The sequence below is a fragment of the Acinetobacter wuhouensis genome (genome assembly GCF_001696605.3).
Taxonomy (GTDB): Bacteria; Pseudomonadota; Gammaproteobacteria; order Pseudomonadales; family Moraxellaceae; genus Acinetobacter; species Acinetobacter wuhouensis.
On record NZ_CP031716.1, the window covers coordinates 115,343 to 173,013 of the forward strand.

Genomic DNA, 57,671 nt, shown 5'->3' on the forward strand with positions numbered 1-57,671 from the left:
GAACCATTGGCTAAATAAGTAAGCACATGGGACTTCGATTAAGACGATTGCCAAGATATTGAAAATCATCGGGACAGTGACCGTACCACTCGCACGCATGATTGAGGCAAAAATGGCACTCGCACCAAAGAATAAAATTGACCACAACACAATAAATAAAAGCTGTTGCCCTAGTTCAATTACAGAAGGATCGGTAATAAACAGGGCCATCAAGTATTTTGAACAGATATAAGCCAAAATAACCAATGAGCCAGTGATCACAATATTGCTGACTAATGCTGTTTTGGTGACTTTAGATAACAATTCGGATTTGCCTGCACCAATGGCTTGCGCTGCAAAAATAGAACCCGCGATAGCAATAGATAGCGCAGGGAATTGAATATAATTCAATACCTGATTGACTGCGCCATAAGCTGCGGTTGCATGTGCGCCGTGTTTATTGACCAAACCAATGACAACCAATCCTGCGACAGAATTAGTGATCATCTGAATACCTGTCGGAATCCCTAGTTTTAAAATGGTTTTGCTTAACTCAGGGTGAAAACGTAGATGTTGGATCATCGCAAAATCAGGTTTAAGTACATGATCTTTTTTATTTAAATAAATATAAAGAAAAACCAATGTTCCAAGAAATCCTAAACCACTAGCGATCGCAGGGGCGATGATGCCGAGTTTTGGAAAACCGAAATAGCCACCGATCAGCAATGGCGTAATAATCACACCGATTAAAATGGTTAAACCCGAAGCGAGTAAAGGTGTTGTACTGTCACCCACGCCACGGAGAATCGAGGTATAGGTAATATAAATAAACAGAAATGGGCTACTCATTAGCATCCATTGCACATAGGGCAAGGCAAGATGCATGATGCTTTGATCAATGCCTAACAGCATAAGAATTTGTTTGGCAAAAACCACACCCAAAATTGCAATGATCGTTCCACCAATGATGGTCATAAAGAGCAGAGTACCGACAATGGTACGGACTTTTTCAGTGTTTTTGGCGCCCCACGCCTGACCCACTAAAACAGTTGCGCCTGTGGATAAACCGATCACGAAAGCAAGTAGTAAAAATAAAATAGGAAAAAAGACAGCGATGGCGGCAATCGCATCAACACCAAGCATTTGCCCAACAAAAATGGTATTAATCGTGCCCGACAGATTTTGCAAAATATTGGTTAAAATGAGTGGACCTAGAAAGATTAAAAAAACCTTCCAAAACTTGGGCTGGTGAAGCATGTCGGGGCGAGCTGGCATCTTTTATTCTACTGTCAATTTCGTCTGTCTTTATCTCCTTGATCATATAACAACATGCGTAAAAAAGCCTAAGTATTTGAGTAACTCAGGCTCCATAAATTATTCATAAATATCTTATTTTGATAATTTATTCTGGTTTTTAGTACGTTTCTAAAGTTAAACTTGATTTAAAATTTTACAGGCTTGAACTAAAGTCTCCTCTTTTTTTGCAAAACAAAAACGAATCAAACGTAAATTTTCAGGTGCTTGTTTATAGAAAACCGATACAGGAATTGCCACGATTTTATGTTCTTCGGCAAGGAATTTGCACATCTCAACATCGTTTAAATCTGGGCGAATATTGCTGTAATCGACATTTTGGAAAAATGTCCCTTTTGATGGAATGAGGCTGAATTTTGAGTCCGCAATGCCTGAATTAAATAGATCACGTTTTTGCTGATAAAAGCTAGAAAGCCCTGAAATATGTTCAGGATGTTGTTGCATATAGTTGGCAAGTGCCATTTGTACAGGTGTAACCCCGCAGAAATTGGCAAATTGATAAATTTGGCGGAAGACTTTCATCAGCTCAGGTGCAGCCACACAATAACCTGTTTTCCAGCCTGTCACATGAAAAGTTTTACCAAACGAGCCAACGACAAAACTACGTTCTCGTAGTTCTGGAAATGACAGTGCTGAATAATGTTTTTCGCCATCATAAATGAGGTGTTCATAGACTTCATCAGACAGCACAACGATATTTTTATCTTGAATGAGTTCAATTAAATTGAGCCAATCCTGTTTTGACCAAATTGCCCCTGTTGGATTGTGTGGTGTATTCACAATCACCATGCGGGTTTTGTCTGTGATAGCAGATTTAACTTGATTCCAATCCACAGAAAAGTCAGGTGCATTTAGGGCTATATGAATTGGTTTAGCTCCAACCAACTGTATGCTAGGCGCATAGCTTTCATAACTTGGGTCGAAAATGATGACTTCATCACCTGCATGGACGATCGCCTGAATGGCACTGAACAGTCCAATGGTTGCCCCAGGTGTGATGGTAATTTCTGTGACAGGATCAAGTTGTAATTGATCGCGATTTAAAAAAAGTTGTGTGACTTGTTCTCTGAGTGAGAGTAAGCCATCTCCAGCTGCATATTGGTTATAGCCATCGAGGGTTGCTTGGCTGAGTGCTTGAAGTAAATCGGGGGGTGCAGGGAAGTCGGGAAAGCCTTGTGATAGATTCAGTGCGTTGAGGCGTTGTGCCATCGCGGTCATGATGCTGAAAATAGTCACGCCTTGTGCAGGGAGTTTAGAGTGGATTTCGATCATGACTCGTCTGATATTGTTTATGTGTTGGAGGAAAGTGTAGCAGGTCAGTGAAACTGGGTGAATTGGTTTTGGTTTTATGTTTTTGGAATAGTAAAATTTTGTTACATTTAATTTTTGGAGATACTTTTCCTATTTCCAAGTCTAATTTTTCTTATCTATTATGAGTTGTATAGTATGGATAATGTGTTATTCACCAATTAAAATGTCTATGCGATAAACCATTTAAAATGTCCTGTTTTTAACCACAAGAGTCAAGCACAGGATTTAAGTTTCTTTGTTCAACAACAGCTTTCTGAGCTTTACGACTTGGCATACTTTTCTTGGCCCGGGAACGTTTATTCTGTTTTTCTAGTTCTTCATGCTGCTGTTGAATATGCGCCAGGACTGAACCTAACCGTTTATTCTCAACAATCTCATTTTGCTGTAGCCCAGCCAATTTATTGAAGATGCTGTAGTTGAGCTTTCGTCCTTCATGCATGAGGGCCACAGTGCCATCCGGATACTCCAGAAATGCAATGTATTGCCCAGCAAGCTTATGATTCAGCTCTGTCGGTTCAAGCAGATAAATACATTTGTCATAGGTAATCGTCAGGTTCTTGGTGACCTTACGCGGTTCCTGCCAGGTAAAAATATCATCCAGTTCAAGATCAGATTCGGTTAATGGACGATGCAGGTTCTTTGAGTTTCGCGCACATTTGGCGAACTTCTGATTGAACTGCTCAATAAAGCAGGGCAACCAGGCATTTGCTTCTGCAATCGAACAGATGCCTTCCAGGCGCATCTCCTTGATCAAACGGTCCTGAAGGGTTCTATTCGCTCGCTCTACGCGACCCTTCGCCTGTGGGGAGTTGGCGAAGATAATATCAATGTTTAACTCATTCAGAATCCGCCCAAATTGCGTGATCTTGCTGTCTTGGCTGGATTTCTGATTCACTCTGAATACCGAGTGTTTATCGCTGTAAAAGGCCAAGGGCTTGCCGTATTGCTCAATGTAGGCTCGGGTTGAAAGCATATAGTCAAAGGTCGTTTCAGCCTCACAAAAGCGCAGATGCAACAGCTTGCCGGTAGCATCATCGATATAAACCAGCAAACAGCATTTGGTGGCTCTTCCTTCAAACCAGTCATGATATGAGCCATCAATCTGGATCAGCTCACCGAAGCAATCACGGTTATAGCGTGGCTGGTATGGGCGTTTTAGACGTTTGGATCGCGGAATCCAAAGGTCATTTGCAGTCATCCAGCGCCGAACCGTTTCTACCGGGATATTCAGGTCAAACATGCTGCTGAGCTTCTCATGCGCCAAGGTAGGTCCAAAGCCCAGCAGATGTTCAGAAATAATGGAAAGACATTGCGATTTTAATAAATCGTCATGGCGATGATGGCCCGGTTGACCACGACTGGCATGCGTCATGCCTGAAACACCATCTTGATTGAGCTTCTGCAATAACCGGGTAATTTGACGGGTGGAAAGATTCAGGATTTCAGCAGCACGGACTTGGGTAATACGATGATCTCGAACGTCTTGCAGAACTGCAAGACGTTGAATTTCTTTGTCAGACATAGTGATCAGCATCTATATTTTATATCCAGTCCATGGTGATAAAAATCATCATAAACCAGACATTTTTATTGGTGAGAATATAGACACTTTAAATGGGTTCTAACATAATGACTTCGCATAAGAGATTTTATGTTAAATAATTATTGTAGTTGTTTAAACTTTTTTCAAATTAGTTGTTTGTTAATATGCATTTTTTATTAGGGTTTCAGTAGTATTACAGAACTTTTAACAATGAGTTCCAAGCGCAATGCATACTGACTTAAAAAAATTTATCTCAGATATTCTAATTGATACAGTTCAAAGAACAGTTCAACGAATGGATAGTGAAGATACACATAGACCTTTTCATGCAGCTCTTTTATCTGAAAATTTACTTACTAGTAGTCGCTTTGAAAGGTCATTCAGTACGTCTTTTGGACAAGGTGCTATTGAAAAAATTTCTGCAGAAGTGCTTAAATACAATGGTGCAAGTAATGTTAGAAATCAATTTGTTAGTAATGTAAGTATTCCTTCAATAAAATCACAATCAATATCAAAGCTTATTGATAATCTAAGAGATCCTAAAACCTCTTTAGCTACTCCAAATTGGAATAATGAAGTATCTGCTTTATCAAGTCTTCATGTGACACAATCCCATCCTTTTGAAAATTTACGCATCATTAGTGATCTTTATTGGTTTAGGGATGGAGCTCATAACTATGCAAGTATCAAAACAGTAAAGCCAAATATTGATCAAACAGCCCAAGCAAAAAAAGATTTATTATCTTTAAAAGTTGCTGATCCAACATGTAATACTTTCTTTTGTCTTTATTATAATCCTTATGGAGAAGATAGATCTGACTATGCTCACAAAGCACCTGCTAATATTTTCGACTTTAAAAAAGATGCATGTGTCTTAATTGGAAAAGATTATTGGGATCATTTAGGCGGAATAGGTTTTTATGAAGAATTATTAGACGTATTTGAAGAAGCTGGGAAACAAACACGTCTAATGTTTTGATATATAGTTATTTCTTAAAGCTTAGATACCAGTTACTTTCATTGGTGAATTTGTAACGAGAAAATGGGAATCCATTAGGCGGAATATGCTCTTGTCCTTTTGCATGATCTAAAATAGTCTTTGCTATAGCTTGCCCTAATCCACATGGAACAGCATTACCAATTTGCTTATATTTATCTATTGTTTTTCCTGCAAATTTCCATTCATCAGGGAATTGTTGAATACGAGCATATTCTGCTACACTTAAAGGCCTATCCTCTTTAGGATGGGCTAAGTCGGTAGCAGGCATTGTTGGGCTTGTGACTAAAGTCGGGCTTGGTCTATCCCAGTTTAAACGACGTAGAAACCCAGTTTTTCCACCACCTAAGTAGTAAGATTTTCCCATAGCTTCTTTTTGAAGTTCCTCGGGTAAGTTTCGCCAGTTTTGTCCAGATTTTAATAATCTATAATATTTCAAACGTTTTTCAGGAAAAGTGGCACATAATAGATTTACTTCTGATGGTAAGTCAAAAATCGCTTCTTTTAGTGTTTTCCAAGGTAATAATCCAAATTCACCATTCTCTGAATGAGTTGGGTTCAAATAACGAAGTTTACTACCATCCCTTGAAGCAATAATAACAACACGTTCACGAATTTGTGGTGCCCCATAATTTGCAGAATTATAGAGATTAAAAGAAACTCCATAACCCTTTGCTTCCAAATAATCAACAACAAATCGTAAAGCAGAACCTTTTGCTTCTTTTAGAGAATCTTCATCATGCTCTGATGGTTTATAAACAGCTGATAAAAGTCCTCTTACATTTTCAATAACGATGTATTTTGCATTTAAATCCGTTGCTATGTCTAAATACTTAATGAAGGTATTGCCTCGTTCATCTTCAAAGGACTTTCTAGCACCTGCTGTAGAAAAAGCTTGGCAAGGTGGACCTCCAACGACTACATCAATTATGCTGTCAGGAGTTAAACCAGCTATTTCTCGAATCTGATCAATAGAATAATCATTAATATCACCTATTAATGGAATATCAGGTTTATTTAAGGTGATTGTTTCTTGACATTTTTTGTCAAACTCACAGTACAGCAATGGCTTAAATCCAGCTTTTTCTAATCCAAGATCTAAGCCTAAAGCACCACTAAAAAAACTGAGATAATTCACATCAACATCCCATAAAAACAATAGTGGGATCATACTAAAAATATAATCCCAGGTCCACTGTTAAATGTTTATCTTTCTTTATTTGACTGTGAAAGAACCGATGCAGCTAAAGTTTTAGTTGTATCGTTGTATTTTTCACTTTGTAGAACGTGAGATGCTTTAGATTCCATATTTGCTCCCGTTTGCTTACTAGAGTGTGATTGAGATAAAGCAGATCCAGCTAATTCTTTTTGAATAGCGGAAGATGACGGATTACGTAAAACTTCTGATGCTAGAGAACCAATAGCTTTAGAGGTTTGTTTTGAATTTTTTGACATTTTAAAACTCACGAAATTAAATTAATCCAATGAGCATAGCTTAAATAAAATATAGATCAATATTTGAGCGACACAGGTTGTCGCTTTGAGTTTTTTATTATAGTGATAATAAAAAGAGCCGATTTATTTCAAAGCAACTTTTTTGACAATGAATGACATTTTTTAAATCACAAAATCAATCACCGCACGAATCACACCTAAAGTCAGACCAATAAAAGCACCGACAACAACACCATTGACGCGGATCATGTGTAAGTCGCCACCAACTTCATTTTCAATCTTGGCGATCATTTCAGTTGAATCCCATTCATGAATACGTTGACTAATAAACTTAATTACTTTCTCGCTATATTGATCACTCAAATTTACCGCAATACCACTGATACGATCATTTAACAGATCACGAACAGACTGATTTTGAATTAAATTTTCACCGACTTGCTGAATCGCAACACGTAAATTCATCGCAATACCCGAGTCAGGCTTCATCAAATCAGACTTCACTGCATCACATAAAATCACCACCGCACCACTGATAAAATTCAGTACAGGTTCGCTGTCAAGTAAGGCATTCTTGGTTTCATTTAAACGGAGACTTGCATTGCTATTATTATCCGCCAATTGAAGCATCAGCTGATTTGCACCTTCTTCAATTTTTTGACGAATCGGATGATCTTCATCGGCCAACATCGATTCAACTTTTTCAATAATTGAATCAATCGTGCGCTTTTCAACATCAATCCCAATCCAACTTGCACCTTTGGCAAGTCGAGAAACACCAAGCTCTTTAAATAAACGTTGGGTTAATTCACGAGTTTTTTCAGGATGATTCATCATCCATTCATGTGCCAAATCCAAACCACGTTGTAATACATCTTGATGGAAATCATTTTCCAACACAGCGCGAAGCATTTCACTGGCAAGCTGGTTCATACGGGTATTACGAACCCATTGCACACTGTTATTTTGAATAAAGCGTCCAATCTGTTCCTGCCCCACAAATTCAAAAATCTTCGGCACTGTTTGCTGAATCACTTCAACCACTTGACCATTATTCTTTGGATTTGCAAGCCATTGTCCGATTGCTAAACTGAGGTCAGTTTTCTGTAAACTATTTTCAACCACTTGCGGAGAAAGAAAATTCTCTTGAACAAATTTTCCCATCGACTCGGCAATACGGGCTTTATTACGTGGAATAATTTCAGTGTGATCACGTAAAAACTTGGGAATTGGAATTTTCCCGAAAGGGTTGCGAAACAATACTGTAATGGCATACCAGTCTGCCAAACCACCGACTACACCAGCCTCCGCACCGAGCATGAGTATATGAATAAACCATGCATATTCAGGCAATAGTTTTGCGGAAATAATCAATGCAAACCAAGCCACCACAGCGACAACTAAGGCAATCGTTGCAAAGCGTTTACTGCGATCTAGGCTTGGAACCTCATGGGTTGATTCACGTTGTTCAATTCCACTCATGCATTGTCCTAAAAATAATTATTTAGCTGATGGTACAGTAACAGGTTGTGGTTGCAGTACCTGTCCTGTCGGACTAACGCCATATTTCTGCCCTAAAGATTGCAAAATCAGACGAGCGTCAAAGGCATCATTTGGCGATGATTTTTTATCCTTATAACATTCAATCGTATAGGAAACTTGAACAGGGTCAAGTGTCACGACTTGTGGCATATCATAGAATGGATCATTCCAGAACCCTGGATGACGTCTGTAGCCCCAACCATAAGGATAGTAACTCTGTGACGGATAAACGACAGCTTTACGAGGTGGCTGTTGGGTGCGATTACTTGGATCATCTAAGACTTTAAAATAAGTAAAACCATTCAATAAGGTTGTTTGTGCTGCTTTGACCAGTGTAATTTCTTCGGCAGTACCAAAACTCATGTTGCTATTGCCTTGAAAACTAATGCGATAGCTGTGTTCATTCAGCGGAACTGTGGTGTATTGCCCAAGTTGGTCAAAAGTGCGTGGTTTGCTCGGTGTGGTCGCACAACCCGAGATTGCGAGCGCGACAACCATAGACAGACCGATGAGTTGTTTTTTCATTTAACGCTCCTTTTTTCAGCAGATTCTGAAATTCATTTATATGCCCATTATATTGTTATAAATTGATGGATTAAGCATGAATTTCAAGCAGAATTTTGTTACTTGATCGGTAGAGATGATGAGTTTGCATAGCCATCTTTTATTCAAAATATGACTTCACTATTGATGAGCTAAATAGAAATAGCCAAGCGATTGTAGTGAATATCAATACTAAAAGGATTTGATATACTTGAGGCAAATGGGATGGTTTATAGGGAATTGAATGAGTATTGAAATAAAAGGTTATATTGCGACAAGTGCAGATGGCTATATTGCAACAAAAGATGGCTCAGTTGAATTTTTAACACCTTATCAAGCAATTGACTGTGGCTATAACGACTTTATTCAAGAGATTGATATTGTCGTTATGGGACGTAAAACCTATGAAGTGATCTGTTCTTTTGGTGGAGAATGGCCATATCCTGATCAAAAAGGATTTATCGTCACTTCTGATCTTTCATTGGATTTAATACATTCATCACTTTCTCTATGGAATCAAGGTGTTCATGAATTGGTTGAACATCTTAGACAAAACTTTGAGGGGAATGTCTGGGTTGTCGGGGGAACACAGTTACAGAACTATTTTCTTGAGCACAATTTGCTGAATAGTCTGGAAATTTTTGTGATGCCTGTGCTGCTTGGTGAGGGCATTCCGCTGTTTCCAAGTTTTAAATCCAATGTTCAACCGTTGAAATCTATACAGGCTGAAATGATTGAAAATACGATCATTAAAACAACTTATATTTTCTAATGATCACTTAAAAATAATGTTTTTCAATTGATGATGAATGCTGTTGCAAATCGCAAGGTATTTGCAACAGCTTATATTTTATTGGTTGTAAAGAATTGGGAATAAATTTTCAATCCATTAATATTATTGAAGATGAAAAATTTAAAAAGTAGGAATAAAAATGAAAGACCTTATAAAAAGTATTATGATCGTAGTCAGTATTTTTCAAATGCAAAACTGTTTTGCAGAGGGCGTAGAAGCATCTGTTCGTCAAGATATTGTATCTATGCTTGGAGGGGGCTCTGAAAATAGTCCTGTTCAAGTTGAAACAGATGGAGTTTATGTTGATTCTAAGGTCTGTAAAAATTCGCCAAGTCCTCTAACCGTACAACTTAAAGATCGACTGAAGATTCAACAAGATCAAGCTTTGATCGGATTATTTCAGCAAATCTTATGCGCCCCAAGAAACGATCAATTAGACATCGATTTAACCCCTTTCTCTGCCAACTTATATGAATCTATACCTGTTGAGATGGTGTTGTATTCTCGTCAACAAGAATTAGGTCGATGGTTGCTAGATAATAATGAATTTTCAGTTGCTTTTGCCCCTATTCATAAAAATCAAATGAAGATCAACCTAACAGGTTTGAATCCTAACAGTAGTATTCCTGCTGTTACATTTTGGCAAACCCTCTCGCCAGAACATATTCGTGTATGGTATGGACAATTTAAAATGGCACCTTCAGACGCAATAATTTTTGATTTTAAATTTGAAAATAAAAAATGGCTTTTAACCTATATTTGGATTGGTTCACGAATCTAAAGTCTGAGTGATTCAGTGCTCATGTAGGGGGGATACATGAGTATTATGCTCAAAAACTACTATTCGGCTGTGTTAAAAACTCAATTTCTTCCACAGTCGATTCACGTCCTAAGATTTCATTACGATGTGGATAGCGTCCAAAACGATCAATAATAACTTTATGCTTTTTCTCAAAATCTAAATTGATTGGATTGCCTAAACCTTCAAATAATTTTAATGCTTGTTCATGAATGATCTTGGATTCACTGTGCATAAAAGGCATATATAAAAATGAACGTTGCTCAGGTCTTAAATTTTGATCCAATCCCAGTTGGATCGTTTCCTGTGCTAAAGCCAAAGCCATTGGGTCTTGCGCAAAAGAGGCAGGGCGATCACGATATAAATTTCGTGAAAATTGATCCAAAACAATAATTTCAGCCAAACGACCTTCGGCATTTTCTCGCCATGACCAAAGTTCAGCTTGGCGTGCTTGCTCTAGAGTGTCTAAAAATTGATTGCGAAGTTGTTGATCGAATGCATCACTCTTTGCAAACCAGTAGGGTTGAGTTTCAGCGCTAAACCAAAAATCGAGAACAGTTTGATAATTCATAACTTTTATAAAACCTTAATTTTTACAGATTGTTAGTGGGTATTTAGTAATAAAAACATATATTTTAGATATCTTGTAGTCTTCATTTGTGATAAAAAATTGCCGAAAATAAAATGAATATTGAATGCAAAAATCGATGAATATACGTGTATATCGATAAATCACGTTATACTGCGAGCATCCAAAACATTTTATTTGAATAAATTCTTAAGAGAAGCCTTTAAGATAAGCGAGTCAGTATGAGTCAACCCGAAGCGATTTCCCAATCTATTTTACCAAGTTGGGTGGATTCTGCCTTATTCAAAGGGATGTTACGTGGGATTGAGCGTGAAAGTTTGCGTATGCAAAGCAACGGCTTTTTATCACAAGCAGATCATCCAAAATCACTCGGTTCTGCGCTGACGCATCCGCATATCACCACAGATTATTCTGAAGCCTTGATGGAGTTTATTACCCCACCGAAAGAAAGCATTCCTGAAGCATTGTCATTTTTGGCAGATGTGCATGCAGTGGTGAATCGTCATTTAGAAAATGATGAAAAATTGTGGACATTGTCTATGCCATGTATGTTGGACGATCAAGAAGAAAATATTCGTTTGGCACAATATGGCACTTCAAATATTGGTAAATTCAAAACTTTATATCGTCATGGTTTAGGCATTCGCTATGGTCGCCGTATGCAGACCATTTCAGGTGTGCATTACAACGTTTCTTTCCCTGATGCGTTATTTGAACAATTACAACAGCATGAAACTGATGAAGCACTGAAAGCACTCAGTCTGCAAGATTACCGTAGTCATCGTTATTTGGGCTTAATTCGTAATTTTATTCGCCTTACACCATTAGTCATGTACCTTGTTGGCGCAAGTCCGTCAGTATGTAAATGTTTTATGACAGGACGTGAGCATCATTTATTACCGTTGATCAAAGGAACGCTATTCTTACCTTATGCAACAGCATTGCGAATGGGGCGTTTTGGTTATCAAAATTCTGCGCAGAAACAATTGGGCATTCATTACAACAATTTAGAATGCTATGTCGCTGAGTTACAAAAAGCGGTAAATACGCCGTATGCGCAATTCAGTCGTTTAGGATTGAGTGATGCCAATGGTGAGCCGAATCAAATCAATGATCACGTGCTACAAATTGAAAATGAATATTACAGTTTAGTTCGTCCGAAACAAGTGCCGAAAGCAGGTGAAACACCATCTCAAGCTTTGGCAAATCGTGGCATTGGCTATGTGGAATTACGTGCAGTTGACGTGAACCCGTATAGTGCAATCGGGATCGATGAAGATACCGCAGGTTTCTTAGAGGTTGTGGCGCTATATTGCTTACTCAAAGACAGTCCAGATTTGTTAGATGCTGAACAAGACATTATCGAGCAGAACCAAGCTGAAGTGGTCAATCGTGGTCGTGCGCCAAATGCCAAAATTATCGAAGCGGGTCAAGAAACTCCATTATTAGTATGGATTCAACAACATATCACTGCAATGCAACCACTTGCCGATGTCCTAAATCAAAGCTATGCAACGGATTTGTATCGTCAAGCCCTAGCTGTAATGCAAACCCGTGTTGATGATGTGGATCAGACTCTATCTGCGCATGTGATTGAAGATACCATGAAACAAGGCGGGACTTGGGGTTTTGGTAGCTATATGGCAAACCAACATATTGAAAGTTACGAACAACATGTATTAAGTCCAGAAACTTTAGCGTATTTTGAGGAACTTACTCAAAGTTCTCTCGCAGAACAACAGCAACTTGAACAAGATACAAGTATAAGTTTTGAAGATTACTTGAGTAAATTTAGATAAATTTTGAATAAAGTATTGATTCATATACTCATGCAATAATGGGGAAATTCCATGCAATGGCGTAGTTATCGCTTCGTAAGTGGTTTTTTGTTTTTGGCAAGTGTCATTGGAATGTCATTTGCGTTGTTTTTAGAGCATGTGCAAGGACTTGATCCTTGCCCGCTTTGCGTATTTCAACGGATTGGTCTGATTGGTTTAGGATTCATTTCCCTCATTGCGTTTTTGCATAACCCTAAAACCAATGTGTTTAAGCGTCTTTATAGTTTCTTAGGTTTAGTCGCGATTTCATGGTCAGCCGGTGTTGCTGCACGTCATGTGTGGCTACAACATTTGCCAAAAGACCAAGTGCCGAGTTGTGGTCCGGGTTTGGATTATTGGGTAGATACATTACCGCTCAAATCTGTGTTTGAAAATGTCCTCAAAGGCTCTGGTGAGTGTGCCATGGTGGATTGGACATTCTTGGGGCAGTCTTTACCGACATGGTCATTGTTGTTCTTTAGTGTATTAGCTTTGATCAGTCTATGGCAACTATTCCGTAAATATTAAAATGCATAATGGAGCTGGTGAAAACTGGCTCTTTTTATATTTAAATTTAAAAATAATCAGTATCTTAAAATGAAAAGAATCCTTTTAGTTGCTAGTCTTTTTATACCATCCTTTAGCTTTGCGCAGTCGAATAATTTCGGTTTGATTCAGGATAAAGATGGTTATGTCAATGTTCGAGATCAAGCATCTCTAAAAGCTAAAGTAATTGGGCGTTTAAATAATCAAACAGTTGTATCGCTTGATTCAGGAGGTAATTCAACGGTTTTTTATTTGATTAAAGCAGATGGTCTAAATGAAGAAGGTTTTATTCATAAAAGCCGTATCAATCCATTCGGTGGCTATCAACGTTGGAAGCTTAAAGATCATTACTCAGATAAAGCAATTTATCAATTTGCAGATAATTTTGTTGAACTACAGGTAAAAATAGCACAATTCACTGAAAAAGATTTTAAAAAAACAATTCCTAAAGGCTTAAAAATGGCATTTTATACATATTATAAAAATAAAGAATTTTTTGGAACTGATGGAGATATTCCTGAAAAAGGAATGGGGCAGTTTAAGCAAATTCTTATTAATTTTAATGGTGAAAATATTGTTATTCCTGCACAAAAATTGGAGCAGTATTTCTTTCCATTAGATCGCTACGGAAATCTGTACGATTTTGAACAAGCTGAGGTTTATAGCAAAGGTAATGATTTATATGTAATTAATACTTTAACTATAGGTGGTGCAGCTCAATATAATATGGTAATCCATATTCAAAATGGTCTAGTAAAACCCATTCAAGCATGGTCTGAATAATAAAAAGCCAACTCGAAGTTGGCATTTGTGATCAGTAGATTCTCGATTAGGTTTCTACAATACCTTGCATACTTTCTAATTTAATTAAATACTTACGGATTTGTTCTTCTGCAAGCTCATCATGATGCGGATAAAACCATTTGGCAATCTGTTCTGCGACCAATGGATGATACTGAATATCAAAATGGTTTAAGCCATAGAAAACAGCCTTATGTGATTCAGGTAATTTCAATTGAAAACGTGGATTTGGGTGTTCACCCAAAGCACTTTTTACACTGACGAGATAGTCACCAATGACTTTTAAAGTACGGTTCTTACGATTTTCAAACTCTAAAGTTCCTGCGATTAAAAAGGTATTGATGTGTGATGGGAGTGGTGCTGGTTTACGGTTATCGTCCATTAAGCCGATACGTGCATTATTATGTTCCCAGTCATCATCACGGACACTACCAAAACGCAGGTCTAAAATACCGTTACTGCGAATGTTGACCACATGGCTGATGATTTTAACAATTGGGAAGTTGCCAATTTTATCTTGGATTGCGAAACCGAAACGTTCCAATACTGCACCGTGATGTGGTGAGCCAATACATACAAGATTTTCAACCATATGCAACCATTGATGCATATTCTGTTTACCATAAAACAAAGCACTGCGAGAAACTAAACCGCCCATACTATGACCAATCAGGTCAATACTGGTGATACGTGGATTACGTTTGACTAAATCTTCTAAGATATTGGCAAGTGAACGTCCATTGGCTGAAATACGACGTCCTGTGTTGTAGTGCAAATACAACATGGTATTGTTATCACGCTGAGCCAGTAATTTTTCACCGATTCCACCATTACCACGATTACTCCAATCTTGATAATTCATGCATAAACCGTGTGAAAAAATCACCACACGCCCCGCTAAATCACCTTGTTGTAATGCGCCATAGCGATCATAGAGTACTGGAGAAAGTGCAAGTGGATTATGGGTTGCCAATAAGTAATCGCCAAGTACACCATTCAAAGCACTGACCAAAAAGGTCATATATGATGTGAGTGACTTTTCATGCAAATTTGGAAAGCGTTCAATGGTTTTTCGTAAAACAGGAGCAAGTAAGTGGCTACCGTAATTTTGTAGTGCGTTATAGCCGAATTGATAGAATTTATCGACAATTGGACGTGACTGAAAGCGTTTGGCTTTGGTTTTACTTAAACCAAAAATACTCAGTAACATTTCACGTTGAATCGACTGGATAAAGTCCTGAACAACACCGCTCAATGGTGTACTCACCAATTGTGCTAAACCTTCAAGTACGTCCGCCTGACTTGGAGGCGAACGATCCCACTTACAATATGTTTCGTGTAAAGGGGTTAAACTTGGCATTGTTATTTCCTCATCCTAATTGATCCATAACAAAGACTTTATTTTTGTCGAAGATCAATGTATAAATTCCTAAGCAATCATCTTATCTTGTTCATCCTGAACATTTAATTAAAATACAGATGTTTGCAATTTTGTTTTAATTTTTTGTCGGACAAAACACGACCATATACAAATTAAAACATATTGTGACGAATATCACATTAAAAACTAAAACATGAGCGATGAAAAAGCAATTTATTTCCAATGAATATTATCTATTTACATGGTTTTAAAAGTAGCCCTTTATCGATCAAAGGGCAACAATTAGATGAATATTGTCGAAACCATTCATCGAATAATGTTTATTTACCCGATTTAAATCAACATCCTCAAATGGTTTTAGATCAAATCTCTCAATTGATTGAAGAACTACCAGATGTTGGTCTAGTGGGGAGTAGTCTTGGTGGTTTTTATGCGACACAATTGGTCGCCAAATACGGTGTGCCTGCTGTTTTAATTAATCCCGCTATGCGACCATGGGCTTTGTTTCGCGAACTATTTGGAATGGAGCATATTCCGCTCAAAGTGACTGAACAATGGACATTAGACCATGCACAACTTGATCACTTAGAAGCGATTGCTGTGCCATTTGTGCAAGATGCAGACAAAATCATGGTTTTACTGCAACAAGGCGATGAAATTTTGGATTATCGTGAAGCTGAACGCTATTATAGTGCAGCGCCACATTCATCATTGATCATGACTGAAATGCATGGTAATCATGCGATGGAAAATTTTGCAGATAAAATCCCGATGATTTTGGAATTTTTATCCAACTCCGTAAAATAAAAGGAAAAACATTAACGTGTCATATACAGCCCAATCTCTTGAGGTTTTATCTGGTTTAGATCCTGTACGTCGTCGTCCAGGCATGTACACCGATACCACTCGTCCAAACCATTTGGCGCAAGAAGTTATTGATAATGCTGTCGATGAGGCACTTGCAGGGCATGCCAATAAAATTACGGTCACGGTGTATAAAGACGGCTCATTATCCGTTGAAGACAATGGTCGTGGTATGCCTGTTGATATTCACCCTGAATATGGACAAAGTGGGATTGAAATTATCCTCACCAAACTACATGCAGGTGGTAAATTTAGCACAGACAATTACCAATTTTCAGGTGGTTTGCATGGTGTGGGTATTTCTGTCGTCAATGCTTTATCTGACCGTGTAGAGGTTGAAGTTCAACGTCAGGGTAATCTGTATAAAATGGCGTTCGAACGTGGTGAGCCTGTTGCACCATTAGAAGTATTAGAAGGCAAAGCACCAAAAAGAGCTTCAGGAACAAGCGTCCATTTTTGGCCAGAAGCCAAGTATTTTGATTCGCCTAAATTTGCTTTAAAAGCGTTAAAGCATAATTTAAAAGCCAAAGCTGTGCTTGCTGCGGGTTTACAAATTATTTATATCGACCAAATTAATGATGAAAAAATAGAGTGGCAATTTGAAAATGGTCTGGTCGACTATTTGATGGATGAATTGCAAGACCGTGAAATTGTTCCCGAACCAGCTTTTGTTGCGACAGGTGAGGCGGAACGTGCCAGTGCTGAATTTGCGATTTGCTGGAATGTTGAAGGTGGCGAGCAAATTCAAGAAAGCTATGTCAACCTGATCCCGACTGCACAAGGCGGTACGCATGTAAACGGCTTGCGCTCAGGTGTGACGGATGCGATGCGTGAGTTTTGTGAGTTACGTAACTTATTGCCACGTAACATGAAATTGTCAGCGGAAGATGTCTGGGATGGGGTGAATTACATTCTGTCTTTAAAATTCCAAGAACCTCAGTTTTCAGGACAGACCAAAGAGCGTCTTTCGAGTCGTGAAGCATCGAATATTGTGTTGAATATTGCCAAAGATGCATTTGCTTTATGGCTCAATCAAAATTCTGAAGTGGCGATGCAACTTGCAGAAATGGTGATTGCTAAAGCGGGTCGTCGTTTAAAAGCTGCGAAAAAAGTTGAACGTAAGAAAATCGTTGCTGGTCCAACTTTACCCGGTAAATTGTCAGACTGTGTAGGACATACATTAGAAGAATCTGAATTATTTATCGTGGAAGGTGACTCCGCAGGTGGTTCTGCGAAACAAGCTCGTGATAAAAACTTCCAAGCAATCATGCCGATTCGTGGGAAAATTTTAAATACTTGGGAAGTGTCTTCGGATGAAGTTTTGGCTTCTCAGGAAGTTCATAATATTGCGATTGCGATCGGTGTTGATCCAGGCAGTGATGATTTGTCTGAGTTGCGTTATGGCAAAATTTGTATCCTTGCCGATGCGGACTCAGATGGTTTACATATTGCGACTTTATTGTGTGCTTTATTCGTCAAGCATTTCCCTGCGATGGTGGATGCAGGACATCTTTATGTCGCTATGCCACCGTTGTTCCGTATTGATGATGCCAAAGATGTTCATTATGCGTTGGATGAGCAAGAGTTAGAAGCTATCTTAAAGAAAGTAAAAACCAAAAATCCTCAAATTACTCGATTTAAAGGTTTAGGCGAGATGAATGCAAGTCAGTTGCGTGAAACGACTTTAGACCCTAACACACGTCGTTTGGTACAGTTGGATTTGGACGATACGCAATTGACTGCGAATTTGTTGGATAAATTATTGGCTAAGAAACGTTCTGGTGACCGTAAAGAGTGGTTAGAGCAGAAGGGTAATTTAGCAGATTTGGGTGTTTGATAAATTTTCAAATGATCAAAACAATCTAAGCATTGTTTTGATCTATCTGAGTAAATTTTAAAAATTGATTAACTACCGATAAATCAAGCTGATATTTATTTGCAACTATTAAAATATATTCTCGGATTTTTGGAAGTTCTTGTTTTAACTGTAATACTGCTTTTTGGAACTCAGAAAAAGAAACATAAATATCCTCAAGTTCTTCTTCCTCTTCTTCAATAAATTGAATTTGATCATTTTCAATTTTGCAACACAGCATAGGATGACCAATCCAAAATCCCTTTAATTTTTGTTCAGCAAGATTAATCCAGCTATCTACATCATTAAAATCAGAACAACAACGCTGGGTCAGGATCGGATTTATTCCATTTGACATGTCGCATAAGGCAAATCCACCCTCTAAGCTATTTTTATTCTTTTGAATTGCATCCTTTAAAATCTTAAGTAAATTTCTTTCAGTCGTTTGTAAGACAGAATAAAGGTTAAAACCTTGTGCAATAGGCTGAAATTTATCTACAAAACCATTTAATTTATAGACCTGGTCAAAATAATTTTCATATTCTTCATCTGTAAAAGGGAATTCAGGAAATTTAATTTTTGGATGTGAATATTCTAATTCGAATACTGGAATCAGTTGTAGCTTCATAGTTACCCTATTGTTTTTATATATTTTAGGATTTACCCAAAATTTAACTGCATCAATACCAAATCTCGCCACATACCAAACTTTTGACCCACTTGAGGCTATAACCTGTTTGTTTAAAACCTAGTTGCTCATGCAAACGAATCGAGCCAGTATTCTCATGATCAATCGCAGCGACCATAACATGAATATCATGCTGTTTCGCATGCTCAATCAGTTTCACCATTAATGCCTTGCCTAAACCTTGACGTGCAAACTGTGGGTCAATATAAACTGCATGCTCAACAGTATGGTTATAACCATTAAAATTACGAAAACTTGAATATTCTGAATAACCTGCAATGCTTTTACTTTCAATATCTTCAGCGACAAAAAGTGGAAAATTATTCTCTTCTAAATCGGTAAACCATTGTTGATATTCTTCTAAACTTTTTGGGATGTTATTCCATGTCGCCAAACCATTTTCAATTTCACGATTATAAATCCGCATGATATGAGGAATGTCAGAACTTTGAGCAGGGCGAATTTGAAAATTCATGGACGAGGTCGATTTAAAGTAATTGAGTTTTTATTGTAGAAATTATCATTTGGCGATGCAATCTATCACACCAATAAAAAAAGCAAGACCGAAGTCTTGCCTTTCAAATTATGTCTTAGCGATCACTTAGAAATGATATTTCACTAAAGCACTGACATTGTTTTCATCTTTACCTTTGATCCCGTATTTGTTATTCCATACAGAATGTTCAATACCAAGATATAAACGTGTATTTGGAGAAATATGTTTACCCGCATTCCATTTATATTGAGTGGTCCAGTTTAATTCGCTTGCATGCGCAGCGCCTGAATCTTTTTCAGCAGTTGACCAATCTAAGAAACCATCAACCAAAAAGTCTTCTGAACCTAATTTTACAGGAACGCCGTAAGTAAGCGTCATTTGATAGTCATCACTTTGCTTTTCGTTGTTCGCACGATAAAAATTGATGCTAGCAAAACTTGTATAAGGAATGGCTAAATCAAAACCAACACCATACAAGAAATTGTCAAAACTATTGTTGAAGTCATCACTACTACTTTCCCACGTTGTCGAAATCAAAACGTCTTTGATTGGGCCAACAGCAAGCTTTTTCCCAGTAACTTCACCAAGGCTTAGGCGAGGAGCTAATTCGAAATATGTGCTTTTGTGATCATCACTACCACGCATACGATCCATAAAGAAGAATACATCTGCGTATTTTACTTTGGCAGCATACTCAACTGTCAGTGTAGTTTGCTTTTCATCAACAACTTCATAATTTTCACCATAAAGTCCTGTTAAACTGAAATCCTGCCAAACAGGAGCAGCTTGAGCCAAAGTTGCAGTTGAAGCGATTGCGCAAAGAGCAGCAATTTGTGTAAATTTCATGAAAAAATCTCTCCCCCAAGAAAGCGCTACAAGGATACAGATTCTTTAGCAAAAATAAAGCCAAAACCAGATAAAATGTAAATAAATATGTAAACATCAAGTCGTAAAATGTTTTAAAACGTGAAAATGGATGACGGACGAGAAAAGAAATTTTGAATCGCAAAAAAATATTTGGAATTGAATAATGTCGAGTCATTCACATGGAATTGTCGAATAAAAATTTAAATAAATCATTAAATTATAAAAATACGTAACAAGTTGTCATTTTTCATATTGTTTTCATAAAAAAGTTAAAAATCTACTTGCATATTTTTCAATATAGCCTGATATTGAATGTATAAGAACACCAATCTGCAGATCATCAAAAGTGTTCATCTTGGTAATAGAGGAGTTACGGTTCCAGTTTATTGAAGGTGAAAAAGCGACTTATACAATGAGCTTTAAGTGTGCCAAAAATATTATTTTGCACTCAGTTTTAGATTAGAAAGAGGAAGTTTTTTTATGAATATTGAAATCCGTACAGACAAAAATATTAAAAATAGTGATCGCTTAATTACCTACGTGCGAGATGAGCTAAATCAAGAATTTCAACGCCATAGTGAGCGAATTACTCAATTTTCAGTGCATATCAGCGATGAAAATGGAGATAAAGGTGGGGATGATGATATTCAATGCATGATCGAATTAAAAGCAGCAGGCTTAAAGCCAGTCGTTGTTAAGCATAGAGCAAAAAATATTGATCTATCACTACATGGCGCGATTGAGCGAGTGAAACGTAGTCTAGAACATACCCTAGAGAAAACAGAAAACCCACGTGGTGGGAAATTAGAACTCGCAGATGCTGATGAAGCATAAATGCTAAAAAGCCCTTCGGGGCTTTTTTTGTGGCTGTAAAATAAATGTTATGTACTTTGTCAGAAACTAACAATAAATGCTGTACGGATTTAAAAATGAGAAGTATTTAAAATTTTATGAGCTATTTAAAAAAAAATAGTCATAATGAATATAAGAATATAATTGTGAGATCAATATGTTATCAGCACAACAACAAGTCTTTGTACAGGCTTTAGAAGATTTAGACCTTGCCCAAATTCAGCGTTTGCTTGCAGATGGATTTGATCCCAACTTTATGGAACCTGAAAAAGGTCCTGCTGTTTCGATCTGGTCAGATGGATTATTTAAATGGTGGGAAAAAATCTGTGATGCTTATGAAGCTGGGAAGCCTCTGAGTGCTGAGCAAAAAGCTCAGGATTTACAACCACATTTAGATATTTTAGATGCATTGATTCAAGCCAAAGCAAACTTTTATCTATGGGATGCAGAAGAGTGCTATGGTCCTCTTTGGGATGCAGCAAGTGCAGCATGTGTACCTGCGGTACAAAAATTGTTAGATCATAAAGTTGACTCAAATACCCGTGATGAAGAAGGAAAAACCATCTTGTCTTCAATTAGTGATCTATTTTTTGATTGTGAATTTGATCAAATAGATTGGTCACAGGCTTTACCTGAAGAGAAAGAAACTTTAGAGTTACTACGTAGTCGCGGTGCGAAAATGTCCAACGAATAAACGTAAGTTTGAGTCCTGATATGGCAATATTAAATAAAATCACTTTGGTTCTGGCTTCTAGTCTAAGTATAAACGCAATGGCAGCAGAATTTTCCTTCGATCGTCCTGGAGCAGGTTTTGGGACGGGCATCACTCCTGTAGGTCAATTGGCTTGGGAACAAGGCTTACCAAGTGCAAGCTATACTGAAACCACCGTCGATGGTGCGAAAGAAAAAACAGTTACGCTCAATGGTGACATGCTTTTCCGTACAGGTTTAACTTCTAGTATGGAATTGCAATTGGGTTGGGCGGGTCCTGCTTGGACACAGACCAAATACAAGGGTGAGAAACATGACGACTCAGGTCTTGGTGATGTATCTATCGGGATCAAAAAAGCCATTGATTTAAAGGATGATAAATTATCTATGGCAGTCCTTGCACAAGCTGTTATTGCAACAGGCAATGAAGGCTTCACTGAGGAAGATGATATTTATAGTATTGGGACTTCACTTGATTATAAATATAATGATTTAGTGAATACTGGCATTACCATGAACTATGCGGTACAAGATGGTCACTGGTCAGTCACGGCCATACCGACTGTAGGTTATAAAATCGCAGGTAATCTTTCTGGTTTTTCTGAATTTATTTACTCCAAAACAGAAAGCCAAGATTATGAATACGGTTTAGGTTCAGGTTTGATTTATGCACTGAATGATCGCACACAGATCGATGGAAGCATTGGTGTGGATTTAAGCGGTCAGGATCGTAGTTATACTGCTGGTTTAGGCATTTCATTCCTATTCTAAGTTGCATGGAAGAACTAAAAAAGAGTAGTTGATCTACTCTTTTTTTGTCTATAAATTGAAGAAAATACACGTCAAAGATCAATGATAAGAAAAAATTAGGAGGATGGTCGCATGTTAGAATTATTTATTGGTGATAAAAATTATTCCACATGGTCAATGCGTCCATGGTTGGTATTGCAGCACTTTGCTATACCATTCAAAGAACATCTGATTCCTTTTGATCACTTTGAATTAGACAGTCAATTCAAACACAGTATCCTCAAAATTAACCCGACAGGAAAAGTCCCTGCGTTAGTCGATGATGGATTTTTAATCTGGGATACTTTGGCGATTTGTGAATATTTGGCTGAAAGGTTTCCTGAAAAATATCTATGGCCAAATGACTTCCGACAAAGAGCACGCGCTCGTTCAATGTGTGCAGAGATGCATAGTAGCTTTATGGCTTTACGTAGTTTATGTGGAATGAATATCGATGCAGATTTAACAAACATTGGCGCAAAACTTTGGCAAGATAATCTAAAACTACAGCAAGATGTGCAACGTATTGAGCAATTATGGTCAGAACGACCAAGTGCAGACAGTTTTTTGTGTAGCGATCAATTTAGTATTGTCGATGCATTCTATGCGCCAGTTGTGATGCGATTCGTATGCTATGGCATTCCAATATCATCATTCAGTCAGCAATATGTACAGAAAATCTTGGCAGTTCCAGCAGTGCAGCAATGGATTCAGGAAGCAAAAGCTGAATTTAGATTTGTAGAATGTGAAGAGCCTTATCGAACTGAATAAATGCAGTGTGATAGTGATTATTTTCCAGTTAAATTGATTTAACTGTGGTTTGTTTCACCATGAAAATGAACTTGGTTTCGTCCATAGGCTTTGGCACGATATAGAGCTTGATCAGCATGATGAATGATTTTATTGATTTGCGTTTCATCCTCTGAGGTTGCGACTCCAAAACTTGCTGTTAGATTGATTTTTTTCTGAGTGAGTGTCTCTAATGTCTGATTTTGGATGGCAAGGCGACAACGCTCTGCAACTTCACGTGCGATTGTAAGTGATGTTTCAGGCATGGCAATGATAAATTCTTCGCCGCCATAGCGGGCTACAATGTCTGAACTTCGTACGAGGGTTGACAGAAGTTGGGCAATAGCTTTAAGTGCTTCATCACCAATATGATGACCAAAATCATCGTTGATCATTTTAAAATGATCAATATCAATGAGAATAATTGCATATTGTGTGTGAGTATTCTGAATTAGGCTTAATTTTTCATTGAAAGATCGACGATTATATAGATTGGTTAAGGGGTCAGTTTGGCTCAAAATTTGAATTAATGATTCACGATGGCGCCATTGAGAGAGCAATACTTCACACAAAACTAGGCATGCAATCAGGATAGGGATAATAAAGTACGCCATACTTAAAACCCAGAATAGATTTTTCTGGGGATCATGTTCTAATAATGTTTGACTAAATATGGGAGCGTAGGGCACTAAATTTTTGTAAGTGCAATACATGAGTATGATTGCAATGCTAAAAGCATTAAATAAATGGATATAAATAAATTTTCGGTTAAATAAAATAATTCCGATACCTGAAATAGATACAAAGGCAAAGATGGTTGCAGGGCTATATATGCCGACCAAAAAACCATCACTAATAAACATGAGCGTAAAAATGCTAATCACTAAGTGGGGGAAAAAAAGATGTGCCCAATGTTTTTTTTGGAATTTATAACAAATACAAACTAAACCAATGAAAAAAAAGGCTGAAATGCTATTGATGTAAATTTGAGTATGAATAAGAGGTAGATTAACCCATGGCCAAATACTTGGTGTGTTGATGATCCATAATTTCCAAAAAATCCACAATAATTGGATTCCAAAAGCCAAGACTAATACTAGAATACTTTTATGAATATTATTCCAATTCATAATAATATCTGAATTAAATTGGTTTTTTAATGACTTTATATAGTGACTAATCATCTATGAAAGATGCCTTCATTTTTACCCCACGTTTAACTATTGAAAATTAAATCTATGAAAATATTAAAAATATTTAACTTTCAGGGCTAATGATTGCACTTTTTATAAAGTTAAATATTTATGAATTTAGCCCAGTACTGGTATAAAACTGTTCGTGGTTAATTTTTGTGTTATGCAATGCAAGATCTGCTTGTGCCAATACAGTATTGCTTAAACTGTTATATTGAGAAATTGAAACTCCATGACTTGCCTGAATCGGAATTATTTTTCCGATGATTTTTAACGGGCTTTGATTGATTAAGTTAGTCAGACGTTCAGCAATATGATTGGCTTGTTCTAGATTGACATCACTGAGAATTAAAATGAATTCTGATTCGCTGTAGCGGCCAACAAGATCTGTATCGCGAAGATTTTTTAATAGAGCTTGGGCAATGGATGCTAAAACTTTACGGGCTATCTGGGAGCTGAAATTTTCTTTTATTTTGTTTAAATTATCGATGCTTAATAAAATAATTCCAAAGTTTGATTCAACTTGAGGGTGTAATTCTTTCAAATATGAGTTAATTGCAAATTGGTTATAAATACCCGTATCTGGGTCGATTTTAATGTTATTGCTGATCTGGTTTTTCTGCATGATTTTGGCAATAAAAGTACGCTTCAATATTTGATTGAAGAGTGAATGTATTTTACGTCGTCTTTCAGAATAAATTTTATTACGCATTTCTTTGCCCATCCGCATTTGATTTTTTTATTGTTTCATTCGACAAATGTAGCAGTTTATTTGATTGAATTCAAATAAAAAAATAAAATTAAAGATGATGGGAGTCTATTTATATTTATAATAATGTGATTTATTTTGCAGTTAAACTTAATAATGAAACTAAATTTAATAGTATTATTTGAGTAGTTTTAATGATTGAAACGTATTTATAGATTCAAAATGAATTTATGAGTATTAAAAGAGAATTCATTGACTTTTTATTTATAGAATGAACAACAATGCTTGTCTTTTAAATTGTTGCTCATTGTTTTGGGCTATTTTCCACTCAATTATTATATTTTGCGACGATTAATCTTTAGCTGCGATCAATACGATGTGCAAACTCAGCAATATCTGCTAATGACCTTTTCGCTTCATCAAACCAAGGGCTAAACATTTGGAAGTTATGCCACATACCTGTATAAAGCTTATAAGTGACTTTAACCCCTGCCTCTGTTGCTTTTTGTTCAAAGCGTTGTGCATCTGACAGTAAAATTTCCTTTGATCCAATTTGTACCAGTGTTGGTGGAAGCCCTTCCAAATCTCCAAAAATAGGTGATAGCGGTGGAAGTGATGGATCTAAATGTTTAGGTACATAAAAGTCAATTCCTGCTTCGAGTGCTTCAATAGAGAGCAAGGCATCCAAATTTTGGTTATAACGCAAAGATTCTCCAGTCAGGGTTAAATCCAAGAATGGACACATGAGGATTAATGCACTTGGAAGCTGTTTAGGGTCTTCTTCTTTTAGGCGCAGCGCTAAAGCCAATGCTAAGTTCGCACCACACGAGTCCCCTGAAATAATAATATCTTTAGGTAATATGCCTTGATCTAAAAGTTGTTGATAAACATCATAAATTGCATCGCCAGCTTCTGGAAACTTATTCTCTGGTGCTAAAGGGTAGTCTAAATGAAACACTTGCATTTGGGTTCGTGCAGCAACTTCAGATAAAAAAGCACGATGAGTTTTTAATGAACCAACAAAAAAAGCACCACCATGAATATGGAAAATTAACTGGGTCGAATGTGCTTGAGGTTTGATTTCTTCTGCGCGGATACCTGCTACGCGTAATGAACGAATGTGAACATCTTTTCGTTGTGGAATAAAACGAGAGAGTTGTTCGATACCAAAACGTGCGGTTGCTGGGGGGAGGTTAAAACGACTCGGGAATTTGAAGCTTGATTTAAGAATTGATTCTGTAAAATATTGTTTCAACGCAGGATTGATCTTCATGTTTGTTCCATATTATTCATCTTTAGACATTATTTTTGTGGGTTTACCAACAATTGTTACAAGGCTACACTATATAGTCACAGAGAAAAATTGCTAATTCGATGTGAGTTTTCGATACTATATAGTGTCAATTAGACTAGGGAAAACAAAACAATGAAAAAAATTGTACTTGCATTAGGTTTATTATCAACAGCCATCTTTGCACATGCCGCAGATCCACTGAACGGGACAACGTGGACGACGATTGATGATGCGACGAAGAAACCTAAAGCTGTCGTAAAATTCACTGAACAAAAAAATGGAACTTTGAGTGCAACGATTCAAAGCATTTTGACACCTGGTGAAGAAAATGCCTGTACTAAATGTGATGGGGCATACCATAATAAATCGTTAAAGGGCGTAACGATTGTACATGGGTTAAAAAATGTAGGTGGCAAAAACTATGACAATGGTTCTATTTTAGATCCTAAAAATGGTAAGACCTATAAGCTAAAAGCTGAGTTAGCTGGTAATCAGTTGAAATTACGTGGTTACGTTGGTATTTCAGCACTTGGTCGTAACCAAGTTTGGGTTCGTGCGAACTAAGAGCATCAACTACAAAAAAACCGATCAATTGATCGGTTTTTTATTGTTTGAAGAGAATGTTTATTTCAATGCTCGAATTTCATCTTCATTAAAACCGACAATATATTTTTCATCTAGATTAATGATAGGGCGTTTGATTAAACTGGTATGCGTAGTTAACGCTTTGATCAATTCAGCTTCACTCGATAAAGCAAGTTGCTGTTCTTGCTCAGTCAATTTTTTCCAAGTTGTCCCTTTTTTATTTAAAACAATATCTTGTCCAATGTTGTCGAGCCATACTTTTACAGTATCAGCATCAATCCCTTGTTTTTTATAGTCATGAAATTCATAGTTCAGCCCAAGGTCGGTGAGTAAATCAAAAGCCTTTTTCATTGAATTACAGTTTTTGATTCCGTAAACTTTTAGCATGTGTTGTCCTAATAAGTAACTTAAAAATTGTCTGATTTGCCCATAAAGATTAGCAAAATTGTCAATGTAAACCGTATCAGAAACGGTAGAATAATTTTAAATATGTGATGTATGTCATAAAAATTTAACATTTGAGCGCTAAATTTAAATCAGCAATATGAATGATGGGCTGGGTTGAAATTTAGAATCTGCTTATTGTAATGGAAGATAAAAAGGTTTGCGAATATGAAAAATAAGGCGATCAATTTTTATTTTAATTCTAAAAGTTTAGATTCTAAAATGGCGCCCTAGAATAAGAGAAAACCCGCATCTAATCATCCTGATTATGCGGGTCTCAATACAACGTCCATTGTCACATCCCTGAAAAATAAATATAAAATATTTATTTTCTTTTCATCCTACGGCGTCCAATCCTTTTGCTGTCATCCTGACATGTCCCTGTGCCGTGGAAATATAATGCGCCTTTTCGGGTGAGGAAAACATACGATAACGCGACAAAATTTGTAGGTTTTTAACTTATATTCAGCGAACAATTGTTCACTGAATATATTGTTTTTAAAACTGAAAACTCCGCTAAGAATTTGATTAAATTTGATAATCAATAATGACAGGGGCGTGGTCGCTATACCATTCATCTTTATAGACCCAAGCATTGAGTGTGCGTTGTTTCCAGTCTGGTGAACAAGCTTGGTAATCAATCCGCCAACCGACGTTTTTAGCACGTGCTTGTCCACGATTCGACCACCAAGAATATACTTCGGCTTCTTTACGTACTTCGCGGAAAGTATCGACATAACCTAAGTCATCATAAATGTGATCAAGCCATGCGCGTTCATGCGGTAAACAGCCAGAAGATTTTTGGTTACCTGACCAGTTTTTAATATCAATGCGCTTATGTACGATGTTGTAATCACCGCAAACGATGATGGATCTATCTTCATCACGCCATTGTTTGAGGATTTTTGTATATTCATCTAAAAAGTGATCTTTACGTGCTTGTGCTTCATCACCTGATGAACCTGAAGGTAAATATAAAGAGCAAATATGAACAGGTTTGTCTAAACCCAAGTCAAACTCAGCTGTGATAAAGCGTCCCTGACTATCGGCGAGTTCAAAACCTAAACCATTCTGTACAGATTTGAACGGTAAGCGACTGTAGATCGCCGTGCCTGCATAGCCTGATTTTTCAGCAGGAAATAAATGGGTATGCCAACCTTCGGGTTTAAATTTATCCGTCCATTGTTCATGGGTAATACGACTTTCTTGCATACAGATGACATCTGCATCTGATTTTTCCATCCATTCAAGTATACCTTTTGTGACGGAAGAACGTAAGCCATTTACGTTAATTGAAACAACTCTTAAAATTTTTTGATCACTTGGATAGCTACTCTTTGGTATCATGCGCAGTCATAACCTCAATGTATGAATTTTGGAGCACCTCATGTCAACGCCAGCTCAGTTTAACCCTCAAGCTTTTATCGAACTTGCATTATCACGCGGTGTGCTTAAATTTGGTGAGTTTACTTTAAAATCAGGTCGTGTGAGCCCTTATTTTTTTAATGCAGGTTTACTCAACGATGGTGAAGCATTATCACTTTTAGCTCAAGGCTATGCTGATAAATTAACACAATGTAACAATGTGGAAGTGATTTTTGGCCCTGCGTATAAAGGGATTCCTTTTGTTGCTGCTACAGCTGTGGCTTTGTCTCAAGTACACAGTGTAAGTGTGCCATGGGGATTTAACCGTAAAGAAGCCAAAGATCATGGTGAAGGTGGTGTGTTGGTCGGTGCTTCTGTTGAGGGTAAAAAAGTTTGGATTATTGATGATGTAATTACTGCGGGCACAGCGATTCGTGAAGTGGTGACTATTCTGAAAAATGCAGGTGCAACTATTGCAGGTGTATTGGTTGCCCTAGATCGTCAAGAAAAAGGTCAAGGTCAATTGTCTGCAATTCAAGAAGTTCAAAAAGAGTTAGAAATTCCAGTACATGCTTTGATTACCATGAAAGATTTGATGGACTATCTAGATGCTAAAGGTGAAAAAGACGCTTTAGCAAAAATGGAAGCTTATCGCGTTAAATATGGTGTATAAGTTAAAAAAATCGATAAGATAAGTAAGGAGCGGAAGCTCCTTATTTTTATAATCTATGAATAGGGTCGGATAGCGTCTTCAATGTTGATTTTACTAATCATTGTCGTTGTACTGGTACTTGGTATTATCTTTGCAAAAAAAGTAGACCAGCGACGTTGGCAGCGTTACCAGTTTGAACGGGATATGTTTTTTAGACAGAACCCATTTCAATGGAAAGGTTTAGAACAGTTTGATCTGGTTCTAAATATCAATGCCAATGCGCAAAAAAAGCTAATCAATGAACTGATGCTTCGACCGTCAGAAATGAGCTATATTCGTAAATCACGGATTCAGCGTGAGCCAGAGTGTGCCCATCAAAAATACGCAATCAAGGTAATGATCAATGATTTAAGCATTGCTCATCTTGAAAAGAAATATGCAGAATTATTTGGTGAAACTTTACAACAGACGGATTTTGAAACGGGTCGTCCGATTGAGTTAAATGCAGAAATTATTGTGTTTGAAAAGGATGATGTGGAGTTTGGTTGTCGTGTGAAATTAAATTTACCGCGTGATCCACGGTCGGCAGATAAGTATTTGGTGGAGAGTGTAAAGCCTGAGCATCAGAATTAAGGATAGATAAATAATAAATGAATAAGTAATAATAAAATTGATAATAAATAATGATTAGGTGTATTTTTTGAAAATATTAGAATGATCAATAAGGAGCAAGAGCTCCTTATTTTGATGGTTTTTTATTTTAATTGATCAATAAAATTTGTAAACCATTCTGTAAAATTATTGGCTTCTTTAGTGGTTTCACAATCTTCATACCAATATTGAAATACTTGCCCAAATTCTCCATCTTCAGCAGGGTCAAGGTCTAAACACCAAATGTCACCATTGCCATAACTAATAAAAGGAATCCATTTTAAATTCCACATAGAACTTTTAATTCCATTATTTGAAGCGTCTTCATCTATACCAAGTTCATCAAATATACCACTATCAAGTACACTTTTTAGAGTAGACCATTCTTGTAGAATGCGTGAAATGGATAAAAACTCTGAGCCATCAAATAATCCGTCTGCTTTACCATGTTGTCCGTTGTGTATTTTTAAGCAAGCGATAAAATCATCAGGAAGTTTAGCTCCAATTTGGTTTTCTAAATCTGCAATTTCGCTATCTGTAGCAGGTGGAGCTAGGTCTGCTAATAGAGATGGATGAGAATCTTTTAAAATTGTCTCTAAGCGTTGCCATAATTGTTGCATTTTTTATCCTTTGTTAAAAAGTATTATTAAAATTGAGCAACAGGATAGTTAACGTTTTCTTTATAATTTTCTGTTTTGGAATTGTTGAGTTTATTTATGGTTATTGTATTCGTTAAAGGCATTTAAATTTCGATCAAGAAATATGTGAGTAACACCGAACTGTGACTTGTAACTTTAATCCAAGAGGTGTTATTTAAAAGCTAGGCTGATTATTTTCCTCACATTTTTTACACTCCAACGCCATCCCTAACTTTTCCTGACGCCCTTGTTCAGTCATGACCCATGGGCGGTTTTGCCAAGGTGGTGTATGACGCACATGTTGAGTATGACCACACTCAAGATCAGCCACCCAATGCTGTTCTTCATCCAAATGAAAACCAATAATCTTTTGCAACATATCCTAAAAGTCTATTCACAATAATTGCATAGAGTTTAGCGAAATTTAGAAAAAGAACATATCTTTCTCCGCTATACTGCATGCAATCCAAAATTTGATAAGAGTGAAACTATGCGCGTACTTGTTGTGATGGATCCCATCGAAAATGTAAACCTGAAAAAAGATTCAACTATGGCAATGCTATGGGCTGCATCACGTCGTGGACACGAACTTGGCTATGCATTACAGCAAGATTTATATATCGATCAAGGTAAAGCATTTGGTCTGATTTCACCATTAAAAGTATTTGAAGATTACAACCACTATTACGAACTCGGTGAAAAGAAAAAAGAATCACTTGCAGATTATGATGTGGTGTTGATGCGTAAAGATCCACCATTTGACATGAACTTTGTTTATACGACGTATATTTTAGAGCAAGCAGAACGTGAAGGCGCGTGGATTATTAACAAACCACAAAGCTTACGTGATTGTAATGAAAAGCTATTTGCAACACAGTTTCCAGAGTTGCAAGTGCCGACTTTAGTGACCTCACAGCAGAGCCTGATTCGTGAGTTCTTGAAAGAACATGGTGATGTGATTGTGAAACCGCTCGATGGTATGGGGGGTATGGGGATTTTCCGTTTATATCAAGATGGTGTAAATATTGGTTCAACCATTGAAATTCTCACTGAAAATGGCACACAACCGATCATGGCACAACGTTACATCCCTGAAATTGTTGATGGGGATAAACGTATTCTCATGATCAATGGTGAGCCTGTACCCTATTGCTTGGCACGTATTCCACAAAATGGTGAAGTGCGTGGAAACTTGGCAGCAGGTGGTTTAGGTGAAGCGCGCCCATTGACTGAAAATGATAAAGCGATTGCAGCAAAAGTAGGTCCATTCTTAAAAGAAAAAGGCTTGGTTTTTGTTGGTTTGGATGTGATTGGAAATTATGTCACTGAAATTAATGTGACCAGTCCAACCTGTATTCGTGAAATTGATACTCAATTTGGAACGTCAATTGCTGATGATTTATTTGCGGTATTGGAAGCAGGTATAACTTTAAGCTGAGTTTGAATGATTAACTTATTTTAAATTTTAACTAAAATAGAGTCTAAAACGGCTCTATTTTTTGCGCTGAAAATAAAGATAAACACGATACATATTAAAAATAACGATTAATTCAACAAATTCTTGCTGATTAATGATAAAAGTAGTTTAAACTTTCAAATCAGTAGAAAAAAACAATGAAATGCTTGGTGAAAAAAAGTAAATAAACTTTTCCCCATAGCGGATTGTGATTACAATTGGTTGTTTAAAATATTCGTTAAACTTTTATTTTTTTTGTATTGAAGAATTAGACCGTGACCAAACCTCAGCAAAGCACACCAAAACACGTCATGATGATGGCGGCGGGTACGGGTGGACATGTATTTCCTGCATTGGCAGTTGCAAAAGAGTTGCAACAACAAGGCAGTCAAGTATCTTGGCTCGCAACACCGACAGGTATGGAAAATCGATTATTAAAACAACATAATATTCCTATTTATCAAATTGATATTCAGGGTGTACGTGGCAATGGGATTGTCCGAAAAGTTGTAGCACCTTTTAAAATTTTAAAAGCGACACTGAGCGCAATGCGCTATATGAAACAGCTTAAAGTCGATGCTGTTGCAGGTTTTGGTGGTTATGTTGCAGGTCCTGGTGGGCTTGCTGCTCGCTTATTGGGTATTCCTGTGATTATTCATGAGCAAAATGCGGTGGCAGGTTTTACCAATACGCAATTGTCACGTATTGCCAAAACAGTCTGCGAAGCATTTCCAAATACATTTCCTCAACGTGAAAAAATTGTGACCACAGGAAATCCTGTGCGTGCAGAAATTACAGCGATTTATAATCCATCATTTCGCTATAAAGAACGTGAAACCCATGTTGAGCCTTTACATATTCTCATCGTCGGTGGTTCTTTGGGTGCGCAAGCGTTGAATGAATGTGTACCACAGGCTTTAAAACAGCTCAATGTGCCATTAAAAGTATTTCATCAATGTGGTCAAAATAAGCAAGAGACCACTCAAGCATTGTATGCAGATGCGCCTGAAAATATGCAGGTTGAAGTACAGCAGTTTATTGACGATATGGCGCAAGCTTATAGCAATGCTGATTTAATCATCTGCCGTGCAGGTGCGTTGACTGTAACAGAGGTGGCAACAGCGGGTGTAGCAGCTGTTTTTGTACCATTGCCAAGTGCAGTTGATGATCATCAGACTGCCAATGCAAAATTTTTGGAGAAAACGGGTGCTGCGAAGATTTGTCCGCAAAGTACCATGACTCCAGATTCGTTAAAGGATTTACTGACTCCGTTGATGAACCGCCAATTGTTAATGGAAATGGCGGTGAAAGCTCGTCAACAAGCTCAACCAGATGCAACACTACGTGTGGTTGGTTTAATTCAAGATTTGTAAGTTAGAGTTGATTATGTCTCCAACAAGCCCAGCTGATAAAGCAAAAAACCTGATTAAAGTTCCAGAGATGCGCCGTATCAAACATATCCACTTTGTGGGGATCGGTGGCGCTGGAATGTGCGGTATTGCAGAAGTGTTGAAAAACCAAGGCTACAAGGTTTCTGGTTCTGACATTAAAGCATCAAAAACCACTGCTCAACTTGAAGAAAACGGAATCAAAGTTTATATCGGACATAGTGCTGAAAATATTAAAGGCGCCAATGTCATCGTTGTATCTACAGCGATTGATCCTGAAAATTTAGAAGTGAAAGCTGCGATAGAAACACGTACGCCTGTAGTGCGTCGTGCTGAAATGCTCGGTGAGTTGATGCGTTACCGTCATGGGATTGCTGTTGCAGGTACACACGGTAAAACCACAACGACAAGTCTAGTGACGTGTATGTTGGCAGAAGAAAATATGGATCCAACTTATGTGATCGGTGGTTTGCTGAATCGTACTGGTGTGAATGCTGCACTCGGTGCGAGCCGTTTTATTGTGGCAGAAGCGGATGAGTCTGATGCATCATTCTTACACTTAGAACCAATGGCTGCGATTGTGACCAATATCGATGCAGATCATATGGACACGTACGGTGGTAGTTTTGATGTATTGAAAGATACCTTTGTCAAATTCCTACAAAAAATGCCGTTCTATGGTTTGGCGGTGGTGTGTGGTGATGACGCCAATATTCGTGAAATCATGCCGCGTATCGGTCGTCCAGTAGTGACTTATGGTTTTAACGAAGACAATGATATTCGTGCGATTGATATTGAACAAACAGGCATGCAATCGAGCTTCACGGTATTGCGCAAAGGTCGTGAACCGTTACGTTTAACCATTAACCTACCTGGTTTGCACAATATCTTAAACGCACTCGCTGCAATTGGTATTGCAACGGATGAGGGTGTTTCTGATGCTGCGATTGCACGTGCTTTAGAGAGCTTCAGTGGTGTAGGTCGTCGCTTCCAAGTTCAAGGTGAATATGAGCTGGGTGAAGGAACTGTGAAGTTGGTGGATGACTATGGTCACCATCCGAAAGAAGTTGAAGCTACAATTAAAGCTGCACGTGCGAGTCACCCTGATCGTCGCTTGGTGATGATGTTCCAACCACACCGTTTTAGTCGTACGCGTGACTGTTTTGATGATTTTGTTGACGTGTTGTCACAAGTTGATCAATTGTTGCTATTAGAGGTATATCCTGCAGGTGAAAAGCCAATTGTGGGGGCGGATAGTCGTTCTTTGGCACGTAGTATTCGTTTACGTGGTGAAGTTGAGCCGATCTTAATTGACCCAGTGGAAGGCAATTTGCAGAACGCGATACAAAAAGTGTTACAAGCAAATGACTTGTTATTAACACAAGGTGCGGGTAACGTGGGAGCAATTTCGGTAGAATTGGCTCAAAACCAACTTTATTTAAAATAATTGAGTAAGCTTTATTCAGAAAAGTTGAATAAAACTCTGAAATTTTAAAATTGACTAACTTATAAGTTTAAGGATTTAAACGTGTCAAATGCTTCTAAATTCGGCAAAGTAGCGGTATTGCTTGGTGGTAAATCTGCTGAGCGTGAGGTGTCATTAGATAGTGGTAAAGCTGTTTTAGAAGCATTATTACGTTCAGGTGTGAATGCTGAAGGCTTCGATCCACAAGAACGTAGCGTGACGGAACTTGTAAACTATGATCGTGCATTCATCGTATTGCATGGTCGTGGTGGTGAAGATGGTCAAATCCAAGGCGCTTTAGAATGGATGAATGTACCTTATACAGGTACAGGCGTTCAGGGTTCTGCGATTGGCATGGATAAGGTTAAAACCAAGCAAATTTGGCAAGGTTCTGACTTACCAACTGCACCATATCGCATTATTTCAAAAGATTCTGATTTAAAAGAAGTCATTGAAAATCTTGGTCTACCACTCATTATCAAACCTGTACATGAAGGTTCAAGTGTTGGGATGAGTAAGGTTGAAAAAGCTGAAGATTTGATTGCTGCAATTGAAAAAGCAACAAAGCATGACGCGATTGTGATGGCTGAAAAATGGATTACAGGTCGTGAGTATACGATTTCATTCCTTAATGGTCAGCCTTTGCCAGTAATTCGCTTACAACCACCTGCGGATGTTGCTTTCTATGACTATGAAGCAAAATACAACCGTAATGATGTGGAATATGGTATTCCATGTGGTTTGAGTGAAACTGAAGAGAAAAACCTACAAGCGCTTTGTCTACGTGCCTTTCAAGCTGTGGGTGCAAGTGGCTGGGGGCGTATTGATGCGATGTTGGATGAGCAAGGTAACTTCTGGTTATTGGAAGTGAATACTGTACCAGGGATGACGAGTCATTCGCTTGTGCCTAAAGCAGCCAAAGCTGTAGGGTATAGTTTTGATGAATTATGTGTTGAAATTTTAGCGCAAACGCTAACGGAACAAGCACACTAATTTATGGCTCAACTTCCTGCTTCGATGCGCCGTAAAAAGGCAGCAATTACATCAATACATGATAAACCACCGACACGTCAGGATAAGCTCTTAGACCTCGGTAGTTGGGTTTTGATGTTTGTTGCAATTGTTGTATTACTTGCAGGAATATATGGTTTATATAAGGTGGTGACTGATGCGCGTGTTGCCACTTTAGAAGTTGTGGGTACAACTTCATCTGTAGAATCTGCTGCGATGACTCAGCATTTGGCACCTGTGGTTAAAAATAATTATTTCACTTCGGATTTGGAGCAAATTCGAGATAAAGCGCTTGAAGTGTCTTGGGTAGATCGCGTTGTGGTCTCTCGTGCATGGCCAAATGGTATTCGAGTGCGTGTTATGCCACGTCATGCAATCGCACGTTGGGGAACGGGGCGGTTGTTGAGCGATGCTGGAGATGTTTATACAGAGGCTGTGGCGAAAAACCATTCAAATTTGCCATTGCTTCATGGGCCACTCAGCCAATCCAAAGTGATGATGCGTCGTTATAATGAAATTAATCAATTATTTCATCCAGTGAATTTACGTTTAAAAGAGCTTTATCTGACTGAACGTATGACTTGGTTTATGCAGTTTGATTCAGGTCTGCGCATTATTGTTGATCAAGATCAAACCATGAGTAAACTGCAACGTTTGAGTCATTTAGCACAAACAGACCTTAAGCAAGTTTGGCCAAATATTGCTGCTATTGATTTGCGTTATCGGAATGGATTGTCGATCCAATGGCGTAATTCAGTTGCACCCAAAATTATGAATGGTCAGTTTGTTGTAACCAGTAATGACACAGCCGTTGCAGGTGGGGTCGTTGCACAGCCATAATACGTGGCTTGAAAAAGAGGCGTAACGCCAAAGATAAACAATGAAGATAATGGTAGCAAAGTGATGAATGAAGCTGTTCCCTCAGTTGTTGCAATTGACATTGGGACACATAAAGTTTCAGTACTGATTGGAAAAGTACATGCCCCTGATAATATTCAGGTTATTGGTATGGCGAGCGCACGCAATAAGGGAATGAATAAAGGCAAAATCGTTAGCCTTGATAAAGTCACAAATGCAATTAAACAAGCCGTTCAAGAAGCTGAAGATATGGCTGAATGTCGCATACATTCAGCATGGGTCTCTATCCCAAGTACTGAATTACAAAGCCATTATGCAATTGGGCGTACACCGATTTCGAATGCTGAACACACCATTACCACAACTGAAATGGTGCGTGCTTTGGAATTGGCAAAAGCGAGCCATATGACTGCGGATCATTACTTGGCAAGTGCTGTACCACTTGGTTTTGAACTTGATGATTCAAGTGAGTGGGTACAAAACCCGATCAACTTATCAGCAAATAGTATGACTGCACATTATCAACTGATGATGATGCCAATTAGCACCATGCAGAATTTAGATCGTGCCATGAAAGGTGCCAATATTTCTGTAGAAAAAATGGTGGTCTCTTGCTTGGCAACAGCAGAAGGTAGTTTGTTGAAAGATGAAAAAGAATATGGTGTGTGTTTACTGGATATTGGTGCGGGAACGACCAATATTGCAGTTTATATAGAAGGACACTTGGTTCTTGCTCATACCATTCAGTGTGGTGGTGAAAATGTGACACGTGATATTGCAACCGTTTTACAAACCACCACTGAAGAAGCTGAACGTATCAAGCTATTACATGGTTGTGTGGACATTCACCAAGTAAAGCCAGACCATATGATTCAGTTTGAAGCGATCGATGGACCACAAACCATTAGTCGTATTGAATTGGCTGAAATCATTATCGCGCGTTATGAGGACATCCTCAGTAAAGTGCGTTATGAATTAGAGCAACGTGGTGCTTTACAAAGCTTATATCATGGCGTGGTTTTGACAGGTGATGTTTGTCAAATTGAAGGTATGGTGAATTTAGCGCGTCGCATGTTAGGTGTCTCAGCGCATTTAGGTAATCCACCATTACAAGTTGTAACGGATGATCAGCACTTACCATCACTACGTCGTTCAATGTATGCTACAGCAGCTGGACTGCTCTTATTTAGCCAAAGTGATATGCAAGAAGCGATTGAAGAGCCAGAAGTTCAAGGCAGTCGTCCGTTTTTTGACAGAGTTGTGAATGGATGGAATGCTTTAAATAACAAATTAAAGGGTATTTTTTAGGTGTAATTTTCTGGGGAATATTGTTAGGAAGTTGTAAGTAAGCGAACCAATACTTGACAAGCTCTTTAATGAACAGCATCCTAAAAACAATTTTTATTATTGAAGATCAAGGCAGTATACGGGCTTAAGTGACTGCCAAATATATTAGGAAATTTAAAGGTCATGGCCTCATTTGAATTTTTAGACGATGAACAAACCGATAACAACGGTCAAGCCCGTTTTACTGTGTTTGGTGTTGGTGGTGGCGGTGGTAATGCTGTACAACACATGGTGCAATCTGACATCAAAGGTGTGAAATTTGTTTGTGCAAATACAGATAAACAAGCATTAGATCGTATGAATGCGCCTTTCAAAATGCAGTTAGGTGAACAAAGCACACGTGGTTTGGGTGCTGGTGCAAACCCTGATGTAGGTCAAATTGCTGCTGAAGAAAGCCGTGAACAAATTCGTCAACACCTTGAAGGTGCAGACATGGTGTTTGTAACCGCAGGCATGGGTGGTGGTACGGGTACGGGCGCTGCCCCTGTTGTTGCTGAAATTGCACAAGAAATGGGTATTTTGACAGTTGGTGTGGTGACTACACCATTCAATTTTGAAGGTCGTCGCCGTCAACGTTCAGCGGAAAAAGGCATTGAAGCTTTAGAGCAACATGTAGATTCTTTAATTATTATCCCAAACCAACGCTTACTCAGTGTTTATGGTGACATCTCTATGCAAGATGCTTACCGTAAAGCAGATGATGTATTGTTAAATGCGGTGCGTAGTATCTTTGATCTTGTAGTTCGTCCTGGTCATATCAACCTTGACTTTGCCGATTTAAAAACTGCGATGAGTACCCGTGGTTATGCCATGATGGGTGAAGGGAAGAGTAGTGGTCCAGATCGTGCGGAAGAAGCTGCACGTTTGGCGATCCGCAGTCCTTTACTTGATAATGTAAATATCATGAATGCCAAGGGTGTGTTAATTAACATCACTGGTGGTGCTGATGTGACATTACGTGAAACTGAAGTGATTACAGATGTGGTTAACCAAATCGTCGACCTTGAAGAAGGTGAAGTATTCTTTGGTACGGTATTTGACCCAGATGCACGTGATGAAATCCGTGTGACTGTGATTGCAACGGGTCTAACGCGTAATGCCAGTGATGCGACTGAAGCAAAACGTAGAACACATGTAAATGTTGCAAATACCTATGCGCAACAAACTCAACACAATGCGGTTGTTGATGAAGATGATGTTCCTGCGATCAGTAAGCGTCAAGAAGAAGGCGCGCCTGTTGTTGCCCCAAGCCCAAGTGGTCGTTCTACACCAATGAGTATTCAAGATTATTTGAAGAATCAACAGCGTAAATAATTGATTATTCTTAAAAATCATTAAGATCATCGAAAAAGGTAGTGAGATTCATTACCTTTTTTGTTTTTTATCAATGGCTAAATGTGCTAACGTATAGCGGATTTGAGAATGAATATCGAGTAAGCATGTTGAAACAACGTACCCTGAAGCGAGTCGTTAAAGCGAGTGGCATCGGTCTACATAGCGGACAAAAAGTCATGATTAACTTTTTGCCACATGTGGCGGATGGGGGTATTGTATTTCGTCGAATTGATCTCGATCCACCTGTGGATATTCCAGCAGATGCGATGCTGATTCAAGAAGCATTCATGTGCTCAAACTTGGTCAATCAAGATACTAAAGTGGGTACGATTGAACATGTCACCAGTGCGATTGCTGGTTTAGGTATTGATAATCTGATTATTGAGGTTTCTGCTTCAGAACTGCCAATTATGGATGGTAGTGCAGGCCCATTTATTTACTTGTTAATGCAAGGCGACTTGGTTGAACAGGATGCACCTAAGAAATTCATTCGTATTTTAAAGCCAGTAGAAGCTTTGATCGATGATAAGCGTGCAGTGTTCACACCACATGATGGATTCCAGATTAACTTCACCATTGATTTTGATCATCCTGCTTTTGCCAAAGAATACCAGTCTGCAACTATCGACTTTTCAACCGAAACCTTTGTCTATGAAGTGAGTGGTGCACGTACTTTCGGTTTTATGAAAGACTTGGACTATCTAAAAGCCAATAATTTGGCATTGGGTGCAAGTTTGGACAATGCGGTTGGCTTGGATGATACAGGTGTCGTCAATGAGGAAGGCTTACGCTTTGCTGATGAGTTTGTTCGTCATAAAATTTTAGATGCTGTTGGCGACTTATATTTGTTAGGGCATCAGATTATTGCCAAATTTGATGGTTATAAATCTGGACATGCACTGAATAATCAACTTTTACGCAATGTGAAAAGTGATCCAACTAGCTACGAAATTGTAACATTTGATGACGAGAAGTTGTGTCCAATTCATTTTGTCAATGTGACATAAGTCATTGTCTTTAGTGGTCTGTGTTATAGTATAACGAAATTTAAAGCGATATAGATCACATTTTATCCATTCAAATTCGGTTTTTTATCTATTCTGTTTACTTTTTTTTGCTTGCCAAACGTAGTAAAGCTTGGCTAAGCTTAGGGTCGCTCACAAAACTAGCAGCATTTTCTAACATTTCTGATGTTTCAGGTGGAATGTTACGAACCATTTTTGTGAGTTGCGGGTTTGTTTCAGTATTGTTATTTTGAATACGCAAGCGGACTTGTAATTTTTGTAAATCATGTAATTCATTGATTTGTGATAATTGAGAAATATACTGTTTTTGAAGGTAACCGAGTTGACTAATCATGGCTTGATTTTCACCGGTAATAGTCAAAATACCGTATTGATAACATACAACTTGCCAATCCTCAGGCTGAGGTAAGTGCGGTTGAATTAATTTAGTAAGTTTTTGCCATTCGGCAACTTGCTTTGTAAGAAACGATAAGTTTCCTGTTTTTACGTGTTGTCTTGTTGGTTGAAAGACGTTTTTTGGTTCAGACATACATTATTCCTACATAGTGATGTCCTATCTTAAGCGCTCATTTCAGCGGATATCAAGGATGAGATCACACAAGAAATGGACGAAGAACAGTTCAAGAGGTTTTTATGTACACGCGACGTATTCTTTTAGCATTCACTTTGGCAACTGCTGCCGTGACTTCTGCATCAGCAGATATGGTTCAATCTACAGATCGTTTAGAACATTTATCAAGAACTTTAGCTCAAGGTGCTTATAATCCAGATGATTTGGATTTACCTGCTTCAGCAAAAATGAATGTATCTTTACGCAATCAGGACAAACCAATTGAATTAAACAACGCCAGTATTGCTAAAAAATACGGTTCAAGTTCTACAGCAAGTTCTTCTTCTCGCTATTCTGCAAATTCTCCTTATTCTTGGTTAGTCACGCATCCATTACCAGATTTGAAACGTGTCAGCTCTGACTTTGGTGGTCGTACGATGGGTGGACGTGCGGAAAACCATTCTGGTTTAGATATGTCTGCGCCAAGCGGTACACCGATTTATGCAACAGGTCCTGGAATCGTAACCAAATCAGGTTGGGGTACAGGCTATGGTCAATATGTTGAAATTAACCATGGCAATGGTTATATCACGCGTTATGCGCATGCTTCACGTCTCATTGCTCGTGTCGGCGATCAAGTGAAGGCTGGTGAACATATTGCAAATGTGGGTTGTACAGGCCGTTGTACGGGTCCGCATTTACATTATGAAGTAGTAAAAGATGGTCAACGTAAAAATCCATCTACTTACTTAGCGATGCTGCCATAATTCATTCAGTCTATTTGCAAACATAAAGTGATATTTTGCTGAGTCCTTGATTAATAAAGTCGCGTTGAAGCGTCGAGTATTCAGACTATCACTGAATAAAATTTAGTTTGTATAAAAAAACCGCCTATATTGGCGGTTTTTTGTTATTTTAAGTGTTATTTGGTCAATGACTATTTAGTTCCTAAATAATAGCAACAATCTGCATTCATCTGTAACGATAACTTAACAAGCCTAAAACATGATACATATAACATATAGAAAATTATTCAAGGAGTAGGCGAGAAATGGCGTATTACGGTGATACTGACGCGCAGGAAACTCAAGAATGGCAAGATGCCTTTGATTCTGTGTTACAACATATGGGTACAGAACGTGCTGCTTTCTTATTGGAAAAGTTATATCAACAAGCAATTTCTAAGCATGTTCCTATTCAACGTTTAAATACTCCCTATTTAAATACCATTCCAGTTGCGGAATCTCCAGCTATGCCTGGCGATCCAGATATGGAACGTCGTATTCGTGCATTGATTCGTTGGAATGCGTTGGCGATGGTACTACGTGCCAATAAAACAGGTGATGATCTTGGTGGTCACTTGGCAAGCTTTGCATCTTCTGCAACGCTTTATGATGTGGGTTTTAACCATTTCTTCCGTGCCAATAGTGACAGCTTTGGCGGTGACATGATTTATTACCAAGGTCATTGTGCGCCAGGGATTTATGCACGTTCTTTCTTGGAAGGTCGTTTAACTGAAGATCAATTAAATAATTTCCGTCGTGAAGTCAGTGGTCAAGGTCTTTCAAGCTATCCGCATCCATATTTGATGCCTGATTATTGGCAGTTCCCAACGGTATCGATGGGTCTAGGTCCGATTATGTCGATCTATCAAGCGCACATTCAAAAGTATTTGATGAACCGTGGTTTGATCAAAGAAGAAGATCGTAAAGTGTGGGCTTATCTCGGTGATGGTGAAATGGATGAGCCTGAAAGTCTAGGCGCAATTTCGCTGGCTGGTCGTGAGAAGCTAGATAACTTGATTTGGGTGGTGAACTGTAATTTACAGCGCCTAGATGGTCCAGTGCGTGGTAATGGTAAAATCATTCAAGAACTTGAGTCGGTTTTCCGTGGTGCTGGCTGGCGCGTGATAAAAGTTGTTTGGGGTCGTCATTGGGACTCCTTACTTGATAAAGATACTTCTGGTGCATTAAAAGCACGTATGGAAGAAGCTGTTGATGGTGATTATCAACGTTATCAAGTAAAAGGTGGTGCATATACACGTGAGAAATTCTTCGGTAAATATCCAGAAGCTGCTGAATTAGTTAAAAACCTCAGCGATGAAGATATTGATAATCTAAATCGTGGTGGACATGACCCATACAAAGTTTATGCAGCGTATGCAGCAGCGATGACCAGTAATGGTCAACCTACCGTAATTCTTGCGAAAACGGTGAAAGGTTATGGCTTGTCGGATGAGATTGAAGCAGTCAATAAAACGCATCAAATCAAGAAAATGCAAATTGATTCTTTGAAGTATGTGCGTGATCGTTTCAACTTGCCATTTACCGATGATCAACTTCAAGACGTTCCACTATATCGTCCAAGTGAAAATTCACCTGAAATAAAATACATGAAAGCGCGCCGTGAAAGTTTAGGTGGTTATTTACCTGCACGTCGTAAAGAAAGTGAAGTATTACAAATTCCTGAACTTTCAGCATTTGATGGTGTGTTGAAAGGCAGTGGTGATAAAGAACAATCGACTACGATGTTAATGGTGCGTTTGATTGCTGCATTGTTGAAAGACAAGGCGATTAAAGACCGTGTTGTGCCTATCGTACCTGATGAAGCACGTACTTTCGGTTTGGAAGGGATGTTCCGTCAGTTAGGGATCTACGCTGCTCATGGTCAAAAATATACGCCAGAAGACCAAGAACAGTTGATGAACTACCGTGAAGCTAAAGATGGTCACATGCTTCAAGAAGGGATCAATGAAGCCGGTGCGATGAGTGCTTGGTCTGCATTGGGTACTAGTTATTCAACCAATAACTTGCCAATGATTCCGATGTATATGTATTACTCGATGTTTGGTTTCCAACGTATTGGTGATATTGCATGGGCAGCTGGTGATTCACAGGCTCAAGGTTTCTTACTCGGTGCGACAGCAGGTCGTACAACCTTGAACGGTGAAGGTTTACAGCACCAAGATGGTCATTCTCATATCTTGGCAAATACCATTCCAAATTGTGTGTCTTACGACCCTTGTTTTGGTTATGAGTTGGCTGTGATTGTGCATGATGGTTTAAAACGCATGTATGTCAATCAAGAACGTGTGTTCTATTACTTAACAGTGATGAATGAAAACTACGAACACCCAGAAATGCCTGAAGGCGTGGAAGAGGGGATTAAACGTGGTATGTATCAGTTTGAAAAAGACGAAAAAGCCACTGTTCAATTACTCGGTTCTGGTGTGATTCTGCGTGAAGTGATCAAAGCCGCGAAAATCCTACGTGATGAATATCAAATCCATTCTAACGTGTGGAGCGTGACCAGCTTTAACGAATTGGCACGTGATGGTATGGCTGTTGAAGAATATAACCGCTTACATCCACTTGAAGATGGTCAGGAATCTTGGGTGTCTAAGCAGTTGCGTGATACTGACGGTATTGTGGTTTCTGCAACAGATCATATGCGCGCATATAGCGAACAAATCCGTGCTTATCTTCCAGATGGTCGTCCATTTGTCGCATTAGGTACTGATGGTTATGGTCGTTCTGATACGCGTGGTAATTTACGTAGCTATTTTGGTGTAGATGCTGCACATATCGTTGTTGCGACATTGAAAAAATTAGCGGATGAAGGTGAAGTGGATGCACGCTTAGTAAAAGATGCAATTTCTTCATTTGAGTTGGATGTAGATCGTCCAGTCGCTTGGTTACCGCAAGCTCATCCATCTGTACAAGAAGTTGCAGCCTATGCTGAACCAACTGAGGAGAAATAATAATGCAAATTAAAACTCCTGATATTGGTGTAGATAAAGCCACTGTCGCTGAAATTTTAGTGAAAGTGGGTGACACAATTGCAGTCGACGATAGCATTGTGTTGCTTGAGTCAGATAAAGCCTCTGTTGAAGTGCCAAGCACTTCGGCAGGTGTGGTGAAAAGTATTGCTGTTGCTGAGGGCGATCAAGTTTCAGAAGGTGAAGTGCTGATCGAAGTTGAAGCTGCTGAAGCGGAAACAACACAATCAGAGCCTGCACAAGTTGAAGAAAAAGCTGAAGCAGTCCCTGCACAAACTGAAACAGTGACAGAACAGCCTAAAACTACGACTGCACCTACAGCAACAACATCACAGACAGTTGAAGTGAAAGTCCCTGATATTGGTGTGGAAAAAGCCCTTGTCGGTGAAATCCTTGTTAAAGTCGGCGATGAAATTGCAGTAGACGATAGCATCGTGGTGGTTGAGTCTGACAAAGCGACTGTAGAAGTTCCAAGTACAGTGGCAGGTACAGTTGAAAGCGTGATCGTCAAAGAAGGCGATAGCGTCAAAGAAGGTGTGGTTTTAATCACGGTTAAAACAACTTCTGCTCAAACTACAGCACCTGTTATCGAAACAAAACAAGTTGCAGTTGTGGCATCGACACCTACTGAAGCACCGAAAGTGGAAGCGAAGCCTGCACAATCAGGACCTGTAGACATTGCTGTACCTGATCTAGGTGTGGACAAGGCTTCAGTGTCTGAAATTTTGGTCAGTGTTGGTGATCGTGTTGAAAAAGATCAAAGCCTTGTTGTGGTTGAGTCTGACAAAGCTTCAGTTGAAGTACCAAGTACTGTCTCTGGTACGATCAAAGCGATTCATGTCAGCGAAAATCAAAGCGTCAAACAAGGTATGCCTTTGGTCACGATTGAAGGTGTTGCTGATGTACAGCCATCGGAAGTTGCTCAAGAAAAAGTGGTAGCACCAGTTGCTGAAACGAAAACTGCACCTAAAGCTGAAAAAGCTGTTGAGTCACACGCGCCTGTAGCGGATGGTTCGGATAAACTCAGCAAAGCGCAACAAGCTGAAAATGCCAAAGTCTATGCAGGCCCTGCGGTACGTAAACTCGCTCGTGAACTCGGCGTATTATTGGCACAAGTTGAGTCTTCAGGTCCGCATGATCGTGTGGTGAAAGAAGATGTTTTTGCTTATGTGAAACAACGCTTAACTGCACCGCAACCTGTACAAACAGCCGCTGCACCAGTGGCTTCAGGTTTACCGGCATTACCAGACTTTAGTGCATTTGGCGGTAGTGAAATTGCGCCAATGACACGCTTACAGCAAGTGTCTGTACCGCAATTGTCATTAAATAATTTCATCCCGCAAGTGACACAGTTTGATTTGGCAGACATTACCGAGCTTGAAGCTTGGCGTGGTGAACTCAAAGGTAAATTTAAACAAGATGGTATTAGCTTAACGATTCTTGCGTTCATTGCTAAAGCTGTGGCTTTCTTACTGAAAGAAGAGCCGTATTTTGCAGGGCACTTGGCGGATGATCAAAAGTCTGTCGTACTCCGCAATGAAATTCACATGGGTATTGCAGTTGCTACGCCTGATGGTTTGACCGTACCTGTATTGCGTAATCCTGATCAAAAATCAATTAAGCAAATTGCGATTGAACTCGGTGAGCTGAGTAAAAAAGCCCGTGATAAAAAACTTTCTCCGAAAGACTTACAAGGTGCAAACTTTACCATTACCAGTCTAGGTTCGATTGGTGGAACCGCATTTACGCCTTTAGTGAATTGGCCACAAGTAGCGATTTTGGGTATTTCACCTGCAACCATGCAACCTGTGTGGAATGGTGAAGGCTTTGATCCGAAGCTGATGTTGCCATTGTCATTGTCATACGATCACCGTGTGATCAATGGTGCGGATGCTGCACGTTTTACCAATAAATTAACTAAGCTATTAGCAGATATTCGTAATATTTTGCTCTAAGTTAAAATTGAGTTTGAAATGAAACCTCGCTACGGCGGGGTTTTTTTTGTAGTAAGGAATTTATTGATGTGCTTTGGATAAATGTCATTGAAAATAAGTCAAATGCTCTTTAAAATAAACTCACACTTCATTGGGGAGTAGCCGCTATTCATTTTTAAAATGAATAGGTGATGATCAACATAATTGTTCAACAGAACATGGTCATCATAGCAAAGAACCAATTTTGCTGAATTTTCAAATATTTCGGCAAAGTTTTGTTGGCAAGACCTTTGATTTATCACTCCGCGTTGGATAGGTGACTATTCATATTGGCTAGCAGGAGGGATAAGTCATCGGTAAATATTGCTAGCCAGAGACTCCGACATGTTACATGCCTTCCTCATCTCTTTAGTGGTTGTTGCTTTATCCGAAATGGGCGATAAAACACAATTACTCGCATTACTTCTTGCTGCACGTTTTCGTAAACCTGTTCCTATTCTCATTGCTATTTTTTTAGCAACAGTTGTCAATCATGGTGTTTCTGCTGTACTTGGACAGTGGATTACCACGGTGTTGAGCCCTACTATTTTGTTATGGATTGTATCGCTTGGTTTTATTGCTATGGCTGGATGGATGTTGATTCCAGATGAATTAGATGATGAATCTGAAAGTATCAATAAATGGCAAAAATATGGAGTTTTTGGCGCAACTTTTGTACTATTTTTCCTTGCGGAAATTGGCGATAAAACCCAAATTGCCACAGTCGCTTTAGCTGCACGCTTTGACAGTATCGGTTGGGTGACTTTAGGAACTACGCTTGGGATCATGTTGGTGAATGCTCCAGCAGTATTCATTGGCAATAAATTGGCAGATAAGCTACCGATTTCCCTGATTCATAAAATTGGCGCTGCGATTTTCTTGATCATTGGTGTAGCTGCACTGGTACAACATTATTTTTTCTAAAAACTCATTCCATCCTTTCATTATCTTTAAAAAAACCTTACCTAATGTAAGGTTTTTTTATTTTTTGAGAATAATCACACAAATTATTATTCAACTTCTGTTGTATATTTATTGTAACTTTAAAGAAAACCTTATATGTTGTAAGTGATAAGTAAAGATTTATTTTAAAAAAGGTTTTGGGGTTTTCACAATGGCTTTAGATCGCACCACGTCGCAGGTTTTGTATGATGATGGCATACATAAATGCATCAGTTTTACCAGTTTGGTTAAAGGAGAAGGCGTACAAGCCAACCAGTTTTTGATCTTAAATAATGAGCGTGCTGCTGTTTTAGATCCAGGTGGTGATTTAACTTATGTTCCTTTAACTATGGAACTGAATAAATATACTCGTCTACAAAACCTAGATTATGTGATGGCATCTCACCAAGACCCTGACATTATCACGTCAATGCCACGTTGGTTGGTCTATACCGATGCTAAAGTGGTTGCATCTAAGTTGTGGGCACGTTTCTTACCGCATTTAAACTCAGCATTTATGAGTGATCGTATGAAAGGTGGTTGGTTGGAGCGTTTGATTGAGCTTCCAGACCAAGGCGGTTCTATTCCATTGGGGAAAACTGAAATTAAAGTAATTCCTGCACATTTCTTACATTCAGTGGGTAATTTCCAATTTTATGACCCAATTTCTAAAATTTTATTCTCTGGGGATATGGGGGCATCAATTGTAGATGACGCTTCAACGCCTATTGATGATTTTAATGCCCATATTCCGACGATGCGTGGTTTCCACCAACGTTATATGTGTACTAACCGTGTAATTCGCCTTTGGGTGAAAATGGTTCGTCAAATGGATATTGAAATGATTGTGCCACAGCATGGTAAGCCATTTGTGGGCAAAGATATGATCAATCAATTCCTCGACTGGATTGAAAATTTACAATGTGGCGTAGATTTAATGGACGAATCCGTATTTACTTATCCGCGATAAAATATACAAAAAGTTCACTAAAAAATATTGTGTTTGGGAATATTTTTTTTTAGGATTTAAGTCGCCAAAATCTATTTTAAACCTCTTTTACTGAATTAAAGTGAAAGAGGTTTTTTTGACCACGAGAATTTTAAAAATATGTTGTCTCAAATCCCTGCACAGGATGCGTGCTTAAGCTGTGGGGCGTGTTGCGCCTTTTTTCGAGTGTCTTTTTATTGGGCTGAGGGAGAGATCATGCCTGATGAAGTCGTCGAAGAATTAACCCCTGTTTATTCATGTATGAAAGGAACCAATCAAAAAAATCCACGTTGTGTCATGCTATCTGGTGAGATCGGGCAACAGGTCAGTTGCACTATGTATGAACAACGGAGTTCTTCATGTAAAGAAGTCCAAGCAGGCGATGCCCAGTGTAATAAAGCGCGTGCTGCACATAATTTAATTCCTTTGATCGAAATTGAACCTGTATTGCCGAGTAATGATGAAGATTTTGATCAAGTCTGTTGATTTGAATAGATGAGCCTCATCAACATGCTCTTTTTTGGGTTATTGTCAAGAAATGTTGACGTATTTAGGCTCTCAGATGAATTATAAATCTAGCTTGATACTATCAAAACGTATTTATAATTCATTTATTATTTTGAATAAGCGCCTGAAAATTTAAGTAAAATAAAGAATCAAAGAATTCCTGATAATAAAAAATGAAATTTAAACTGAAATTTGTATATAATAGCTCACGGAAATTACCAGCGAGCCTGTTATGTTGACCATCGTTCAAGAAGCCCTAACCTTTGATGATGTCTTATTACTCCCTGCCTATTCAACAGTCCTTCCAAAAGATGTCTCTCTAAAGACACGCCTTACCCGCGACATTCAACTGAATATTCCTATGGTTTCAGCAGCAATGGATACTGTGACTGAGTCACGTATGGCGATTGCGATGGCGCAAAATGGTGGTATCGGTATTCTACATAAAAACATGGATATTGCTGCTCAAGCTGCAGAAGTACGCCGTGTTAAAAAATTCGAAGCGGGCATGGTGAAAGATCCAATCACTGTAACCCCTGAAACTACGGTACGTGAATTGATTGCAATTACTCAAGCAAACAATATCAGTGGTGTACCTGTTGTTAAAGATGGCAAAGTTGTCGGTATTGTGACAGGACGTGATACACGTTTTGAAACCAATCTTGAACAACCTGTCAGCAATATCATGACAGGGCAAGATCGCCTTGTGACTGTTCGTGAAAATGAATCTAAAGAAAATATCCAAGCACTTCTTCAAAAAAATCGTATTGAAAAAGTGATCGTAGTTGGTGAAAGCAATGAGCTTAAAGGCTTAATTACGGTGACTGATTTCCGTAAAGCTGAATTGTATCCAAATAGCTGTAAAGATGAATTAGGTCGTTTACGTGTTGGTGCTGCAGTCGGTACTGGTGCGGAAACTCCAAGCCGTGTGGAAGCATTGGTTGAAGCAGGTGTAGATGCGATTGTGGTTGATACAGCGCATGGTCATTCTGCAGGTGTGATTGAACGTGTACGTTGGGTAAAAGCCAACTTCCCACAAGTACAAGTGATCGGCGGAAACATTGCAACAGGTGATGCTGCATTGGCATTATTAGATGCGGGCGCAGATGCGGTTAAAGTAGGTATCGGTCCTGGTTCGATCTGTACAACACGTATTGTAGCTGGTATTGGTATGCCACAAATCTCTGCGATTGATAGTGTTGCCAATGCATTAAAAGATCAAATTCCTTTAATCGCGGATGGTGGTATTCGTTTCTCTGGCGATATGGCGAAAGCGATTGGTGCAGGTGCAAGCACGATTATGGTTGGTTCACTCATGGCAGGTACTGAAGAAGCACCTGGTGAAGTTGAATTCTTCCAAGGTCGTTACTACAAAGCATATCGTGGTATGGGTTCATTGGGTGCGATGGCGGGTGCGACTGGTTCTGCAGATCGTTATTTCCAAGACTCAAAAGCAGGTGCCGAGAAACTTGTTCCAGAAGGGATTGAAGGTCGTGTGCCTTATAAAGGTCCAATGGGCAATATCGTGCATCAAATGATGGGTGGTTTACGTTCATCTATGGGTTATACAGGTTCTTCTACGATCGAAGATCTTCGTCAAAATGCGAAATTTGTGAAAATTACCTCTGCGGGTATGCAAGAATCACATGTGCATGATGTAACGATTACCAAAGAAGCGCCAAACTACCGTGTAGGCTAATATTACACGCTTTTCGCTTCATTTAGTGTTTAGTTAAATGATCGAATGGCTTAGCCTTTTGTAGTGTTTTTATTGAAAAAAGCCGTCAGTTTATGACGGCTTTTTTATTTTGGTGTAAAGTAATCGAATTGAAAAATTAATCGTTATGTAACACATAATAAGTGGGTAAAAGATGAGTTATTTTGGAACAGACGGGATTCGTGGAAAATTTGGTGAACTCCCAATTACCCCAGAATTTGCACTTAAGTTAGGGTTTGCAGCAGGGAAAGTTTTAAAACAAATTAGTCCAAAATCAAAACCGATTGTGGTTTTAGGTAAAGATACACGTTTATCAGGGTATATTTTAGAAGCAGCATTACAAGCAGGTTTAAATGCCGCAGGTGTTTATGTACATTTGCTTGGTCCATTGCCAACGCCTGCGATTGCGCATCTAACCCGTGCATTACATGCCAACTTAGGTATCGTGATTTCAGCTTCACATAATCCATATTTTGATAATGGGATTAAATTCTTCTCAGATGAAGGTAAAAAACTGCCAGATTCGATTCAAGAAGCCATTAACAAAGAGCTTGAAAATGACATTGTAATCGAAGACACCGCGAACTTGGGTAAAAGTGTTCGTGTTAAAGATGCCAATGGTCGTTATATTGAATTTTGTAAATCAACTTTCCCGTACCATTTCAATTTACGCCATTTAAAAATTGTGGTGGATTGTGCCAATGGTGCGGCTTATAGCGTCGGTCCTGCGGTATTCCGTGAGTTGGGTGCAAAAGTGATTGCACTTTATAATGAGCCAGATGGTTTAAATATCAATAAAGATTGTGGTTCAACCCATCCTGAAAATTTACAAAAAGCAGTGATTGAACATCAGGCTGATCTTGGTGTGGCTTTTGATGGTGATGCAGATCGTGTTGTTTTAGTTGATCGTCATGGTAAGTTGGTCGATGGTGACCATATTCTGTATATTCTTGCGACTCAAGCTTCTCAAAAGCCTGCAGGGATTGTCGGTACAGTGATGAGTAATATGGCGCTCGAATTGGCACTTGAAAAAGCAGGGGTGCCTTTTGTCCGTGCCAAAGTGGGTGACCGCTATGTATTACAGAATCTTGAAGACAATAACTGGGTGACGGGTGGCGAACCATCAGGGCATATTTTGACTTTAGACAAGAGCACCACAGGTGACGCCATTATTGCAGCATTGCAAGTACTGACAGTGATGGTTGAGCAAAATAAAGCTTTAGACGAGTTGGTTGCAGACTTTAAAGTACTACCGAATGTCTTGGTGAATGTACGTTTGGAAGAAATGTTTGACCCTTATTCGATTCCTGCATTGGTCGCTGAATTTGATCAAGTCGAAGCAAAATTGAAAGGTCGTGGACGAATTTTGATTCGTAAATCAGGGACTGAACCGATTATCCGTGTTATGGTAGAAGGCGATGATTTGCAAGAAGTAACTGATTTAGCAAATCATTTAGCAGATGCTGTACGTAAAAATGCAGTTTGATGATTTTGACCTTTATTATTTTCAATAAAGAATAAAATTAGGGTCTGATAACAGACCCTAATCTTTTTAAATTGTAAGTTGTTTGATCAATTTCCCTTAGCCTCTTTGGATGAAAGAGCAGAATGCAAGGTTTAGGTTCATGAGTGATGTGATTAAAGATTTAAGTGAGCTTCGTCTGACTTATCAAAAAGGTGAACTACGTGAGGAACAGGTGGATACGCAACCACATGAGCAGTTCCTGAATTGGTTTAATTTGGCTTTAGAAGCAAAACTTCATGAACCCTATGCGATGTCTTTGGCGACTGCCAATGCACAAGGACGTCCGCATGTTCGTACTGTATTACTGCGTGGTGCGACCGAAGCAGGTTATGACTTTTATACCAATTATGACAGTCAAAAAGGTTTGGATTTAGCCGCTAATCCTTATGCAGAACTCTTATTTTATTGGCCGGAACTGGAACGACAAGTGCGTGTTAGTGGGCAAGTGACGAAAATTTCTTTAGAAGAATCGACAGACTATTATCACAAACGCCCACGTGATAGCCAAATCGCTGCGCATATCAGTACTCCGCAAAGTGGTGTGATTGAAAGTCGTGAGTTATTACAACAACGCTTCCAAGAATTACATGACCGAGTTGCTGATAAAACTGAATTGGCGAAACCTGAATTCTGGGGTGGTTATCGTCTAGAGCCTGATTATTATGAATTTTGGCAAGGTCGTCCAAACCGTTTGCATGATCGTCTAACTTATGAAAAAACAGATGGTTTTTGGAAGTTACAGCGTTTAATGCCTTAAAAATATTCCTAAGCATTCATTTAAAATGTCAAAACTTCAAATTAAACAGCGCCCATTATTATCACGCCCTGAAACCTTTCAGGGGGTGTCATCTTTTATTGCCGAAATATTGGCGCGACGCGGTGTACAGTCTGAACAAGAACTCGATTTAAAGCTAAAATATCTGCTTGCACCGAAAATGAAAGGCTTAGATCAAGCGATTCATAATATTGATCAAGCAATTGATCAGCAACAAAAAATCGTCATTGTCGGTGATTATGATGCTGATGGGGCAACCAGTACCGCTTTGATGATACTCGCATTGCGTGAAATGGGCGCAAATGTTCAATATCTCGTTCCTGATCGTTTTAAATATGGTTATGGTTTAACGCCTAAAATTGCAGACTTAGCCTTTGAAACGTATCAGCCTGATTTATTGATCACGGTGGACAATGGTATTTCCAGTCATGCCGGTGTGGAACAGGCGCAGTCGCATGGCATGCAAGTCATTATTACAGATCACCATTTAACCACCAAAGAAACGCCTAAAGCAGAAGCTGTAGTCAATCCAAACCAATTGGGTTGTGAGTTTCCGAGTAAGGCTTTGGCAGGGGTGGGGGTTGCATTTTACCTTTTGGCGAATTTAAGTAGTTATCGTGCCAAATTGGGTAAATCTGCTGCCAAAATGCCTCAATATTTAGATTTGGTTGCATTGGGCACTTATGCCGATGTGGCAAGTCTGGACTATAACAATCGCATTTTGGTTGATGCAGGGGTGAAACGTATTCAGCAGAATCAATGCCGTGCAGGGATTAGCGCATTACTTGATATTGCGGGACGTGATCCAGCTGAGTTAAAAGCCTCTGATTTAGGTTTTGTTTTAGGTCCTCGAATCAATGCCGCAGGGCGTATGGATACGATGGACATCGGGATTGAATGTCTATTGGCTTCTGATATGCAAACTGCTTATGCTTTTGCACGGCAACTGAATGATTTGAATTTAGAACGTCGTCAGGTTGAAACCCAAATTAAACAGGAAGCATTGACTGAGCTGGAAAATTTACAGCTTGATCAAGAAAATCTTCCCGCTGCGTTGGTCATGTTTGAACAGCATTGGCATCAAGGGGTGATTGGAATTGTTGCTGGGCGTTTAAAAGAACAGTTTCATCGTCCGAGTATCGTTTTTGCTGCCGATGAAGACGGGATTCATATCAAAGGTTCGGCGCGTTCAATTGATGGGATTCACATCCGTGACAGCATTGAAAAAGTCGCTGAACAACATCCGCATTTGATCAGTCATTTTGGTGGTCATGCTGCTGCTGCAGGTTTAACCATTCAAAAACAACATTTTGAAGAATTTAAAACCTTGTTCACTGAATTAATCGCGCAGTCGGATGATGAATTGTTTCAAGCGACTTTATGGACAGATGGTGAATTGCCTACTGAAGCTTTTCAGATTGAAACAGTAGATACACTTGAAGCATTGGGCCCTTGGGGGCAAAAATTCCCTGCACCTGTGTTTGAAGGGCGATTTAAGGTGGCTGAACATCGTTGGCTGAAAGATGTGCATTTGAAGTTACGGTTGGCTTTGGGCAATGGTCAAATGGTCGATGCAATTGCCTTTAATGCTTTGAATAAATTTAATTTTGATCCAACTCAAAGTACTGTGCATATTGTGTATGAATTGGATAAGAATCAATTTAATGGCAGAGTGAGTTTACAACTTAAAATGTTGTATTTAGATTCATAATTCAAACAAGTTGATGTTGAATAATGAGGACGTTAAGCGTCCTTTTTTTATATCTTTATGAATTAAGATATATCGTAAGATTTAATTAAAAATTCATTATTTATCATTATATTAAAGTCGCATTGTAAAAAATTTATTGCTTAAAGATATATTAAGATATATCTTGATTATTATTAATTAATCAAATTGCTGTGGAGTTCTTATGAAATCAGACCAGTTTTCATCGCATGACTTTGAACGTCATGAACATGCAGAACGAGAACATGGTGGACGTCGTGGTCGATTATTTGAGTCTGGAAAAATGAAGCTTTTGGTGCTTCATTTGATTGCACAGCAGCCGAAACATGGCTATGAAATTATTAAGGAGATTAGTGATTTAGTCGGTGGTGGTTATAGCCCAAGTGCGGGCACAATTTATCCAACATTAAGTTGGTTAGAAGATATGGGCTTTGTTCAAGCACACATGACGGAGGGTGATCGTAAGCAATATCACATTACTGAAGCAGGAAATACACATCTTCAATCACAAAATGATCAAGTTAAACATTTATTAGAGCGCTTAGAAACACGTCGAGAAATTCATGAAAATGATCAACTTCTTGATATTCACCGAGCAATGGAAAATTTAAAAACAGCATTACGATTAAAGCTGAAAAATAATGATTTTGACTCTGAACAGGTACGACAAATCGCTGAAAAAATAGATCAAGCTGCGGTGGAAATCGGGCGTTTATAACATAGTGTTGAGCACGATGTTTTAACGAACCGAGGTGAATATGAGCATTCAGATCCAACAGAAATTGCATCAGGTACATTTAAAAGTCACTCAAGCGCGGGTTGCAGTTTTAAAAGTACTTTTAGACAGAAATGAACAGCTAACAGCAAAGCAAATCTATCAGCAACTTTATTTAACACAGCAAAAAGTGAGTCTTTCAACGATTTACCGTGTGGTGTGTGACTTAGAAAAATCAGGATTAATCATTCAAAAACAGCAGGGTCGAAGTGATACCAAATATGCAGTTCCAGAATTGTCTGATATGGGTGCTTTGAATATTCAATGTTCTGCCTTAGCGCAAGTGAATAAAGAATCGTTGATTGAATCTCTCGTACATGTATTTCAGTCATTCAATGTCGATGTGGTTGATATTGAATTTGGTCATACATCCCATTGAAATGAAAAGAGTATAAATATGAAGCAACATCAATACCATGTGACCGTTCAGCATCTTGCCGACGCTAAAGGCAATCCATCAACTTATGATGAAAACATTGAATTCGATGTTGGCAATCATGATGATATTTTTAAAATTGTAGAACGTTTAACTGCAGCTGAGTTTTTTGATGAGGAAACCACCAAAGCTTTTGCGATTGGTTTGAAATTGTTTTTAGAAGTAATGCTTATGCATAGAGATCATATTCTATTCAAAGACCTAGAGCCTGCCATTTTACAGTTTATGAAAAATATGAAGCAACAGGTAAAGCAAAGAGCTGAGTTGAATGCGAGATAAATCTGCAATGATGATCGGGCGAATCCCAAAACTTCCTGCCAAGTATGCAGGTGTCATTATGCCATTGCTCCTTTCTGGGCTGATGAGTGGCACAATTTCCATGCTTAATTTATGGAAAAATATCGGATGGTTTGATGGCTTTTTTAGTCAATGGTTGGGAATATGGCTATTTTCATGGTTGGTTGCATTTCCTACCGTGATGATTTTCTTACCTTCGGTACGTCGTTTTACTGCTTTGGTGGTTGATTTATCACCTCCATCGAAATAATTTTATGATGCAAGGAGTCATGTCGGTGTAAGTTTAAGCGTACAAAGATTTAGGGATTTGTCGCATATACAGATCAACATCAATTTCTTATTATGGGGACATAGAGAGCAGGATGCTCCAGAAAAAATAATAAAAGACAGCAAAGGAAGTGCAGGTTCGACAGGAGTCAGACCAAAGCATCAAATACGTAAAAAAGCCTGACAGGATGTCAGGCTTTTTTATTGATCATTATGATGAAAATTTCTGTAATACCATGCTCATACAAATCTTCTGCGATAGAAACAATTGACTCGCCACATAGCCACTGATTTTTGGCATACCATCATACATTTCTTCAACATGGCGATGATAAAACACATGTCCTACAGGCTCAGGCAGTTGTGTTGAATCCGCTAAATTCATCGCAGGAACAAATGCAAATCGTGTAAATGGCGCAACCCACATCACACCAAACACAGGTTTTGCACAGGACTTACAAATGCCACGATTGACCGCAGGTGGTGCACGAAACTTCTTAAATTCAACTGATTCTGTGGTTTGCAATTTGACTGCTTTTTCAGGGAAAATCACAACATCGGCAAAAGGCTTTTGATAAAGGTCTTGGCAAATACGACAGTGGCAAATAAATCGAATCAGTGGCGTACCATCGACATTAAAAGAGGATTGCCCACATGTACAACGCCCCTGTTGAA

The 57,671-nt window shown here is 38.6% G+C and carries 57 protein-coding genes, 1 pseudogene and 1 riboswitch (2 of these 59 running past the window's edge); of the genes and pseudogenes, 37 read left to right on the forward strand and 21 right to left on the reverse strand.

Annotated features, from left to right (window positions below):
* The 3 genes from BEN71_RS01170 to BEN71_RS01180 all read right to left on the reverse strand — a co-directional run.
* Nucleotides 1–1,254, reverse strand: partial view of an MATE family efflux transporter gene (locus BEN71_RS01170; protein ID WP_068973403.1) — the 5' portion only. 114 nt of this gene lie to the left of the window's left edge; 1,254 of the gene's 1,368 nt are visible here — the first part of the coding sequence; its start codon is at nucleotides 1,252–1,254; its stop codon lies beyond the left edge, outside the window.
* 156 nt (nucleotides 1,255–1,410) lie between these two features.
* On the reverse strand, nucleotides 1,411–2,565 hold the full coding sequence (locus BEN71_RS01175) for a methionine aminotransferase (protein WP_068973404.1): 1,155 nt from the start codon (nucleotides 2,563–2,565) through the stop codon (nucleotides 1,411–1,413).
* 238 nt (nucleotides 2,566–2,803) lie between these two features.
* Nucleotides 2,804–4,138 (reverse strand): ISNCY family transposase, encoded by a 1,335-nt coding sequence (locus BEN71_RS01180; protein ID WP_039255483.1) that lies wholly within the window; start codon nucleotides 4,136–4,138, stop codon nucleotides 2,804–2,806.
* Between the two features lie 235 nt (nucleotides 4,139–4,373).
* Between BEN71_RS01180 and BEN71_RS01185 the strand changes: the two genes are divergently transcribed.
* Entirely contained in the window at nucleotides 4,374–5,126 is a 753-nt protein-coding gene (locus BEN71_RS01185) for a TdeIII family type II restriction endonuclease (protein WP_068973040.1), read from the forward strand.
* Between the two features lie 7 nt (nucleotides 5,127–5,133).
* Here BEN71_RS01185 and BEN71_RS01190 read toward each other — a convergent pair whose 3' ends face one another.
* The 4 genes from BEN71_RS01190 to BEN71_RS01205 form a co-directional block, all read right to left on the reverse strand.
* Nucleotides 5,134–6,282 carry a DNA cytosine methyltransferase gene (locus tag BEN71_RS01190; protein ID WP_068973044.1) on the reverse strand — a complete coding sequence of 383 codons (1,149 nt, stop codon included), beginning with the start codon at nucleotides 6,280–6,282 and terminating at the stop codon, nucleotides 5,134–5,136.
* Nucleotides 6,283–6,350: 68 nt separating this feature from the next.
* Nucleotides 6,351–6,599, reverse strand: a complete 249-nt coding sequence (locus tag BEN71_RS01195) for a hypothetical protein (RefSeq protein WP_068973039.1) — start codon at nucleotides 6,597–6,599, stop codon at nucleotides 6,351–6,353.
* A 162-nt stretch (nucleotides 6,600–6,761) separates the two neighbouring features.
* Nucleotides 6,762–8,081 carry a DUF445 domain-containing protein gene (locus BEN71_RS01200; protein WP_068973038.1) on the reverse strand — a complete coding sequence of 440 codons (1,320 nt, stop codon included), beginning with the start codon at nucleotides 8,079–8,081 and terminating at the stop codon, nucleotides 6,762–6,764.
* Nucleotides 8,082–8,099: 18 nt separating this feature from the next.
* Nucleotides 8,100–8,666, reverse strand: a complete 567-nt coding sequence (locus BEN71_RS01205; RefSeq protein WP_068973037.1) for a CC0125/CC1285 family lipoprotein — start codon at nucleotides 8,664–8,666, stop codon at nucleotides 8,100–8,102.
* Between the two features lie 262 nt (nucleotides 8,667–8,928).
* Here BEN71_RS01205 and BEN71_RS01210 point away from each other — a divergent pair, with 262 nt between their 5' ends.
* Both BEN71_RS01210 and BEN71_RS01215 read left to right on the forward strand, forming a co-directional pair.
* Nucleotides 8,929–9,456 (forward strand): dihydrofolate reductase family protein, encoded by a 528-nt coding sequence (locus BEN71_RS01210; RefSeq protein WP_068973036.1) that lies wholly within the window; start codon nucleotides 8,929–8,931, stop codon nucleotides 9,454–9,456.
* 160 nt (nucleotides 9,457–9,616) lie between these two features.
* Complete coding sequence (locus BEN71_RS01215) at nucleotides 9,617–10,258, forward strand: hypothetical protein (protein WP_068973035.1); 642 nt, start codon at nucleotides 9,617–9,619, stop codon at nucleotides 10,256–10,258.
* Between the two features lie 49 nt (nucleotides 10,259–10,307).
* On the opposite strand, the gene BEN71_RS01220 is transcribed toward BEN71_RS01215, so the two are convergent.
* Nucleotides 10,308–10,847, reverse strand: a complete 540-nt coding sequence (locus BEN71_RS01220) for a DUF924 family protein (RefSeq protein WP_068973034.1) — start codon at nucleotides 10,845–10,847, stop codon at nucleotides 10,308–10,310.
* Nucleotides 10,848–11,086: 239 nt separating this feature from the next.
* Here BEN71_RS01220 and gshA point away from each other — a divergent pair, with 239 nt between their 5' ends.
* The 3 genes from gshA (at nucleotide 11,087) to BEN71_RS01235 (ending at nucleotide 14,011) form a co-directional block, all read left to right on the forward strand.
* The gene (gshA, locus tag BEN71_RS01225) at nucleotides 11,087–12,664 is read left to right on the forward strand and encodes a glutamate--cysteine ligase (protein ID WP_068973033.1); all 1,578 of its coding nucleotides are present in this window, start codon (nucleotides 11,087–11,089) and stop codon (nucleotides 12,662–12,664) included.
* A gap of 51 nt (nucleotides 12,665–12,715) precedes the next feature.
* Nucleotides 12,716–13,210 carry a disulfide bond formation protein B gene (locus tag BEN71_RS01230; protein WP_068973032.1) on the forward strand — a complete coding sequence of 165 codons (495 nt, stop codon included), beginning with the start codon at nucleotides 12,716–12,718 and terminating at the stop codon, nucleotides 13,208–13,210.
* Between the two features lie 69 nt (nucleotides 13,211–13,279).
* Entirely contained in the window at nucleotides 13,280–14,011 is a 732-nt protein-coding gene (locus tag BEN71_RS01235) for an SH3 domain-containing protein (protein ID WP_068973031.1), read from the forward strand.
* Nucleotides 14,012–14,057: 46 nt separating this feature from the next.
* Here the strand turns inward: BEN71_RS01235 and BEN71_RS01240 are convergent, their stop codons facing one another.
* Nucleotides 14,058–15,389, reverse strand: a complete 1,332-nt coding sequence (locus tag BEN71_RS01240; RefSeq protein WP_068973030.1) for a PGAP1-like alpha/beta domain-containing protein — start codon at nucleotides 15,387–15,389, stop codon at nucleotides 14,058–14,060.
* Between the two features lie 243 nt (nucleotides 15,390–15,632).
* On the opposite strand from BEN71_RS01240, the gene BEN71_RS01245 reads away from it, so the two are divergent.
* Together BEN71_RS01245 and parE are read left to right on the forward strand one after the other, a co-directional pair.
* Nucleotides 15,633–16,217, forward strand: a complete 585-nt coding sequence (locus BEN71_RS01245; protein WP_068973029.1) for a YqiA/YcfP family alpha/beta fold hydrolase — start codon at nucleotides 15,633–15,635, stop codon at nucleotides 16,215–16,217.
* A 16-nt stretch (nucleotides 16,218–16,233) separates the two neighbouring features.
* Complete coding sequence (gene parE, locus BEN71_RS01250; RefSeq protein WP_068973028.1) at nucleotides 16,234–18,111, forward strand: DNA topoisomerase IV subunit B; 1,878 nt, start codon at nucleotides 16,234–16,236, stop codon at nucleotides 18,109–18,111.
* Between the two features lie 25 nt (nucleotides 18,112–18,136).
* Here parE and BEN71_RS01255 read toward each other — a convergent pair whose 3' ends face one another.
* The 3 genes and pseudogenes from BEN71_RS01255 to BEN71_RS01265 form a co-directional block, all read right to left on the reverse strand.
* Entirely contained in the window at nucleotides 18,137–18,829 is a 693-nt protein-coding gene (locus tag BEN71_RS01255) for a hypothetical protein (RefSeq protein WP_161553504.1), read from the reverse strand.
* Nucleotides 18,790–19,292, reverse strand: a pseudogene (locus tag BEN71_RS01260) (N-acetyltransferase family protein). Before BEN71_RS01260 ends, BEN71_RS01255 begins: the two are co-directional and overlap by 40 nt.
* A gap of 126 nt (nucleotides 19,293–19,418) precedes the next feature.
* Nucleotides 19,419–20,159, reverse strand: a complete 741-nt coding sequence (locus BEN71_RS01265) for an outer membrane protein OmpK (protein ID WP_068973026.1) — start codon at nucleotides 20,157–20,159, stop codon at nucleotides 19,419–19,421.
* 501 nt (nucleotides 20,160–20,660) lie between these two features.
* Between BEN71_RS01265 and BEN71_RS01270 the strand changes: the two genes are divergently transcribed.
* The 4 genes from BEN71_RS01270 (at nucleotide 20,661) to BEN71_RS01285 (ending at nucleotide 23,303) form a co-directional block, all read left to right on the forward strand.
* Complete coding sequence (locus BEN71_RS01270) at nucleotides 20,661–21,014, forward strand: HPF/RaiA family ribosome-associated protein (RefSeq protein ID WP_068973025.1); 354 nt, start codon at nucleotides 20,661–20,663, stop codon at nucleotides 21,012–21,014.
* Nucleotides 21,015–21,189: 175 nt separating this feature from the next.
* Nucleotides 21,190–21,726, forward strand: coding sequence for an ankyrin repeat domain-containing protein (locus BEN71_RS01275; RefSeq protein ID WP_068973024.1), 537 nt, complete (start codon nucleotides 21,190–21,192; stop codon nucleotides 21,724–21,726).
* 20 nt (nucleotides 21,727–21,746) lie between these two features.
* Nucleotides 21,747–22,514: a transporter gene (locus BEN71_RS01280; RefSeq protein WP_068973023.1), complete on the forward strand. Its 768-nt coding sequence runs from the start codon at nucleotides 21,747–21,749 to the stop codon at nucleotides 22,512–22,514.
* A gap of 111 nt (nucleotides 22,515–22,625) precedes the next feature.
* On the forward strand, nucleotides 22,626–23,303 hold the full coding sequence (locus BEN71_RS01285) for a glutathione S-transferase family protein (RefSeq protein ID WP_068973022.1): 678 nt from the start codon (nucleotides 22,626–22,628) through the stop codon (nucleotides 23,301–23,303).
* A 38-nt stretch (nucleotides 23,304–23,341) separates the two neighbouring features.
* On the opposite strand, the gene BEN71_RS01290 is transcribed toward BEN71_RS01285, so the two are convergent.
* The 3 genes from BEN71_RS01290 to BEN71_RS01300 form a co-directional block, all read right to left on the reverse strand.
* Nucleotides 23,342–24,184, reverse strand: a complete 843-nt coding sequence (locus BEN71_RS01290; protein ID WP_227542642.1) for a GGDEF domain-containing protein — start codon at nucleotides 24,182–24,184, stop codon at nucleotides 23,342–23,344.
* Between the two features lie 439 nt (nucleotides 24,185–24,623).
* Nucleotides 24,624–25,226: a GGDEF domain-containing protein gene (locus BEN71_RS01295; RefSeq protein WP_068973043.1), complete on the reverse strand. Its 603-nt coding sequence runs from the start codon at nucleotides 25,224–25,226 to the stop codon at nucleotides 24,624–24,626.
* A gap of 355 nt (nucleotides 25,227–25,581) precedes the next feature.
* Nucleotides 25,582–26,496 (reverse strand): alpha/beta hydrolase, encoded by a 915-nt coding sequence (locus BEN71_RS01300; protein ID WP_068973020.1) that lies wholly within the window; start codon nucleotides 26,494–26,496, stop codon nucleotides 25,582–25,584.
* Between the two features lie 153 nt (nucleotides 26,497–26,649).
* Between BEN71_RS01300 and BEN71_RS01305 the strand changes: the two genes are divergently transcribed.
* On the forward strand, nucleotides 26,650–27,081 hold the full coding sequence (locus BEN71_RS01305; RefSeq protein WP_068973019.1) for a DUF2147 domain-containing protein: 432 nt from the start codon (nucleotides 26,650–26,652) through the stop codon (nucleotides 27,079–27,081).
* A gap of 60 nt (nucleotides 27,082–27,141) precedes the next feature.
* On the opposite strand, the gene BEN71_RS01310 is transcribed toward BEN71_RS01305, so the two are convergent.
* Both BEN71_RS01310 and BEN71_RS01315 read right to left on the reverse strand, forming a co-directional pair.
* Nucleotides 27,142–27,489, reverse strand: coding sequence for a Spx/MgsR family RNA polymerase-binding regulatory protein (locus tag BEN71_RS01310; RefSeq protein WP_068973018.1), 348 nt, complete (start codon nucleotides 27,487–27,489; stop codon nucleotides 27,142–27,144).
* 585 nt (nucleotides 27,490–28,074) lie between these two features.
* Nucleotides 28,075–28,893: an exodeoxyribonuclease III gene (locus BEN71_RS01315; protein WP_068973017.1), complete on the reverse strand. Its 819-nt coding sequence runs from the start codon at nucleotides 28,891–28,893 to the stop codon at nucleotides 28,075–28,077.
* A 40-nt stretch (nucleotides 28,894–28,933) separates the two neighbouring features.
* On the opposite strand from BEN71_RS01315, the gene pyrE reads away from it, so the two are divergent.
* Nucleotides 28,934–29,584 carry an orotate phosphoribosyltransferase gene (pyrE, locus tag BEN71_RS01320; RefSeq protein ID WP_068973016.1) on the forward strand — a complete coding sequence of 217 codons (651 nt, stop codon included), beginning with the start codon at nucleotides 28,934–28,936 and terminating at the stop codon, nucleotides 29,582–29,584.
* Between the two features lie 81 nt (nucleotides 29,585–29,665).
* Nucleotides 29,666–30,196, forward strand: a complete 531-nt coding sequence (locus BEN71_RS01325) for a hypothetical protein (RefSeq protein ID WP_068973015.1) — start codon at nucleotides 29,666–29,668, stop codon at nucleotides 30,194–30,196.
* A 122-nt stretch (nucleotides 30,197–30,318) separates the two neighbouring features.
* On the opposite strand, the gene BEN71_RS01330 is transcribed toward BEN71_RS01325, so the two are convergent.
* Both BEN71_RS01330 and BEN71_RS01335 read right to left on the reverse strand, forming a co-directional pair.
* Nucleotides 30,319–30,834, reverse strand: a complete 516-nt coding sequence (locus tag BEN71_RS01330; protein ID WP_068973014.1) for an SMI1/KNR4 family protein — start codon at nucleotides 30,832–30,834, stop codon at nucleotides 30,319–30,321.
* A 193-nt stretch (nucleotides 30,835–31,027) separates the two neighbouring features.
* Nucleotides 31,028–31,231, reverse strand: a complete 204-nt coding sequence (locus BEN71_RS01335; protein ID WP_068973013.1) for a DUF3565 domain-containing protein — start codon at nucleotides 31,229–31,231, stop codon at nucleotides 31,028–31,030.
* A 111-nt stretch (nucleotides 31,232–31,342) separates the two neighbouring features.
* Between BEN71_RS01335 and gshB the strand changes: the two genes are divergently transcribed.
* From gshB to lpxC, 8 genes are all read left to right on the forward strand, one after another.
* Nucleotides 31,343–32,290 (forward strand): glutathione synthase, encoded by a 948-nt coding sequence (gene gshB / locus BEN71_RS01340; protein WP_068973012.1) that lies wholly within the window; start codon nucleotides 31,343–31,345, stop codon nucleotides 32,288–32,290.
* Between the two features lie 293 nt (nucleotides 32,291–32,583).
* On the forward strand, nucleotides 32,584–33,681 hold the full coding sequence (murG, locus tag BEN71_RS01345; RefSeq protein WP_068973011.1) for an undecaprenyldiphospho-muramoylpentapeptide beta-N-acetylglucosaminyltransferase: 1,098 nt from the start codon (nucleotides 32,584–32,586) through the stop codon (nucleotides 33,679–33,681).
* Between the two features lie 13 nt (nucleotides 33,682–33,694).
* A complete protein-coding gene (gene murC, locus BEN71_RS01350; protein WP_068973010.1) occupies nucleotides 33,695–35,143 on the forward strand; it encodes a UDP-N-acetylmuramate--L-alanine ligase in 1,449 nt (482 codons plus the stop codon).
* Between the two features lie 81 nt (nucleotides 35,144–35,224).
* Nucleotides 35,225–36,154, forward strand: a complete 930-nt coding sequence (locus BEN71_RS01355) for a D-alanine--D-alanine ligase (RefSeq protein ID WP_068973009.1) — start codon at nucleotides 35,225–35,227, stop codon at nucleotides 36,152–36,154.
* A gap of 3 nt (nucleotides 36,155–36,157) precedes the next feature.
* Nucleotides 36,158–37,012: a cell division protein FtsQ/DivIB gene (locus BEN71_RS01360; protein ID WP_068973008.1), complete on the forward strand. Its 855-nt coding sequence runs from the start codon at nucleotides 36,158–36,160 to the stop codon at nucleotides 37,010–37,012.
* Nucleotides 37,013–37,075: 63 nt separating this feature from the next.
* Nucleotides 37,076–38,338, forward strand: coding sequence for a cell division protein FtsA (gene ftsA, locus BEN71_RS01365; protein WP_068973007.1), 1,263 nt, complete (start codon nucleotides 37,076–37,078; stop codon nucleotides 38,336–38,338).
* 162 nt (nucleotides 38,339–38,500) lie between these two features.
* The gene (ftsZ, locus tag BEN71_RS01370; protein ID WP_068973006.1) at nucleotides 38,501–39,691 is read left to right on the forward strand and encodes a cell division protein FtsZ; all 1,191 of its coding nucleotides are present in this window, start codon (nucleotides 38,501–38,503) and stop codon (nucleotides 39,689–39,691) included.
* A 125-nt stretch (nucleotides 39,692–39,816) separates the two neighbouring features.
* A complete protein-coding gene (gene lpxC / locus BEN71_RS01375) occupies nucleotides 39,817–40,719 on the forward strand; it encodes a UDP-3-O-acyl-N-acetylglucosamine deacetylase (protein WP_068973005.1) in 903 nt (300 codons plus the stop codon).
* 97 nt (nucleotides 40,720–40,816) lie between these two features.
* Here lpxC and BEN71_RS01380 read toward each other — a convergent pair whose 3' ends face one another.
* Nucleotides 40,817–41,266 (reverse strand): DUF721 domain-containing protein, encoded by a 450-nt coding sequence (locus tag BEN71_RS01380; protein WP_068973004.1) that lies wholly within the window; start codon nucleotides 41,264–41,266, stop codon nucleotides 40,817–40,819.
* Between the two features lie 104 nt (nucleotides 41,267–41,370).
* Between BEN71_RS01380 and BEN71_RS01385 the strand changes: the two genes are divergently transcribed.
* The 14 genes from BEN71_RS01385 (at nucleotide 41,371) to BEN71_RS01450 (ending at nucleotide 56,979) form a co-directional block, all read left to right on the forward strand.
* Nucleotides 41,371–42,054 (forward strand): M23 family metallopeptidase, encoded by a 684-nt coding sequence (locus BEN71_RS01385; protein WP_068973003.1) that lies wholly within the window; start codon nucleotides 41,371–41,373, stop codon nucleotides 42,052–42,054.
* Nucleotides 42,055–42,338: 284 nt separating this feature from the next.
* Nucleotides 42,339–45,047, forward strand: a complete 2,709-nt coding sequence (gene aceE / locus BEN71_RS01390) for a pyruvate dehydrogenase (acetyl-transferring), homodimeric type (RefSeq protein WP_068973002.1) — start codon at nucleotides 42,339–42,341, stop codon at nucleotides 45,045–45,047.
* Between the two features lie 2 nt (nucleotides 45,048–45,049).
* The gene (locus BEN71_RS01395; RefSeq protein ID WP_068973001.1) at nucleotides 45,050–47,020 is read left to right on the forward strand and encodes a 2-oxo acid dehydrogenase subunit E2; all 1,971 of its coding nucleotides are present in this window, start codon (nucleotides 45,050–45,052) and stop codon (nucleotides 47,018–47,020) included.
* Between the two features lie 120 nt (nucleotides 47,021–47,140).
* Nucleotides 47,141–47,295, forward strand: a riboswitch (yybP-ykoY riboswitch).
* Nucleotides 47,296–47,383: 88 nt separating this feature from the next.
* Complete coding sequence (locus tag BEN71_RS01400) at nucleotides 47,384–47,962, forward strand: TMEM165/GDT1 family protein (protein ID WP_068973000.1); 579 nt, start codon at nucleotides 47,384–47,386, stop codon at nucleotides 47,960–47,962.
* A 190-nt stretch (nucleotides 47,963–48,152) separates the two neighbouring features.
* On the forward strand, nucleotides 48,153–48,950 hold the full coding sequence (locus tag BEN71_RS01405) for an oxygen-binding di-iron domain-containing protein (RefSeq protein ID WP_068972999.1): 798 nt from the start codon (nucleotides 48,153–48,155) through the stop codon (nucleotides 48,948–48,950).
* 138 nt (nucleotides 48,951–49,088) lie between these two features.
* On the forward strand, nucleotides 49,089–49,454 hold the full coding sequence (locus BEN71_RS01410; protein WP_086322735.1) for a YkgJ family cysteine cluster protein: 366 nt from the start codon (nucleotides 49,089–49,091) through the stop codon (nucleotides 49,452–49,454).
* 253 nt (nucleotides 49,455–49,707) lie between these two features.
* On the forward strand, nucleotides 49,708–51,174 hold the full coding sequence (guaB, locus tag BEN71_RS01415; protein WP_068972997.1) for an IMP dehydrogenase: 1,467 nt from the start codon (nucleotides 49,708–49,710) through the stop codon (nucleotides 51,172–51,174).
* Nucleotides 51,175–51,346: 172 nt separating this feature from the next.
* Nucleotides 51,347–52,678 carry a phosphoglucosamine mutase gene (gene glmM, locus BEN71_RS01420; protein WP_068972996.1) on the forward strand — a complete coding sequence of 444 codons (1,332 nt, stop codon included), beginning with the start codon at nucleotides 51,347–51,349 and terminating at the stop codon, nucleotides 52,676–52,678.
* 139 nt (nucleotides 52,679–52,817) lie between these two features.
* The gene (gene pdxH / locus BEN71_RS01425) at nucleotides 52,818–53,474 is read left to right on the forward strand and encodes a pyridoxamine 5'-phosphate oxidase (protein WP_068972995.1); all 657 of its coding nucleotides are present in this window, start codon (nucleotides 52,818–52,820) and stop codon (nucleotides 53,472–53,474) included.
* Nucleotides 53,475–53,499: 25 nt separating this feature from the next.
* Nucleotides 53,500–55,203 (forward strand): single-stranded-DNA-specific exonuclease RecJ, encoded by a 1,704-nt coding sequence (gene recJ / locus BEN71_RS01430; protein WP_068972994.1) that lies wholly within the window; start codon nucleotides 53,500–53,502, stop codon nucleotides 55,201–55,203.
* Between the two features lie 202 nt (nucleotides 55,204–55,405).
* Nucleotides 55,406–55,939 (forward strand): PadR family transcriptional regulator, encoded by a 534-nt coding sequence (locus BEN71_RS01435; RefSeq protein WP_068972993.1) that lies wholly within the window; start codon nucleotides 55,406–55,408, stop codon nucleotides 55,937–55,939.
* Nucleotides 55,940–55,979: 40 nt separating this feature from the next.
* Entirely contained in the window at nucleotides 55,980–56,375 is a 396-nt protein-coding gene (locus tag BEN71_RS01440; RefSeq protein WP_068972992.1) for a transcriptional repressor, read from the forward strand.
* Nucleotides 56,376–56,393: 18 nt separating this feature from the next.
* On the forward strand, nucleotides 56,394–56,711 hold the full coding sequence (locus tag BEN71_RS01445) for a DUF3861 domain-containing protein (RefSeq protein WP_068972991.1): 318 nt from the start codon (nucleotides 56,394–56,396) through the stop codon (nucleotides 56,709–56,711).
* The gene (locus BEN71_RS01450; RefSeq protein WP_068972990.1) at nucleotides 56,701–56,979 is read left to right on the forward strand and encodes a DUF2798 domain-containing protein; all 279 of its coding nucleotides are present in this window, start codon (nucleotides 56,701–56,703) and stop codon (nucleotides 56,977–56,979) included. Before BEN71_RS01445 ends, BEN71_RS01450 begins: the two co-directional genes overlap by 11 nt.
* Before the next feature lie 228 nt (nucleotides 56,980–57,207).
* Here the strand turns inward: BEN71_RS01450 and BEN71_RS01455 are convergent, their stop codons facing one another.
* Nucleotides 57,208–57,671: the 3' portion of a GFA family protein gene (locus tag BEN71_RS01455; protein WP_068972989.1), read on the reverse strand. Its footprint extends 19 nt past the window's final position; the window shows 464 of its 483 coding nt (coding positions 20–483); the start codon falls outside the window, past its right edge — the gene reads right to left on this strand; it ends in the stop codon at nucleotides 57,208–57,210.

Bases quoted from the DNA above. Each gene is read 5' to 3' on its own strand.
- BEN71_RS01175 (WP_068973404.1), bottom strand. From the start codon at position 2,565: ATGATCGAAATCCACTCTAAACTCCCTGCACAAGGCGTGACTATTTTC.
- BEN71_RS01180 (WP_039255483.1), bottom strand. From the start codon at position 4,138: ATGCTGATCACTATGTCTGACAAAGAAATTCAACGTCTTGCAGTTCTG.
- BEN71_RS01185 (WP_068973040.1), top strand. From the start codon at position 4,374: ATGCATACTGACTTAAAAAAATTTATCTCAGATATTCTAATTGATACA.
- BEN71_RS01195 (WP_068973039.1), bottom strand. From the start codon at position 6,599: ATGTCAAAAAATTCAAAACAAACCTCTAAAGCTATTGGTTCTCTAGCA.
- BEN71_RS01200 (WP_068973038.1), bottom strand. From the start codon at position 8,081: ATGAGTGGAATTGAACAACGTGAATCAACCCATGAGGTTCCAAGCCTA.
- BEN71_RS01205 (WP_068973037.1), bottom strand. From the start codon at position 8,666: ATGAAAAAACAACTCATCGGTCTGTCTATGGTTGTCGCGCTCGCAATC.
- BEN71_RS01210 (WP_068973036.1), top strand. From the start codon at position 8,929: ATGAGTATTGAAATAAAAGGTTATATTGCGACAAGTGCAGATGGCTAT.
- BEN71_RS01215 (WP_068973035.1), top strand. From the start codon at position 9,617: ATGAAAGACCTTATAAAAAGTATTATGATCGTAGTCAGTATTTTTCAA.
- BEN71_RS01220 (WP_068973034.1), bottom strand. From the start codon at position 10,847: ATGAATTATCAAACTGTTCTCGATTTTTGGTTTAGCGCTGAAACTCAA.
- gshA (WP_068973033.1), top strand. From the start codon at position 11,087: ATGAGTCAACCCGAAGCGATTTCCCAATCTATTTTACCAAGTTGGGTG.
- BEN71_RS01230 (WP_068973032.1), top strand. From the start codon at position 12,716: ATGCAATGGCGTAGTTATCGCTTCGTAAGTGGTTTTTTGTTTTTGGCA.
- BEN71_RS01235 (WP_068973031.1), top strand. From the start codon at position 13,280: ATGAAAAGAATCCTTTTAGTTGCTAGTCTTTTTATACCATCCTTTAGC.
- BEN71_RS01240 (WP_068973030.1), bottom strand. From the start codon at position 15,389: ATGCCAAGTTTAACCCCTTTACACGAAACATATTGTAAGTGGGATCGT.
- BEN71_RS01245 (WP_068973029.1), top strand. From the start codon at position 15,633: ATGAATATTATCTATTTACATGGTTTTAAAAGTAGCCCTTTATCGATC.
- BEN71_RS01265 (WP_068973026.1), bottom strand. From the start codon at position 20,159: ATGAAATTTACACAAATTGCTGCTCTTTGCGCAATCGCTTCAACTGCA.
- BEN71_RS01270 (WP_068973025.1), top strand. From the start codon at position 20,661: ATGAATATTGAAATCCGTACAGACAAAAATATTAAAAATAGTGATCGC.
- BEN71_RS01275 (WP_068973024.1), top strand. From the start codon at position 21,190: ATGTTATCAGCACAACAACAAGTCTTTGTACAGGCTTTAGAAGATTTA.
- BEN71_RS01280 (WP_068973023.1), top strand. From the start codon at position 21,747: ATGGCAATATTAAATAAAATCACTTTGGTTCTGGCTTCTAGTCTAAGT.
- BEN71_RS01285 (WP_068973022.1), top strand. From the start codon at position 22,626: ATGTTAGAATTATTTATTGGTGATAAAAATTATTCCACATGGTCAATG.
- BEN71_RS01290 (WP_227542642.1), bottom strand. From the start codon at position 24,184: ATGTTTATTAGTGATGGTTTTTTGGTCGGCATATATAGCCCTGCAACC.
- BEN71_RS01295 (WP_068973043.1), bottom strand. From the start codon at position 25,226: ATGCGTAATAAAATTTATTCTGAAAGACGACGTAAAATACATTCACTC.
- BEN71_RS01300 (WP_068973020.1), bottom strand. From the start codon at position 26,496: ATGAAGATCAATCCTGCGTTGAAACAATATTTTACAGAATCAATTCTT.
- BEN71_RS01305 (WP_068973019.1), top strand. From the start codon at position 26,650: ATGAAAAAAATTGTACTTGCATTAGGTTTATTATCAACAGCCATCTTT.
- BEN71_RS01310 (WP_068973018.1), bottom strand. From the start codon at position 27,489: ATGCTAAAAGTTTACGGAATCAAAAACTGTAATTCAATGAAAAAGGCT.
- BEN71_RS01315 (WP_068973017.1), bottom strand. From the start codon at position 28,893: ATGATACCAAAGAGTAGCTATCCAAGTGATCAAAAAATTTTAAGAGTT.
- pyrE (WP_068973016.1), top strand. From the start codon at position 28,934: ATGTCAACGCCAGCTCAGTTTAACCCTCAAGCTTTTATCGAACTTGCA.
- BEN71_RS01325 (WP_068973015.1), top strand. From the start codon at position 29,666: ATGTTGATTTTACTAATCATTGTCGTTGTACTGGTACTTGGTATTATC.
- BEN71_RS01330 (WP_068973014.1), bottom strand. From the start codon at position 30,834: ATGCAACAATTATGGCAACGCTTAGAGACAATTTTAAAAGATTCTCAT.
- BEN71_RS01335 (WP_068973013.1), bottom strand. From the start codon at position 31,231: ATGTTGCAAAAGATTATTGGTTTTCATTTGGATGAAGAACAGCATTGG.
- gshB (WP_068973012.1), top strand. From the start codon at position 31,343: ATGCGCGTACTTGTTGTGATGGATCCCATCGAAAATGTAAACCTGAAA.
- murC (WP_068973010.1), top strand. From the start codon at position 33,695: ATGTCTCCAACAAGCCCAGCTGATAAAGCAAAAAACCTGATTAAAGTT.
- BEN71_RS01360 (WP_068973008.1), top strand. From the start codon at position 36,158: ATGGCTCAACTTCCTGCTTCGATGCGCCGTAAAAAGGCAGCAATTACA.
- ftsA (WP_068973007.1), top strand. From the start codon at position 37,076: ATGAATGAAGCTGTTCCCTCAGTTGTTGCAATTGACATTGGGACACAT.
- ftsZ (WP_068973006.1), top strand. From the start codon at position 38,501: ATGGCCTCATTTGAATTTTTAGACGATGAACAAACCGATAACAACGGT.
- lpxC (WP_068973005.1), top strand. From the start codon at position 39,817: ATGTTGAAACAACGTACCCTGAAGCGAGTCGTTAAAGCGAGTGGCATC.
- BEN71_RS01380 (WP_068973004.1), bottom strand. From the start codon at position 41,266: ATGTCTGAACCAAAAAACGTCTTTCAACCAACAAGACAACACGTAAAA.
- BEN71_RS01385 (WP_068973003.1), top strand. From the start codon at position 41,371: ATGTACACGCGACGTATTCTTTTAGCATTCACTTTGGCAACTGCTGCC.
- aceE (WP_068973002.1), top strand. From the start codon at position 42,339: ATGGCGTATTACGGTGATACTGACGCGCAGGAAACTCAAGAATGGCAA.
- BEN71_RS01395 (WP_068973001.1), top strand. From the start codon at position 45,050: ATGCAAATTAAAACTCCTGATATTGGTGTAGATAAAGCCACTGTCGCT.
- BEN71_RS01400 (WP_068973000.1), top strand. From the start codon at position 47,384: ATGTTACATGCCTTCCTCATCTCTTTAGTGGTTGTTGCTTTATCCGAA.
- BEN71_RS01405 (WP_068972999.1), top strand. From the start codon at position 48,153: ATGGCTTTAGATCGCACCACGTCGCAGGTTTTGTATGATGATGGCATA.
- BEN71_RS01410 (WP_086322735.1), top strand. From the start codon at position 49,089: ATGTTGTCTCAAATCCCTGCACAGGATGCGTGCTTAAGCTGTGGGGCG.
- guaB (WP_068972997.1), top strand. From the start codon at position 49,708: ATGTTGACCATCGTTCAAGAAGCCCTAACCTTTGATGATGTCTTATTA.
- glmM (WP_068972996.1), top strand. From the start codon at position 51,347: ATGAGTTATTTTGGAACAGACGGGATTCGTGGAAAATTTGGTGAACTC.
- pdxH (WP_068972995.1), top strand. From the start codon at position 52,818: ATGAGTGATGTGATTAAAGATTTAAGTGAGCTTCGTCTGACTTATCAA.
- recJ (WP_068972994.1), top strand. From the start codon at position 53,500: ATGTCAAAACTTCAAATTAAACAGCGCCCATTATTATCACGCCCTGAA.
- BEN71_RS01435 (WP_068972993.1), top strand. From the start codon at position 55,406: ATGAAATCAGACCAGTTTTCATCGCATGACTTTGAACGTCATGAACAT.
- BEN71_RS01440 (WP_068972992.1), top strand. From the start codon at position 55,980: ATGAGCATTCAGATCCAACAGAAATTGCATCAGGTACATTTAAAAGTC.
- BEN71_RS01445 (WP_068972991.1), top strand. From the start codon at position 56,394: ATGAAGCAACATCAATACCATGTGACCGTTCAGCATCTTGCCGACGCT.
- BEN71_RS01450 (WP_068972990.1), top strand. From the start codon at position 56,701: ATGCGAGATAAATCTGCAATGATGATCGGGCGAATCCCAAAACTTCCT.